Here is a 56,593-nt window from a genome sequence, read left to right on the forward strand (position 1 = left end):
CGCGCTTCATCAAGGTCCCCAATCCCGGCGGCTGCGATGCGTGTGTCTCATCGCCAGGGTCGCGATGGGCTGCCCATTGCAATTTTTTGAGACGCGCGTATCGTATTGGTATGGATGTCTCACGTCAACAACCCGCAACGAACGACGATACCGGTGAAAGAGCCGAGCGCGGACCCCGTGCGCGTACGAAACGACTGATGCTGGAGACGGCGACAAGGCTGATGCAGGAGGGTGTCACCCCGTCGGTCAGCGAAGTGGCGGAGGCGGCGCAAGTGTCCCGCGCCACCGCCTATCGCTATTTTCCGAGCCAGGCAGCCTTGGTGCAGGCGGTCGTCGACGAGGGGCTCGGGCCGATCCTCACCTGGAAATCCACCGCCACCGATGCCGAGCGCCGCGTGGCCGAATTGTTCGATACGGCCATGCCGCGCATCGAGGCCTTCGAGGCCACATTCAAGGCAGCGTTGAAGTTGTCGCTTGATCAATGGGCGCGGCGTCAGGCGGGCACGCTGGGCGGCGAGCCGGCCTTCACGCGCGGCCATCGGGTCGAATTGCTGAAGGAGGCGCTGGCGCCTCTCAAGGGCCGCTTGCCGCCGCGCGACTTCAAGCGGCTGGCGCAGGCGCTGTCGCTGATCTTCGGCGTGGAGGTGCTGATCGTGCTCAAGGATATATGGGGGCTGGACAGCCGCCGGACGATGTCGGTCGCGCAATGGGCGGCGCGTGCGCTGGTGCGCGCGGCGATCGCCGAGTCGGCCGTCGATATGCTGGCAACGACACAGAAATAGCGCTTATCTGGTTCTACCAGATTTGCATGTCGACTACCGAGAATAATTCCAATGCAAAAGTCCGCACAGGGCCAAAGCGTATCAATGAGTAGGAAAATATAGAGAAAACAGGTGGATAAGTCTGGAATTCGCCGGCTTTGTCCGGCATCATTGCTCAAGAAAGGGCTTGACGGGCATTCACAATTGGTAATACCAGATTAGGAAAGAGAAGGCGGATCGGGAATGACAGCCGCAGTCCATTTCGGCAGGATCACACGGATGGTGCGTGTTCCGTCCGCACGAGGTGGCGCATCGTGACGCAGACGTCGCCTCGCGCCAGTGCCGGCAAGGGGATTGCGCTGCGCCTCGATGGGGTCAGCAAGGCCTATGGATCCGTGCGCGCCATCAACGACCTGAGCTTCGCCGTCGACGAAGGCCGCTTCTTCGTACTCTTCGGGCCGAGCTCGGTTGGCAAGACGACGACGCTGCGCACTATCGCCGGCCTCGTCCGGGCCGGCTCCGGCACGCTTGAGATCGGCGGCCGCGACATGACCCATGCGCCGATCGCCGGCCGCGGCATCTCGATGGTCTTCCAGTCTTTCGCGCTTTACCCCCACCTCACGGTCTACGACAATCTCGCCTATCCGCTGCGCGAGGAGAAAGCCGCGCGCGCCGAGATCGACAAGCGGGTGAACGAGACCGCCGAGATCCTGAAGCTGACACACCGCCTGAAGGCCAAGCCGGCAACCCTGTCCGGCGGAGAGCAGCAGCGCGTCGCGCTCGGCCGGTCCCTGATCCGCCGGCCAAAGCTTCTTCTCCTCGATGAGCCGCTCACCAATCTCGACGCCAAGCTTCGGCACGAGACGCGCGCCGAGCTGAAGCGGCTGCACCGCCAGTTCGGCATGACCGTGATCTATGCCACGCCCGACGAGCTTGAGGCTCTCTCGATGGGCGAGACGATCGCCGTCATGCGCGATGGCGGCATCGTCCAGATCGGCACGCCGGACGAGCTTTACGAGCAGCCGATCCATACCTATGTCGCCAGCAAGATCGGCTCGCCGCACATGAATCTGTTCACTGCCTCGGTGCGCGCCGACACCAGGTCTTTCGACACGCCGCTCGGGACTCTGGTTCCGGCGACGGCGCCAAAGACTGCCGATGCTGGCGAGGCCGCGCTGATCGGCATTCGCCCGAGCGACATTCGGCTCGCCGCAAAGGGCGAAGCCGGGGTTGCCTCGAAGGTGCGTCTGGTCGAACCGCTCGGCGACATCACGATCGTCTCGGTCGAGGCCGGCGGCGAGATGTTGCGCATGGTGCTGCCGGAAGCGATCGCCGCCAGCATCAGGACCGGCGATTCGGCATCGATCGCCATCGATAACAGGAAAATCCACGTCTTCCGCGCCATGAGCGGCCAGGCAATGACCTGACGCGAACGGCGAGAAGCAATCCGGTAAACCAAGGGAGGAAACACGAATGCCGGCGATGACCAAAGTGAAAGGGCTAGCTATAGCCGCAAGCTTCGCTGCCACGCTACTGGTGGGAGGCGTGACCTATGCCTCTGCCAAAGAAGTGACGTTGACGATGGCCGTGCCGGATTGGCCCCCGACCCGTATTATGAAGAAGTTCTTCGACGAGCAGTACAAGCCCAAGTCTGGCAATACCGTGAAGCTCGATGTCGACTTCATTCCGTGGCCGGATTTCTACACCCGGGTCAACGCCTCGTTGACCTCGGGCGAAAAGAAGTACAACTTCATCGTGTCGGACTCGCAGTGGTTGGGCGCCTTCGTCGAAGGCGGCTACTTCCGCAAGATCAACGATCTGATTGATGCCGACCCGGAACTCAAGGCGACGATGGAGTCGATGCATCCCGCCGTGCTCAACGCCTACTCGACCTATCCCAACAGCACGCCGAACTACTACGGCTTCCCGCAGTTCCCCGACGTGCTGGTCACCTACGGCCGCAAGGATGTGCTCTGCAACGCCGACGAGCAGGCCGCCTTCAAGGCGAAGTACAATGAGAAGCTGCCCTGCACCGGCGAAGAAATCGACGCCATGGACTGGAACACGTTCGAGCATGTTGGCGAATTCTTCCAGCGCAAGAAGGGCGACAAGCTCGCCGGCCAGGTGCTGGATGACGATTTCTACGGTATCGCCTATCAGGCAGGCAAAGGCTACGACTTCTCGACGAGCTCGGTCCACACGTTCGTCTGGGAGCATGGCGGCGGCATCTGGGATGAAACCAAGGCCCCGACCGGACATGCCGAAGGCGTCGTAAACTCCCCGAAGTCCATCGAGGGCATGGAGCATTTCCTCAAATTGCTGAAGTACATGCCGCCGGTGGTCAAGACCGGCACCATGGACATCTTCGTCTCGGACCAGTTGTTCCGTGAAGGCAAGGTGGCCATGAACATCGACTGGATCGGCCTCGGCGAAGCCTCGCTCGATCCCAAGACGTCGAAGGTTGCCGACAAGCTGGTGTTCGGATTGGCGCCAGGCCTGCGCGGCCCCGACGGCAAGGTGAATCGTACGTCACAGATCGGCGGACAGCCTTTCGTTCTCACCACCTGGACGACGCCTGAGCAAATCACGGAAGCGGTGGGCTTCGTGAAGTGGTGGCTCTCGCCCGATATCCAGCACCAGTTCGCCGCCGCCGGCGGCCAGTCCGCGATCAAGTCGGTCTACAGCGATCCGAAATACGCGACCTATCGTCCGTGGGACCGGGCTTGGGCGAACTCGCTCGACTGGCAGAAGGACATGTGGCACGTGCCGCAGTTCTTCGAACTGCTCACCCAGCAGCAGGACCAGTACGACCTAGCAATCACTGGCAAGCAGGACGCCAAGACCACCCTGGATAACATCGCCAAGTTCCAGGAGGACCTCCTGAAGAACGCTGGCCTTATCCAGTAACCTTCCGACATAGCTGCGGGGAGCGGGCAAAAGCCGCTCCCCATCATTGCCACGTCACGCGCTCCATATTTCGGACTCTCATGACCGCTGTTTCAAGCACTCTGCCGACACCACGCCTTACCGCGGTTGTTGCCCACAACTGGAAACTCGCCATCTCTGTCGCTGTCGTCGTGTCGGCCATGTCAATGGCGGGCTTGCCGGCGGCTGTCTCCTTCTGGGTAGTGGGCGCCGCGGCGGCGTTGGTCGCGGTCGCATTTACCGTCAACGCGTATCGCCGCCACTACTTCGGCGCCCTGCTGGTCGCTCCGGCAATCGCCGTTCTGTTTGTGATGAATATCTTCCCCCTGCTGTGGTCGCTGGGCCTTTCGTTCTTCGCCTACCAGGCAAACCAGCAGACGATCCGCTTCGTCGGACTCGGGAACTACGTCCGGATCCTTACCAACGATCTCGCTGCTCACGCGACTTGGGGCGCGCTGATCAATACCGCCATGTTCGTCGTCTTCACCGTCTCCGCGCAGATGATCGTCGGCTTTCTGCTGGCCATCCTGTTCGCCAAGCAATTTCCGCTGCGCAAGTATTTGTTGATCCTGGTGCTGACACCGATGATGCTTTCGGTTGTCGCCTCTGGCGTGTTCTTCACCTACTACTATGACCCGACATTCGGGATTCTCAGCTACGTCATCAATTCCATCTCCGGCAACCAGTTCATCCTGATGAGCAACAAAGTCGGTGCCGTGGCGGGAATCGTTTTCGCCGACGCATGGATGTGGTCGCCCTTCGTCATGCTCCTTGTGCTGGCGGGCCTCGTCTCGGTGCCGAAATACCTTTACGAGGCCGCTGCCATCGACCGTATTTCCAGCTGGCGGCAATTCTGGATGATCACCTTCCCCTACATCCGCGGCCTACTGATGTTGGCTCTTCTCTTCCGCACCATCGAGGCATTCAAGCTGGCGGATCTCGTCATCCTCCTCACCAAGGGCGGCAACGACACACTGACGATCTCCTATCACTTGATCCGCATCGCCAACGAGCAGAACAAGACGAGTGAGGGCGCGGCGATCTCCTATCTGATGCTGTTCATGGTGATCGTTCTCACCAACCTCTACCTGTACCTCGCAAACCGCCGTACGAAGGGAGCCTGACCCGTGGCCGAATCGATATTGGGAAAGCTCGGCTTCGGCAGGGCCAGCGGAGTAGACAAGGCCGGCTGGGGGCGGACGCTCGGCGTGGCCGTCGTCGCCTTTATCTATTTTCTGCCGGTGCTGTTCATCATATTCACCGCCTTCAAACCGCAGGGCGACGCGCTCCTGGTGCCTCCGACGCTGTCGCCCACGTCGCTGTTCGGCTTGATTCCGGACCATTTTGTGTTCAAGCCCACGCTCGAAAATTTTGGGTCCGTCTTTTCCCGCTCGATGACGCCGGACGGTGCCCCGGAAGCGACAGGATTCGACCGTTATTTCTTCAACTCGATCTTCATCGCCTCGGCGTCGGTGCTGCTGGCGCTGGTCATCGGCACCCTGGCCGCCTTCGGCTTCTCGCGCTATCCGCTGAAAGGCAATGACACCTACCTGTTCATCATCCTGACCACGCGCATGCTGCCGGCGATTGTGGTGATCATTCCGGTGATCCTGATGTTCCGCGTAGTGGGCCTGTCGGGCTCGTATCTCGGCATCATCATGCTCTACACCGCCTTCAACCTGGCCTTCACCATCTGGATGATGAAGAGCTTCTTCGATGAATTGTCGCCAGACGTCGAGGATGCCGCCCGCATCGACGGATCGTCCGGACTGCGGGTGTTCTTCAAGATTTGCCTGCCCCAGGTCATTGCCGGGCTCGCCGCCACGTTCGTGTTCGGCCTGATCCTCACCTGGAACGAGTTCCTCTTTGCCCTGTTGCTCTCGGGGCCCGACACGAGGACGGTCCCGGTCGCCATGAACCAGGCCGTGTCGTCGGGTGGACGCGGCACCGACTGGACTTTGCTTGCCGCCATCGAAACCCTGTTCCTCGTCCCAGTCTTCCTGGTCACCTTCTTCTTGCAAAACCATCTGTTGCGCGGCGTTACCTTCGGCACCGTGAAGCGCTGAGATGTCAACCATCGAACTCCGCAAAGTCACCAAGCGTTTCGGCTCCTTCACCGCGGTCAAGGACGTTGACCTGTCGGTGGCCGCCGGTGAGGTCGTCTGCCTTCTCGGCCCGTCCGGCTGTGGCAAGACGACGACCCTGCGCGTCATCGCCGGGCTGGAAAGCGTCACTGACGGCGAGGTCGTCATCGCCGGCAAGGTGATGAACAAGCTGCCGCCCGAAAAGCGCGACATCGCCATGGTGTTCCAGTTCTACGCGCTCTACCCGTCGGCATCGGTCGGCGAGAACATCGCCTTCCCGCTCTATCATGACGGCATTTCCGGGGCTGAGCGGACTGCCCGCGTCAACCGCGTCGCCGCGATCCTTCACTTGGAGCACGTTCTCGACCGGCTGCCGAACCAGATATCCGAGGGCGAAAAGCAGCGCGCCGCCATGGCCCGCGCAATCGTCCGCGACCCCAATTGCTTCCTCTTCGACGAACCCTTGTCGCGTCTCGATGTCGAACTGCGCCAGAGCATGCGTGGCCAGATCAAGGAAGTGCTGCAGGGCCTCTCCAAAGCGACCGTAATCGTGACCCATGACCAGCTCGAAGCGCTCACCATGGCCGACCGCATCGCCATCATGAAGGACGGCTTGATCGAGCAGGTCGGCTCACCGCACGAGGTTTTTGCCAAGCCCGCCAATGCTTTTGTGGCGAGCTTTATCGGCACGCCGCAGATGAATCTTCTCGAGGCCGACCTCAAGACCTTCGCCGATGGCACGGCGGAGATGACCGTGGCCGGCATTAATCTGGCCATCCGCACGGACGCGGCGGTCGCGCGCCTGCAGCCCGGCAAGGTGACGATCGGTGTCCGCCCCCGCGCCTTCACCGCGACCGATACGGGGGACCGTGGCACCATCTCCGCCCGGGCCGAGCTCATCGAGCCCATGGGCGCCGAAACCCTTATTCATGCCCGCACGGCGGCAGGCGCCGACATCCGCGTCGTGGTGACGAGAAGCCAGCGGGTCAAGGTCGGCGAGGCGCTGAATCTACGCCCCGATGCCAGGCAAACCCATGTCTTCGATGACGCCGGAAAGGCGGTGCGGTCATGAGCGACAGTTCTTCCGGCATGAGCCGGGCCGGCGCGTACTGCCTCGAGGTCTTCATCATTGGCCTCGGCGTCATGGCGCTGGTGCTGATCTTCCAACCCTTTTCCATCGGCCTGTACGCGGTCGGCAGCGGTCTCGTGGTGCTTGCCGGACTCATCAACAACCTGCTGCCGTTGGCCCAGCCGGGCGTCAAGGTGCGCAGTGTGGTGACCGTAGCGCTGGTCGTGGCGCTGGTCTTCTGCATTGTGCTGCTGGTTTCGATCACGGCGGCGCATCTCTACGGCGTCTTCTTCCTCAATCCACCGGACCCCAACACTCTCGCCGGCAAGGCGCAGCTCGCCACGCCGCCTTTCTACAAGCAGGCTTTCGTGTGGGAAATCGCCGCCGCGGCGGTGATTCTCGCGCTGGTCGTCACCGCTCTCAACAAGACAGCGCGATGATCAGCAGCTGACGCTATCCGGCACGTCGCGCTCGCGCCGGTCCGCGCCGGTCGGTGTGCGTCGCCCTCTCAACTCTCACGCCGTCATACTCCGGCTTGACTGGAGGACCCGACGCCGAGATCAAGGACCGCGTCGACCGCGCCGCCCGCACGCTACGGATCGAGCACCTGCTCGACCGCAAGACCGACCGGCTGTCCGGCGGCGAGATGCAGCGCGTTTCGATCGGCCGCGCCATCGTGCGCAGGCCGCGCGTCTTCCTGATGGACGAGCCGCTGTCGGCGCTCGACGCCAAATTGCGCGAGGCGCTGCGCACCGAGTTGAAGAACCTGCAGATACAGCTCGGCGCTACTTTCCTGTTCGTCACCCACGACCAGATCGAGGCGATGTCGATGGGTGACAAAGTCGGCGTGCTCAACCACGGCCGCATCATCCAGACCGGCACGCCTCACGAGATCTACAACAATCCGCGCGACACCTACGTGGCGAGCTTCGTCGGCTCGCCGCCGATGAACCTCATCGACGGCAGGCTGGTGAACGGCCGCGCGGTGATGGCGCCATTGAATTTCGAACTGCCGTTTGCAGGGGAACCAAGGCGAGCGGGGCGACCGAGGGTCGCCCGCTCGTCTTCGGCATCCGTCCGGAGGATGTGTATCTGGAAAGCGGCGCACCGGTCGAGGCGCGTGTCCACGACGTCGAGAACCATGGCGTGGAAAAGATCTTGACGCTGCGGGTCGGCGATACAACCCTGCGCGCCACGGTGCCGGCCAGGACCGACGTCGCGATCGAGCAGCCGGTGCGCTTTGCCTGGAACCCCGACAAGGTGGTGCTGTTCGACAAGGGCAGTGGTGTCAGCTTGCGGCATACGTCATAAGGCGCGGCTATTTCGGCAGGTAGGTCTCGTAAGGCGTGTCGTTGATCAACAGGATCACGCATTCCGTCTGCGTCCAAAAGACCTGGCAATTCCTCCAGCCGGGAAGGATTGGCGTGATTTGGCTGCCTGACGTCAGGACGGCTCTTCGCCGGCACCAATGTGGCGCAGATGGCTCGGCGCCACGCCCATCACCCGCTTGAAGGCGCGGCTGAAGGATGCTTCCGAATCATAGCCCAGTTTCGCCGCCGCCACCGATACCCTCATGCCATCCCGGGCCAACCATTGCCTGGCCTGGTGCATGCGCACGCGCAGGACATATTTGGCCGGCGTCTCCCCGACCACTGTGGCGAAGCGCTGGGCAAAGGCGGAGCGCGATGCTCCCATCATCCGCGCCAGTGCCTCGACGCTCCAATCGCGATCCGGCTGCAGGTGGATGGTCGCGAGCACCTTGCCGACGTCGGGATTGCGGACGGCCGCGATCCAGCCGGTAGCATCGCCACAGCCGTTCTCGACCCAGGAGCGGATGATCGTGGCAGCGAGCACATCGGCAAGGCGGGCAAGGATCCCGCCGGAGCCGACCCGGTCCATCGTCACTTCGCCGGCCATCGCGTCGAGCAGATGCCGAATGCCCGGTGCGTTCGCCATCAGCTTATGCGCCTGCATCAGGTTGGGCATCATGTCGAGCAGCGGGTGCGAGCCATCGAGATTGAAATGCATGCTGCCGCAAAAAAGCAGGGTCTTGGGGCCGCCACACTCGTTGGAGACGTCGTAGATATTCTCGCACACCGGTTCGATCGTGTAGCGGCCGATCGGCACCGGGGGCACGCCGGGCGCGCTGGCCAGGACATGCGCGTCGCCGCGCGGGATCAAAAGCGCGTCGCCTACGGAGAGTTCGATCCACTCCTTGGCCGGTGAGAACAGCCAGCAGCCCTGCTGGCCGATGAAATGAAACCGGGCCGCCTTCTGTGCGGGGAAGGAAACGGCCCAGGGCTCGCCCAACACGCAGCGGCCATACTCGACGCCATCGAGCCGTAATCCACGCAGCATGTCGGTCAGCGGATCACCAGAAGTCGGCTGCGCCATTTTGGACGAATTGTAATTCATTCCGGCGTTTCTAGCATGGAAGCTCCAACTCGTCACTCCCATGTTGCACTGCAGCCAGATGCTGCGCTGCAAACAAACCGAAGACCGGCCGCATAGCCAAGCCACGACGGCAAGCATGTAACGGGCGGAGCCGGAGCCGGTTGTTTTCTATGTGGCGCCGCAAACAGATCGGAGACTGACCATGGCCGAACCCGCGACAGGCGCCATTGACGCCGCACTTCTCGACCCCGCCGAATCCGATGAACGAACCGAACCGGCGTGGGGTGCAGTGGTCTCGCTCGCCCTTGGGGTTTTCGGTCTGGTCACCGCCGAGTTCCTGCCCGCCAGCCTGCTGACGCCGATGGCGCGCGATCTCAGCGTAAGCGAAGGCGTTGCAGGGCAAGCGGTGACGGCAACCGCCATCGTCGGTGCCATCGCCGCTCCCACCATGGCCATCATCACAAGGCGCATGGACCGCAGGCTGGTGATGTGGATGCTGACCGCGTTCCTCATCCTGTCCAACCTTCTCGCCACCTTTGCCTCATCGCTGCCCATGCTTCTGCTGGCCCGCGTCGTGCTCGGCGTGGCCCTTGGCGGCTTCTGGGCCATGTCGGCGGCCATGGCGTTGCGGCTGGTGCCGATGCGGCTGATGCCGCGGGCGATGTCGATCATCCTGACCGGCGTTTCGCTTGCCACCGTCACCGCCGCCCCTGTCGGTGCCTATGTCGGCGACATCTGGGGATGGCGCACCGCGTTCATGATCGCGACCATCGTCGGGGCGCTGGCGCTGCTGGTGCAACTGGCGACCATTCCGAAACTGCCGCCGGTGGGGGTCGCGAGCTTCCGCACCTTGCTTGAAGTGCTGGAGCGGCCGTCGATCAGGGTTGCCCTGCTGGTCGTGCTGCTGGTCGCGTCCGGGCACTTTGCCGGCTTCACCTATGTCCGTCCCTTCCTTGAGAAGGTGCCGGTGCTCAACATCGAGACGATCTCGCTGGTGCTGCTGGCCTACGGCATAGGCGGTTTCTTCGGTAACATCGCCGGCGGCATCCTTGCCGAAGGCAACCTCAAGGCAGCGGTCGCGCTGGCGCCCCTGCTGATTGCATTGGCGGCCGCCTCGATGCTGGTCCTCGGCGCTTCGCCCATGATCGCCGCCGCTGCCGTCGCGGCCTGGGGCTTTGCCTTCGGCGCAGTGCCGGTCGGGCTGCAGAGCTGGCTGGTGCGGGCAGCGCCCGACCAGGCAGAAAGCGCCGGCGGCCTGATGGTGGCGACTTTCCAGGTGGCGATTGCGATGGGCGCCGTCTTTGGCGGTCTCCTGGTCGACCATGCCGGCGTCGCCAGCGCCTTTGCCTATTGCGGCATCGCAACGCTGCTGGCTGCCATCGTGGTGTTCCTGCGCGGCCCGAAGCAGGCCGAATAGTCTCTCCCAACAGCCACCACTGGCAACGGCCCGAGAACCACTACGGTTTTCGGGCCGTTGCCGTTGTGACGGCGGCGACGAAGCGGTTGAGACTGTCCTCGACATAGACGGCCACTTCGATCGTCGGATCAAAGCTCCACCATAGCAACGCACCTTGCCAATGCGACGCCATCAGCAGGCCGACGTCTGGTGGCGGGTCGTCGATTTCAGCGAAGCAGGCCGCAAGTGCGGCGCACAGGAATGCCTTCCAGGTAGCGCCGCGCGCCCTGAGCACGGGATCGCGCAGATCCTCGCGCAAGACGAGCAGGCCTTCGGCATAGGACTCGATGCCGCCATAGCCCTTCGACAGCGCCACCAGCAATTCGATGGCGCCGGCCGGAGTTCTAGCAACGTCGGTGGCCAGCGTTCTGGTCTTGTCGTCGAGACCATCCCAGGACTGCTTCAGGCCGACCGCCCATCGAAGTCGAAGATCGACAAGGTGGACGGGTCGAGACCGGTCACGCAATTGACGTTGATGTAGGCGCTGCGTTCGCCGCTTTCGCTGATGTCTTCGGCAAAGGGATGGATGCCGCAGGTTCGGCAGAAGCGGTGTGCTATTTTCGCTTCGCCGAATGTGTAGCGGCCGAGATCATCGCCCCAGGCGACGAGTGTAAGCTTGTCATGTGGCACGGCCCACAGCAGCGCAGCCTTGCGGGCGCAGATCGAGCAATTGCAGCGCACGACGCCCTCGATCTCGCCCTCGATTTCGAACGCAACCTTGCCGCAATGGCAGCTGCCTTTGTACAGCATCAGTATCTTCCTATCGCTGGCAGGTGCAAAGGCACGCTGGCCGGGTTATGCCTTCCGCACGCCCAACGGCTGCTTGCCTTAAAGACGTAGTATTCTGGCGGAGTCTGACATCGACATGCAATCAATCCGCGACCGCCTCGAAATCATCCTGTCACGTCTTGCCAATCGTGCGGCCGACGAGAAGGTTTTTACCAGGCTCTACGCCGAAGCCGCACGGGTGGCGGCCGATGCCAGCGATGCCCGTCGTGAGGCAGGCGTGACGCTTGGTCCACTTGATGGCGCCATCGTCTCGATCAAGGACCTGTTCGATGTTGCCGGCGAAGCGACCACGGCGGGCTCGCTGATGCGCAAGACCGCCGCGCCGGCTCAGTGCGATGCGCCCATTGTCAACCGGCTGCGCCAGGCCGGTGCGGTCATCATCGGCAAGACCAACATGACCGAATTCGCCTTCACCGCGATCGGCGACAACATGCATTACGGAACGCCCGGCAATGCCGTCGGCCCCAGGCGCATTCCAGGCGGTTCGTCCTCGGGCGCCGGCGTGTCTGTCGGCGAGGGGACAAGCGACATCTCGATCGGATCCGACACCGGGGGTTCGATCCGCATTCCGGCGGCGCTCAATGGTGTCGTCGGCTTCAAGCCGACTGCGCGGCGCGTGCCGCTGTCCGGCGCCTTTCCGCTTTCTGGCACGTTGGACTCGGTCGGGCCGCTCGCCCGAACCGTCTCGCAATGCGCAGCCGCCGACGCGGTGATGGCCGGCGAGGTGCCGAACGAATTGGCGGCCATTCCACTCGCCGGGCTTCGCATTGGCATTCCGCGCGGCGTTCTTTTCGGCGACATGGAAGGCGAGGTTGCCGCAGCCTTCGAGCATTGTCTTGGCAGGATCGAACAGGCCGGGGCGCACATTGCGGATCTGTCGATCGATGACATGATCGCGGAATTGCGTGCGGCTACCAAGCGCGGTTCGATCGCCGCCATGGAAGGCGCCGAAGTGCATGCCGACTGGCTGGCGACCGGCGCACCGGTGCCGGTCGACCCGCATGTCAGCGGGCCTTTGTCGCGGGCGGCAATGCTGACGGCCCCGATCTACATCAGGGCGCTGCGCCGCCGTGCCGCGCTGGTCGCCGCCATGGATGAGCGGCTGGCGTCGGTTGATGTGCTGGCGTTGCCGACCACCCCGGTGACGGCGCCGACCATCGCTTCCCTGGCCGAGGATGCCGAATTGCGTGATCGCATCGAAGGCCTGCTTTTGCGCAACACGCAGGTCGCCAACCAGTTCGACCTCTGCGCGATCTCGTTGCCGATGCCGAGAACATCGCTGCCAATGGGATTGATGCTCGTGGCGCGCAATGGCCATGACCGCCGCTTGTTGAGGATCGCCGCGTCGGTGGAGATGCTGCTGGGTGGTTGATCGGCAGTAAGTCCTAGATGATGGATCAATGCGATGAACAATGCTTGCGCTCACTGTCCTTGGCGGTGCGCACGATGCGGGTCGCGACCAGCCAGGGCAGGCTGTAATCCTTGCCGGTGATGGTCTGCGTGCGCTGCTCGATCGAGCCTCTGACGACGATCTTTCCGCCATAAAGCACGTCGGACTGATCGGTTATCGCCTTGTCGGCCTGGGGCAATCCGCTGGTGTCGATCGATACGCCCTTGATGATCGTGCCGGAGGCAAGGTCGAGCGCGCTGTTCGACGGGCAGGGCGCCTTGAAGCAGCGTAATCCGTTGTCGCAGTAGACATAGCTGCTCTCGGGCGCGGCGAATGCCGGCAAGGTGCAAATGGAGGAAATTGCGACAATCAGAACTGCAAGGCGAAGACCGAACATGGCTTCAACTTCGAGGAGAATTGGGGCGAAACCGCGATGCGCTATATCCCGGCCGGAAACCGCCGCCGGTAATGATCGACCACTTCGGGATTGCGCAGATTGACAGGCAGCTTGCCGGCCAGCACCAGCAGGGTCTCGCCGGCCGCCCCGATGCCCATGCGCATCATCGATTCCTCGGTAATGCCTGCCATGTGCGGGGTGATGATGACGTTGTCGAAGCCGAAATAGGGATGATTTGCCGGTAGCGGCTGTGTCGAGAAAACGTCGAGCGCGGCGCCGCCGATGCGGCGCTCCCGCAAGGCCTCGATCAGCGCGTCATCGTCGACCACCGGCCCGCGCGATACGTTGATCAGCAGTGCGTTGGGTTTCATGCGGGTGATGCGCTCGCGGCTGATCAGGCCGCGCGTCTCCGGCGTCAGCGGGCAGCAGAGCACGATGATGTCGCTCTGCTCGACCAGCGCGTCGATCGACAGGAAGCCGACTTTTTCCGGCGCCGGCTGCATGCTGCGCGTCGTTGCCACAACCTTGAGGTCGAAGCCGTGCGCGGCGATATGCCCGACGGCTTGTCCGACAGCGCCGAGGCCGACGATGCCGATGGTCTTGCCGGCGAGCTCGATGTTGGAGTTGGCATGCTCGCGGCCGGCAAGCCAGCCCTTGGCGCGCAGGTCGCGGTCGACACGACGGAATTGCCGCAGCAGTGCAAGGGCAGTGAACATGACATGTTCGGCGACCGAGCGGGCATTGACCGCCGGCACGTTAGCCACCAGCACGCCGGCAGCTGCTGCTGCTTCCATCGGGATCATGTCGAGCCCCGCGCCATGGCGAATTGCGGCCCTCAGCTTCCAGGCGCCCTCGAACAGCCCCGGCGGCAGCGGCGCCCGCACGATGACGATATCGGCATCCTTGGCCTCCCTGGTCAATGTGCCGGCGTCCAGCGCCGAAGCGATCACCAGCTGACCGGCGCCGGCGAGCTTGGCCGAGGCGCGCGGGTGCAGCGGATGGGTCGACAGGATCTTTGGCACGGTCTGGGACACGGTCAGGCCTTTTCGAGCGCCGCGCCCGCCGGCGAAGCCGCCATGCCGCCCTCGATCAGGCCTTTCCAGTAGCTTTCCGCGCCTTGCAGATGGGCGCTCATCAGCGCCTGGGCGAGATTGCCGTCGCGGCGCAGCAGCGCCTCGTAGATCTGCACGTGCTCGGCATGTGAGCGCACGCTGCGTTCGGGATCGTTGAAGTAGATCGGCAGGCGCTGCTCGCCCATCAGATAGTAGACGCTGCAGATGTTGTGGAAGACGCTGTTCTTGGTGGCGCGCACGATTTCGAGGTGGAATTCGCGGTCCTCCTTGGCCAAGCCTTCGCCGGCGGCGATGCGCTCCTCGGAGGCCTTGAGGATTTCGCGCAGCCGTTCGAAATTTTCCTCGGTGGCGCGCGAGCAGGCAAGCTCCGCGGCCTTGATCTCATGGATCTTGCGCAACTCGACCGTTTCATAAATCTGCAGGGGGTCGAGCGGCAGGCCGGCGCGTGCGAACAGCGCCAGAGCCTCCACGCTCGCCTGTTTGGTGTCGATATAGATGCCTGATTTGGCGCGGCGCTCGACGATGCGCATGGCTTCGAGGATGGCGAGCGCTTCGCGGATCTGGCCGCGGCTGACGCCGAAATGCTCAGCCAGCTCGCGTTCGGAAGGCGTGCGGCCGCTCTCCTTGTCCGAGTGGGAGAACAGATAGGCAGCGAGTTCCGCGAGAAGGTTGTTTTCTTTCATCGTCAATTGCGTTGCGCGTGCGCCTCCAGGAATCGCTCCGAAATGGTGAATCCCAATCCGGGCTTTTCCGGGATCGCTATCATACCGTCCTTCGCTTCGACAGTCTCATCGACCAGATCGTGGATCATCGGGTTGGCGCCGAGCGAATATTCGACTGTGAAACTCGAAGGCGATGCGGCACAGACATGCAGCCCGGCGAAGAAGCAGGGCGCGCCGGCCCATAGATGCGGCGCAAAGCGCAAATTGAAGGCGCTCGCGATGGTGCCGATCTTCATTGCCTCGCTGATGCCACCGCAGAAGGCCGGGTCCGGCTGGAAGATGTCGGCGGCCTTGAGCACGGCGAGGTCGCGAAAGGCATAACGCGTCGCCTCGCTTTCGCCGGTGGCGATCGGAACGGCGCCGGCGGCGCGTACTTCGGCCATGCCCGGCTTGTCGTCGGCGATCACGGGCTCCTCGAACCAGGCGAGGTCGAGATCGCCGACGAGGTGGATGAAGCGCTTGGCTTCCGCGACCGTATAGGTTCCGTGGGCATCGACCATCAGCTCGACATCGGGGCCGAGCGCCTGGCGTGCGGCGCGCACGCGAGCGGCGGAAATATGCGCCGCGCCATCCATGGCGCCCACCCGCATCTTCAGCGCCTTGAAGCCGCCCTGGCGATATAGGATTTCAATTGCTCGCCGATGGCATCGGCCGACGCCCAGCCACCGGAGGCATAGGCCTGCATGCGATCGACCTTACGGCCACCGAGGAGCCGCCAGACCGGCTGGCCCAGCGACTTGCCCAGGATGTCCCAGAGCGCGATGTCGACGGCGCTGATGGCGGCGACGCTCATGCCGCGCCGCGCCAACTGCGGCATGGCGTGGCCTGCGTGGGCGGCACTCTCGTGGCGCACGCCGTTGTAGAGCATTTCCCAGATGACGCCGATATCGGCCGGATCGCGGCCGATCAATTGCGGCCCGACCTCTTGGTTCAGCATGTGGACGAGGGCGCCGTAGCTGCCGGCGCTGCCGGCTGCATTCTTGCCTTCGCCCCAGCCGACCAGCCCGTCATCGGTTTCGATGCGCAGGATGGCCGCGTCGAAAGTCGTCACCTGGCCGAAGTCGCTGCGATGCTGCTTCGCGGCTTCGATCGGGACGCGGACCCACCAGGCCTGGACTGTCTTGATGCGCATATTTTTCCCCAGCCCTGCCGCCGGCCAGGGCGGAAGGGCAAATTCCCAGAGGCGGTCGACTACTTGATCAGCGGCAACAGCGTTTCGGCGGTGATGCGCATCTGGTCGGTGTAGAATTTCTCCGTCAGTACGCTGGAACCGTGATCCTGGATGAACTTCAGCTGTTCGGGCGAGATATCGACCGGGTGGCGCTCGACCATTTCGGGATAGGGTGCCGCCGGCGTGCGGTCGACCGGGGCGACGAACTCGTTGGTCAGCGCGCCGTCATAGCCGACTTCCTTCAAGGTCGCGACGATCCTGGGCCAGTCGATCTGGCCGAGGCCGGCGGCGAAGCGGTTGTTGTCGGCGACATGGAAGTCGAACAGGCGCTTTCCGACCTGCCGGATAGCGTCATGGACGTTAAATTCCTCCATGTGGAGGTGGTAGGCGTCGAGGCAGACGCCGCATTCGGGGCTGACCGCATCGGCCAGTGCCAGCGCCTGTGCGCCGCGGTTGAACAGATAGGTCTCGAAGCGGTTCAGCGGTTCGACGGCAATCTTGACGCCGACCTTCTTGGCGTGGGTGAAGCATTCGCGGGTCGCGTCGACGACCCACTTCCACTCCTCTTCCTCGGTGCCGTCCGGCACCACTTTGCCGACGGTTGCCGGAACCAGCGTGATGATCTCGCCGTCGAGTTCGCTGACCATCGTCAGTACGTCCTTGACGTATTGCACGGAGCGCTCGCGCTGGCCCTGGTTCCTGGCGGCGAGGTTGCGTTCGCCCAGCATCAGCGTCACCGCGCCCCAGCAGCGGATGCCATGCTCCTTCAGCAGCGCCCGCGTCTCCTTGGTCTTGTACTGCGCGGGCTCGCCGGAAATCTCGATCGACTCATAGCCGAATTTCTTGATGCGCTTGAGCGTCGTCTCAAGGGGTTCCGCGCGCATCCAGTTGTGCGTCGAAAGATGCATGGTCTGTCCTTCCCAGATTCGTCCGTATGGTTTGCCTGCGACATGCATCGCCGAAAGACGACGCAAGGGTTCCTCCCCAAGGCATCCCCAGCCTTTTCCCGCAAACTGGTTCGACCAATTGGGCCTAAGGCGAGGTCTACAGCAAATTCCCTGGAACGGCAAGAAGCGTGGCAGCGCTACTTCCTGTGTGAATTACAACATTGATTGTATTGCGTTATGTGCCGATATTTTAGATATGCGGAGGGCTTTGCCGTGACATTGTCAGGCTTGACCAAAATCCACTATTTGGTAATACCAGAATGGCCGTGCCTGCAAGGCGCCTGGTTCGAAAAGACCAAAATGGCTGGCCCTGCTTCCAATCGGCGCTATGCTTGGTCGCGACAAATGAGGAGGATGCCGATGCCGACGACAATGAAGGGCCCTGGACTGTTTCTGGCGCAGTTCGCGGGCGACGCCGCACCGTTCAATTCGCTGGCGTCGATCACCAAATGGGCCGCCGGTCTCGGCTACAAGGGCGTGCAGATCCCGACTTGGGACGCGCGCCTGTTCGACCTCAAGAAGGCGGCCTCTTCCAAGGCCTATTGCGATGAGGTGAAGGGCATCTGCGCTGACGCCGGGGTCGAGATCACCGAACTATCGACGCATCTGCAGGGGCAATTGGTGGCGGTGCATCCGGCCTATGACGCGCAGATGGATGGGTTCGCGCCGCCATCGGTGCACAACAACCCGAAGGCGCGGCAGGAATGGGCCGTCGAACAGATGAGGTTCGGTGCCAAGGCATCGCGCAATCTCGGGCTGAATGCCTCTGTGTCATTCACCGGTTCGCTGGCTTTCCCCTACCTTTACCCCTTCCCGCAGCGGCCCGCCGGTCTGATCGAGGAAGCCTTCGGCGAACTCGGCAAACGCTGGAAGCCGATCCTTGACGCCTATGAGGACAATGGTGTCGATGTCGGCTACGAAATCCATCCTTCAGAGGACGTGTTCGACGGGGCCACCTTCGAGATGTTCCTCGACGCCGTCGGCGGCCACAAGCGCTGCAACATCAATTACGACCCTTCGCACTTCCTGCTGCAGCAGCTCGACTATCTCGAATTCATCGACATCTATCACGAGCGGATCAAGGCGTTTCACGTCAAGGACGCCGAGTTCAATCCGACCGGCCGGCAGGGCGTGTACTCCGGTTACCAGAGCTGGACGAACCGTGCCGGCCGCTTCCGCTCGCTTGGTGACGGGCAGGTGGATTTCGGCGGCATCTTCTCCAAGCTGACACAGTACAATTACGATTCCTGGGCTGTGCTGGAGTGGGAATGCTGCCTGAAGCACCCCGAGGACGGTGCGGCCGAAGGGGCACCCTTCATCCAGCACCACATCATCCGGGTGACCGAGAAGGCATTCGACGATTTCGCCGCCGGCACCACGGACAAGAAGCTGCTGCGCGCCATGATGGGAATTTGACACGGCTTCGGCTCCCCCTGGGGGAGGGTATTTCATACGAGGGAGAAAAATATGGTTGGCGCATCGAAGTCGGAAACGGGAGGCGGCCCGATCCGCTACGGCATGGTCGGCGGCGGCCAAGGCGCCTTCATTGGCGCGGTGCACCGGATCGCGGCGCGACTGGACAATGATTTCGTGCTCGTTGCGGGCGCCCTGTCATCCGATCCAGCACGCGCCAAGGCCTCGGCCGCCGAACTCGGGCTCGATCCCTCGCGCAGCTATGCGTCCTACGCGGAAATGGCCAAGGCCGAGGCGAAGCGCCCGGATGGCATCGAGGCGGTGGCCATCGTCACTCCCAACAACGTCCATGTGCCGGCGGCCAAGGCCTTCCTCGAAGCAGGCATCCACGTGATCTGCGACAAGCCGCTGGCAACGACGCTGGCCGAAGCCAAGAAGCTTGCGGCGATAGTCGAAAAGACCGGCAAGGTGTTCGTGCTCACCCACAACTACACCGCCTATCCGATGGTGCGGCAGGCGCGTGAAATGGTGGCCAAAGGCGTGCTCGGCGACATCCGCATCGTGCAGTCGGAATATCCGCAGGACTGGCTGACCGAGGACCTCGCCGCTACCGGCCAGAAGCAGGCGGCATGGCGGGGCGACCCCAAGCAGGCGGGGGCCGGCGGCGCGCTCGGCGACATCGGCACCCATGCCTACAATCTTGCCCGCTTCGTCTCCGGGCTCGAGCTCGACTCCCTGTCGGCCGATCTCGATGCCTTCGTGCCGGGCAGGCTGCTCGACGACAACGTCAACGTCATGCTGCGTTTCAAACCGACGGGAAAAACGCATCCGGCCAAGGGCATGATCTGGGCGAGCCAGGTGGCACCCGGTCATGAGAACGGCCTGAAGCTGCGCATCTACGGTTCGAAGGGCGGGCTGGAATGGGTGCAGGCCGATCCGAACTACCTCTGGTATACGCCGTTCGGCCAGCCGAAACAGTTGATCACCCGAAACGGCGCCGGCGCGTTGCCGGTGGCAGGCCGTGTCAGCCGCGTTCCGTCAGGCCACCCCGAGGGCTATCTCGAAGGCTTCGCCAACATCTACCAGGAGGCCGCACGCGCCATCCGCGCGGCGCGCCGCAAAGGTGGCAAGCCGGCAAAGGATGTCGTCTTCCCGACCATTCAGGACGGCGTCGAGGGCATGGCCTTCATCGAAGCCTGCGTGAAGTCGTCGAAGAAGAACGGGGCGTGGACGAAGCTGTAGACGAATAACGAGGGAGCCCCGAGAGGAGACCGCGCAGCTGCCGTCAACCTCTTCTCCCCGCGGGGAGAAGGTGGCCGCGTAGCGGCCGGATGAGGGGGCCTTGGCGCGAAGCTGGCGGGAACAACCAGCCGGCCTTGAAAATGGGGGAGGGCGTCGATGAAAATCGGCATGTGCATGTTCTTGTGGACGACGGCGGTGTCGAAGAAGCACGAGCCGCTGCTTCGCGACATCAAGGCTACCGGCTTTGACGGTGTCGAGATACCGATCTTCGCCGGCAGGCCGGACGACTACCGGAAACTGGGCGAATTGCTCGACCGCATCGGGCTGGAGCGGACCGCTGTTTCAGCCATGGGCGACCCGGCGATGAACCTGATCTCGGCCTATGCGGCAACGCGCAAGGCTGGTGTGGATTACATGAAATGGGCCATCGATTGCGCCGATGCGCTTGGCGCCCGCACGCTGAGCGGACCGCTGCATTCGACGCTGGGCGCCTTTTCCGGAACCGGGCCTACAGCCGCCGAGAAAAAACGCTCCGTCGCGTCGCAGCGCGCCATCGGCGACCATGCCGGCAAGAGGAACGTCACCATCGGGCTGGAGGCGCTGAACCGCTTCGAATGCTACCTTCTCAATACCATGGCCGACTTGTCGGAGCATGTCGACGTCATCGACCGGCCGCACATCAAGGCGATGTACGACACCTTCCACGCCAATATCGAGGAGGCCGACCCGATCGGCGCCTACACGAAACATCGCGGCAATGTCGTGCACATCCACATTTCGGAGAACGATCGCGGCGTACCGGGGCGTGGCAACATCCCGTGGAAAGAGACATTTTCCGCCATCCGCAAGAGCGGTTATGACGACTGGCTCACGATCGAAGCTTTCGGGCGATCGCTGAAGGAACTGGCGGCGGCAACGAAAGTCTGGCGCGATTTTTCCGAGACGCCGGAAGCGGTTTATCGCGAGGGGTACAAGCATATCAGGAACGGATGGAAGAGGGCGGCTTAGGACGCCCTACGCCTGGTCCATCTTCTAATGCGTTCGCGACGGTTGCCAGGTGGTTCCCCACTCCGTCTCGGCTTCGCCGAGCCACCTCTCCCCCTCCGGAGGGAGAGGAAAGGGAGCCTGGCGGCTCCGGAGAGGAAGAAAGCCTCGGTCTAAGGAGGATGGGCGCCGCCTCGGACAGCCTGGCGCCTTTCCTCTACCCCGTCGATCGGGGGAGAAGTGTCGAGCGAAGCTCGACGGAGTGGGGGTCGACCCTTTGGCGCCGGGCGAGGCGATGCCTTGCGCTTCGGCGTCACAAAACTATCCCTGCTGGGCCTGGATCCTGTTGTAGTCGTGGATCGTCCGGCTCAGCCTGCGGCGCAGGAAGTTGGATATGTTGTCGAAGATGAAGACGACGAGCAGGATGAGCAGCACCATGTAGAAGACGTTGGCCCAATTGGAGTTGGTGCGCATCGCTTCCCATAGCTTCAGGCCAATGCCGCCGGCGCCGACCGCGCCGATGATGGTGGCGCCCCTGGTGTTGGATTCCCACTGGTAGAGGGTCTGACTGATGAAGATCGGGATCACCTCGGGCATAACACCGTAGCGCTGCACCAAAAGGCCGTTGGCGCCGGTCGAAAGCACCCCTTCACGTGGCTTGTCGTCGATGTTCTCCAGACCTTCCGAATAGACTTTGCCGAGCGTGCCGATCTCGGTGAAAAAGATCGCGGCACTGCCAGCCAGCGGGCCGGGGCCGAAGGCGCGGGTGAAGAACAGCGCCCAGATCAGCATGTCGACCGAGCGCATGAAGTCGAAGAAGCGCTTGAGCACCTGGCTGAGCACGCCGCTTGGCGTAATGTTACGCGCCGCGAAGAAGGCAAGCGGGAAGGCGACGATGCCCCCGAGCAGCGTGCCGAGGAAAGCCATGACGATGGTCTGCAGGAGCTTCGTCCAGACGTCGCCGTGCTGCCATTGGGCGTTGTTCCAGATGTTGTCGCCCGCCAGCGCGAGGTTCGAGGTGCCTGGTTTCAGTTCGGGTCCCGATATGATCAGCGAAATCACTTCCCCCGCTGATTTGCCGAAGAAGGGCGAGCGTGTGTCGAAGACGAAGTTCGCCCAGCCGAGGAAGCGCTTGCGCACCTTGACCCGGTCGACGGTGACGCGCACCTCGCCGACAAAGCCCATCTTGGCGACCACCTCGTCATCATGAACCGTCATCCAGTCGGGCACCGGGCCGGAGACTACCGGCTTGCCGCTGGTCAGCGCCACCGGCACTGTCTGTCCATTGGCGACTATCGTCGCATAGGTCTTGTCGAAGGTGACGGATTTGGCCTGGCCGTCGATCCGCACGGTGAAGGACCCGTCGGCATTCTTGATCACCCAATCCGGATTGGGATTGTCGCCCAGTGCGGAGAAACGCGGATATTTGGGCGTGATCTCCGGCTGGTCGAGACGGAATTCCGGTTGCAGATCGTAGCTGATCCATTGCGTCAGGAAGAGCGGCAGTCGCTCCCAATGCGATTCACGCAACACCTGCGGCAGGCTGAAGAACCACAAGGCATAGAGGAGATAGAGGAGAGTGCCAACGAACAGGAGCAGCGGACCGAAGCGCTTGTATGCCGGGCGCCGGAAAACCTGCGGGTGGCGCGCCTCGATCGACAGCATCTCCTCGGCGGTCATGGTCGCCATGATCTACGCCCCCATCATAAAGGCTTGTTCGCCGACCAGCTTGCGGCGAAGCCAGGCGGAAAACTGATCGATGATGAAGATGGTCGTGAACAGCAGCAGCACCAGCGCCAGCGTCTTGGCGCCGAAGCCGCGTGAGATGGACAGCTTCAGCTCTTCGCCGATGCCGCCGCCGCCGACGGCGCCGATGATGGTCGAGGCCCGCACGTTGATCTCGACCCGCAGCAGCGTATAGGACACGAAATTGGGCAACACCTGCGGAAGGTCGGCGAAGCGCACCCGCTCGAACCAGTTGGCGCCGACCGCCGTCAGGCCTTCCTCGGCACGCATGTCGATGTTCTCGTTGATCTCGTAGAACAGCTTGCCGAGCGCGCCGATCGAATGCAGGCCGATGGCGATTATGGCGGCGATCGGACCGGTCGAGACGATTGCCGCGAAGAGACCGGCGATGACGATTTCCGGAAAGGCACGCAGCAATTCCATGAAACGCTTGACCACCAGCCTCAATGCCGGATGGGGCGTCAGGTTGCGCGCCGCGATGAAGGAAAAAGGCACCGCGAAGATGAAGCCGATGAAGGTCGAAACCAACGCCACGTTCACCGTGGTCAGCATCAGCTCGAAATATTCGGGGACGTAGAAACCGCCCCAGACATAGACGCGGCCGAGTGGGAAGTTGAATTCCTGGGTGCCGGTATCATGCGGCGAGGCGATGTCGAACAGTGCTCGCCAGACGTCGTTCCAGTCTTTCGGGACCAGCCAGCTCAGGAAATCCAGTATGTGCGGCAGCCGGTCAAAGAAATGCCCGGCATTGGCTTCGTCGGCGAACCACATGCTGGAAAGCATCGCGGCAAGCAGCAGGCCGACGCCGAGCACCGTATAGAACCGGCGCAGCGACGTCTGGCGTCGCCAGGCATCGGTCGTCTGGTGAATGCCGTCGGAGGGGGCTGTCACGGAAAGGGTCATGATCGGAGATGCAAAAAGGGCGGTGTTTTGAACACCGCCCTTCCGATTTCGCCGTTAGCCGCCGATGGCTGCCTTACGGGCTTCGACGATGACGTTGTAGAAGTCGGGCTTCACTGGAACGTAGCCGGTAAAATCGCCGCCTTCGACGCCTTCGAAGCAAGCCTTGTCCTTCTTGGGGAGATCGGTGAAGAAGGCGGTCAGCTTGGCGGTCATGTCGTCGCCGAGCGCGGTGCGCACGACCAGCGGACCGTTCGGGATCAGGCCCGAGCGCCAGACTTCGACGAAGTCGTTGGGGTCGACGGCGCCCTTGGCGACTTCCTTGTGGAAGGTGCCGGAGGTGAAGCCGTTCTTGAAGTCGCCGATGCCCGAGGAATCGTCGACCGCGACGTCGACCTTGCCATCACGCACCGCCAGAACGTTGTTTTCGTGGCCGCCATTGAACTGGGTCGAAGCGAAGAAGGTCTCGTTCGAGGCGCCGGTGGTCTTCGGAATCTGGGTCAGCGGGATCAGGTAGCCGGAGGTCGAATCCGGATCGGCATAGCCGAGCTTCTTGCCCTTGGCCGACTTGATGTCGGTGATCCCCGAGGTCTTCAGCGCCAGGCCGACCGAATAATAGCCGGTGGAGCCGTCGGTCTGCTTGGTGGTGAGGATCGGGGTGACCGCCTTCGGGTCCTTGAGATAGACGCTGGCGTAGCCGGAAGCGCCGAGTTCGGCGAAGTCGAGCGTGCCGCCGAGCAGGCCCTGGATGACGCCGTCATAGTCGGCGGCGGGGAACAGCGAAACCTTTTCGAAGCCGAACTCGGTCTTCAGGTGGTCGGCCAGGCACTGGTAGTTGCGCAGCCGGTCGGTTTCATTTTCGCCGCCGAGAATGCCGACGCGAAATTCCTTCATGTCGGCGTGGGCCATGCTGGTGGCCATGGCGAGCACCGAAACGGCGCCGAAAACCATCTTCCTGAACATTGATGTCTCTCCTGTAAGTTCCGGCCCCGCGCCGGCAGCGTTCTTGATCTTGACAAGTGCCCTTGACGCGGGCGGACGATCCAGGCGCTCGCTATTGGCCCGTAACGGGCTCAGTATCCCGGGAATGCGGGTTCGAGCGGTCCGGCGGATGCGGCGATTTTCTGCTTGAAGGCAACGCTGGTGGAGGTGATGGCCTCCGATATCTCGCCGCCATTGCTGTCGGCGCCGTAGACAAGACGCACGGCTTCGCGGTTGAGCTCTTCGGGCGGCCCGTCGAAGACGACCTTGCCGGCGGCCATGCCGATGATGCGGTTGCAATAGGTGCGGGCGGTATCGAGCGTATGAAGATTGGTGACGACGGTTATGCCTTCGCGCAGATTGATGTCCTGCAGCGAATCCATCACCACCTTGGCATTGAGCGGGTCGAGCGAGGCGATCGGCTCGTCGGCCAGGATCACCCTGGGCTGCTGCATCATGGCGCGGGCGATGGCGACCCGCTGCTGCTGTCCGCCCGACAAGGTGCCGGCGGGCTGAAGTGCGGTGCGGGCGATGTCGAGCCGCTCGAGCGCGGCGACCGCTTCCGCGCACTCGGCGCGCGAAAACATGCCGAGAAGGTTGGACAGGGTCGAACGGTGGTTCAATTTGCCGAGCAGCACATTGGTCAGCACGTCGAGGCGCGGCACCAGGTTGAACTGCTGGAAGATCATGGCGCAGTCGCGTTGCCAGCGGCGGAGCGGCGAGCCGCGCAACTGCGAAACCTCGGCGCCGTCAAAAAAAATCGACCCCTGGCTGGGGTCGACAAGACGGTTGATCATGCGAAGAAGAGTTGATTTGCCTGCGCCCGAACGACCAATGACACCAACCATCTGCCCCTGCGGGATCGAGATGTTGACCTCGCTGACGGCGGTGTTCTTGCCAAATCGTCGGCTGACACCGCGGATTTCGAGCGTGGCAGAGCTTGCTGACATGGGCTGGTTCCAGTCCGGTCCATATTGATCGTCAGGCACTCGCCTAACGCAGCCACATGAACCTGCCATGTCGCCAGCATGTCAGTTTTGTTACGCTCCACAGATACGACGGCCGGCGTCCTGCTGGCGATCAGCCGAGCACCAGCAATTCCTCGAAATGCTTCATGTCGCGGAATGCGCAGAAGGCGGGGGCCTTGATCTCGATCACCGGGGCTTCCCGGCCGAAAAGCGCCAGGCTCTCATCGAACAGCGCCTGCCAGCCAGTAGCCCTGTCGTCGGCGAGACGCTGGATCTGATAGGCGAAGGTGATGTGGAAGACGTAGGCGTCATGGTCGGGGTGCCGGTAGCCGAAAGGCACAGCCAGTGCATCGCGCCATGCACGCATGATGCGCACATCCTCGTCGGTCGCGCCGGCAACGGTGAGGCCGGTCGGCACGATCTCGACCACCTTGATATTGAACGGGCCGGCGCCCTCGACACCCTTCAGGCGCTCCAGATAGAGGCGGGTCATGGCGTCGATGCCGGTGTCGAGCGGCACGTCCCGAGGCCAGTAGGGCAAGCGGCGGCGATATTCTATGATGCCCTGGAACAGCGTCATGTGCAGGCTGGAGACCGGCGTGAAGGCGAGCCGGTCGGCGTCGGGCATTGCCATCATCCGATCGCGCACAGCAAGCACCACGGCTTCGGATGGCGAGCCGCTGACCAGATGGCTGACGACGGTATTGCCGGGCTCGAGGAGGAAGTTGCCTGACGTGTCGTAACGCGTGCCGAGATGTGTCGGCGGCGTCGGATTGGAGCCGGCAAAGAATGCAGTGAGCGAGGGTCTGACAGTGTCGAGCATGGCGATCTCCTTGGGAGATGGCGTCCTGTCCGAGTCCTGTGTCAGGTATATGAACAGGCCCGCCCTATGACGATGATGTGAGGGCTATGTCTCTTCACCTGACACAATTCCAGGAAAACCGTTCCGACTTTTCCCGGAATTGTCCTATCCATCGTACTTCTCCAGGAACGCCTCAGCGGACAACTCGCGGAAATCGTCGAGCGAGGCTCGCAGCGTGGCGTGGTCCCAGTCCCACCAGGCAAGCGCCTGATAGCGCTCGGCGGTGCGGCGGTCGAAGCGCTCGCGGATCGGTTTGGCCGGCACGCCGGCGACGATGGTGTAGGGCGCGACGTCCCTGGAGACGACCGCTCCGGCGCCAACGGCGGCACCGTCGCCGACGGTCACGCCAGGCAGGACGGTCGAGCCGTGGCCGAGCCAGGTGTCGTGGCCGACGGTGACGCGCTTGGCGCGACGCTCAGCGAAGAATTCGCTCTCATGCTCGGCGTCATCCCAATAGTCCGACGCGCGGTAGGTGAAGTGGTGCAGCGTCGGCCGCCAGGTCGGATGGTTGGTGGCGTTGAGGCGCACGCTTGCCGCGATGTTGGCAAACTTGCCGATCGTCGCGCACCAGACGGCGCAGTCCTGCATCATGTAGGAATAGTCGCCGAGTTCGCTTTCCGACACCCGGCTGCGGTCGGCGATCTCGGTCCAGCGGCCGAGCGTCGAGTTGTGCACCTCGGCCGTCGGATGGACCAGCGGCGTCTCCGACAGCTTCCTGGTCATGCGGCGAGTTTTCCCGGGGCGAAGGCGGTGACGTCGACGATGCGGTCGGCCACCGCCTCGCGCACATCGTGGTCGTGGAAGATGCCGAGCAGGGCGACGCCGGCCAGCTTCTTGGCGGCGATGAGTTCGATGACCACGTCGCGGTTGGTGGCGTCGAGCGATGCGGTCGGCTCGTCGAGCAGCAGGATCGGATGCTCGGTGATGAAGCCGCGCGCGATGTTGACGCGCTGCTGCTCGCCGCCGGAGAAGGTTGCCGGCGGCAGCATCCAGAGTTTTTCCGGCAGGTTTAGCTGGGCCAGCAAGGCGCGGGCCTTGGCTCGGGCTGCCTCGCGCTGCTCGCCGCGTTCAACCAGCGCCTCGGCGACGACATCGAGAGCCGAGACGCGCGGCACGGTGCGCAGGAACTGGCTGACATAGCCGATCGTTTGCCGGCGAATGGAAAGCACGGTGCGCGGGCTGGCATGGGCGAGATCGATCAACCCATCCTCGTGCGTCACGATGATCTGGCCTTCGTCGACGGCGTAGTTGCCGTAGAGCATCTTCAGGATCGAGCTCTTGCCGGCGCCGGACGGGCCGCCGAGCACGGTGCATTCGCCCGCCTTGATGGAGAAGGAGACGCCGGAGACGACAGGCAGTTTGATGCCGTCGCGCAGATGCATGGTGAAGCTCTTCGCGACGTCGGAGACAACGAGAGGGGTCGGCATCGTTACACCTGCAGAATGGAAGAGACGAGCAATTGCGTGTAGGGCGCGCGCGGATCGTCGAGCACACGGTCGGTGAGGCCGCTTTCGACGACGCGGCCGTCCTTCATCACCATCATGCGCTGTGACAGAAGCCGCGCCACGGCAAGGTCGTGGGTGACGACGATCGCGGCAAGACCAAGGTCGGTGACCAGACCGCGCAGGAGATCAAGCAGACGGGCCTGCACGGAAACATCGAGGCCGCCGGTCGGCTCGTCCATGAACACCAGCCGTGGCCCGGTGACGAGATTGCGGGCGATCTGCAGGCGCTGGCGCATGCCGCCGGAAAAGGCGCGGGGTTCGTCGTCGATGCGGTCTTCCTCGATCTCGACGCGCGACAGCCAGTCGACCGCAGTGGCGCGGATCTTGCCGTAATGGCGATCGCCGACCGCCATCAGACGCTCGCCGACATTGGCGCCGGCCGAAACCGTCATGCGCAGGCCATCGGCGGGGTTCTGATGGACAAAGCCCCAGTCGGTGCGCATCAGGAAGCGGCGCTCGGCCTCGCTCATGCGGTAGAGTTCGCGGAACTGGCCGTCACGCATGCGGTAGCTGGCGGTGCCGGAGGAAGGCAACAGCCGCGTCGACAGGCAGTTGAGCAGCGTTGTCTTGCCGGAACCGGACTCGCCGACGACCGCTAGGACCTCGCCCGGCCACAGGTCGAAGGAGACGTTGTCGCAGCCGACACGCGAGCCGTAGAATTTCGACAGCGCCGAGACGCGCAGCAGCGGTTCGTCAGTCATTGTGCCGGCTCCATGTTTGCTGGCGCTGGATGAGCCTCGGCAGCAAGGTGACCGCGATGGCCCTCTTCGCGCCGCTTCTCGCAGTGGTCGGTGTCGGAGCAGACGAACATGTGGCCGCCATGGTCGTTGAGGATGACCTCGTCGAGATAGACGTTCTCGGCCGCACAGAGCGCACAGGGTTGGTCGAAAGTCTGCACCTCGAACGGATGGTCCTCGAAGTCGAGGCTCACCACATCGGTGAAGGGCGGCACGGCGTAGATGCGCTTTTCGCGGCCGGCGCCGAACAACTGCAAGGCCGGCGAGCGATGCATTTTCGGGTTGTCGAATTTTGGTGTCGGCGATGGGTCCATGACATAACGGCCCTCGACCTTGACCGGATAGGCATAGGTGGTGGCGATGCGGCCGTGCTTGGCTATGTCCTCATAGAGCTTGACATGCATGAGGCCATACTCCTCCAGCGCATGCATCTTGCGAGTTTCGGTCTCGCGCGGCTCAAGGAAGCGCAGCGGTTCGGGAATCGGCACCTGGTAGACCAGCACCTGGCCCGCCGTCAGCGGATGCTCGGGGATGCGGTGGCGGGTCTGGATGATGCTGGCGGTGGCGGTGTCGGTAGTGACGGCGACGTTGGCGACCTTCTTGAAGAAGGCGCGGATCGACACAGCATTGGTGGTGTCGTCGGCGCCCTGGTCGATCACCTTCAGCACGTCGTCGGGGCCGATGATCGAGGCGGTGACCTGGACGCCGCCGGTGCCCCAGCCATAGGGCATCGGCATCTCGCGCGAGGCGAACGGCACCTGGTAGCCGGGAATGGCGATGCCCTTGAGGATCGCGCGGCGGATCATCCGCTTGGTCTGTTCGTCGAGATAGGCGAAGTTGTAGGTGGCGATGTCGGTCATGGCGATCACATCCGCTTCGTGCTAGGAATTTGACTGAGAGGATGCTGGAAACGGGACAGCTTCAGATGACCGCTGCCGGATGGATGCACCTTGGAATCCTGCTGCTGCTTTTCATCGGCGCAGTTGCCTTTGTCCTTCGGAGAATGGTTCTGCCCGCGCCGAAGGAGGGCGCGCGGGGTGAGACCGTGGGCGGCGCTTCGGGCTATGGCGGGACCGGTGGCCATGGCGGCGCCGACGGCGGGCATGGTGGCAGCTAGGGTCATTCCGCCGCCTCCCGGTTTTCTTCCGCCTTCGCAGGATTTTCGCGGGCCTCATACTCGGCGCGCATGCGGCGCACGAGGTCGAGTTCGGCCTGGAAGTCGACATAGTGCGGCAGTTTCAAATGCTCGACGAAGCCGGTCGCCTGGACATTGTCCGAGTGTGAAATAACGAACTCCTCGTCCTGCGCGGCGGCAACGACGTCCTCGCCCAACTCGGAGGCGCGTAGCGCCCGGTCGCAGAGCGCCATGGCCATTGCCTTGCGCTCGCTCTGGCCGAAGACGAGACCGTAGCCGCGCGTGAATTGCGGCGGCGCCTTGGCCGAGCCCTTGAACTGGTTGACCATCTGGCATTCGGTGACCCGCACCGTGCCGAGCGGCACCGCGAAGGGCAGCTCGGGAACGTCAAGCTCCAACTCGACCTCGCCTATGCGGATCTCGCCGACAAAGGGATGGTTGCGGGCGTAGCCGCGCTGCGTAGAATAGCCGAGCGCCAGCAGGAAACCCTCGTCGCCGCGTGACAGCGCCTGCAGGCGGATGTCGCGCGCCATCGGGAATTCCAGCGGCTCGCGGGTGATGTCGCCGGGAATGTGGTCCTGCGGCATGTCGCCATCGGGCTCGATCAGGCCTTCGCGGGCGAGAATGGCCGAGACACGCGGCATGGGCTCAGCTTCGCCGGAGCGCTGCAGCGGTTCGGCGACATCGGCGCCGGCGGCAAGCTCGGGATCGAGCAGCCGATGCGTATAGTCGAAGGTCGGGCCAAGCAACTGGCCGCCGGGCAGATCCTTGTAGGTTGCCGAGACGCGCCGTTCGACCAGCATGGCGCCGGTGTCGATCGGCTTGGTGTAGCCGAAGCGCGGCAGTGTGGTGCGATAGGCGCGCACCAGGAAGATCGCCTCGATCATGTCGCCGCGCGCCTGGACGATGGCGAGGGCGGCCAGTTCACGGTCATAGAGCGAGCCTTCACTCATAACCCGGTCGACACCGAGCGCCAGCTGCTCGACGATCTGGTCGAGGCGCAGTGCCGGCACCGAGCGGTCACCGCGCCGGCGATCGGCGAGCAGGCTGTGGGCGTTGGCAATGGCGGCCTCGCCGCCCTTTACCGCGACATACATCTTACGCCTCCATCGTCTTGGTGCGCGTCGTGCGCGGCAGGCAGGCTATGCCTTCCGATGTGGCGAGGATGATGTCGACGCCGCGCGGAAAGCGCTTGTTGTTTTGCTTCCACTGCTCGACGAAATGGCGCGGCATCTGTGCCGGCGCGATCGTGGCGCTGGTTTCGATGCCGGGGCCTTCGAGCAACAGCGGGGTCCCTGAAGTGAGATCGCCGACCTGCAGGATCAGCGTCGTCGATCGATCGGGATAATCCTGCGTGCCCTGCGAGAAACCGTCGAGCGCCATCATCTCGGCCGGTGTGGCAATAAACGCGAAATGCGCGTCGGCCGGTGTGTTGGCCAGCGGCGCACCGGTGTGGAAACCAAGCCAGGAGCCGATCGCCGCGGAGGCGTGCAGGGCCGGGTCGAGCCAGAGCGGCGTGTCGTTGTCGCAGAGCGCCAGCGCGATGGCGCCTGATGTCGCCGAAAGCGGCGCCGGCGGGCGGGCCAGGGCCGGCAAGGGCTGGACGCTGCCCGGCCGAGCCATGGCGTCCATGACTGCCCGAAACACGGTCTGTGCGTTGAAGACCGGATCGGCGAAACCGCCCTCGATTGATTGTGCCGCGATATCCATCAATCTTCTCCGCGAACCATGGTGAAGAAATCCACTTTCGTCGCCGCCGTCTCGGCGCGGCGTCTTTCGTGGGCAACGGTCAGAGCCGAGCGTAAGGGTGCAATGAGCCTGGTCTCGACCTCAGCGCGGCGGGCAGGGTCCTGCCAGAGCGCGTCGGCGATGGCCGCCAGCTTCGCCTTCTGCTTGTCGCGGCCAAGCGCGTAGCAATGACCGACCTGTCCGGACGGCAGCCGGACCGTGGCGCGGGTGACGGTCGCTTCGCCGACGTTGAAGGGGGCGCCGCCGCCGCCGATGCGGCCACGCAGCGTGACCAGGCCGGTCTCGGGACCGCGCAGCAGCTCGGCTTGCGAAGGCAGGCCGGCCTCGTTCCAGAGCCGGACGATGTCGTCGCCGCTGGATTGCGCCAGCGTCGCCATGGCGGCTTTGCGCTCGGCCTGGTCGCGGGCTTCCTGTCCTCGCATCGGCAGCTTTCCTCTTCGCCAGATTTGTCTATTGATATAGACAACTATACAAATTATACATATTACCTAACGCGAGTCCATGACGGGTGCGTGACAGGCGGGGGCAAAACATGATCGGGCAGCAAGCGGCCGACAGCATCGAGCGGCGCAGCGGTGTTTCACTATGGCGCCAGATCGCCGACAGGATCCTGCAAGCGATTGCCATTGGCGATTTCGCCGAAAATGCCGCGCTGCCGCCCGAAGTCGCGCTGGCCGAGCGCTACGGCGTCAACCGTCACACAGTACGCAGCGCCATATCGGCCCTCGTGCAGGAGGGCGTGCTGCGGGCCGAGCAAGGGCGCGGCACGTTCGTCTTGTCGCGCAAGCGGCTGTCCTATCCGATCGGCGCGCGTACGCGCTTCTCGGCGGGCCTGCAGGGGCAGACGTCGGAACGACACATCGTGCTGCTCTCTTCATCGATCGAGCCGGCCAGCCAGCGTGTCGCCGAGGGTCTTGGCCTTGCCAGGGGCGCTGACGTGATGCGGCTGGAAACACGCGGCGAGGCCGATGGACGGTCCGTGTCGCGTGCTGCCAGCTGGTTCGATGCCAGACGCTTTGCCGGCATCGACGAGGCGATGGCGCAGACCGGTTCGATCACCGCGTCGCTCGCGCGTTTCGGTATCGACGATTATCTCAGGCAATCGACCGTGCTCTCGGCGCGCCATGCCGACGCCGCCGATCTTGCCGATCTCGATCTGCAGCCGGGCGCCATCGTGCTGGTGACGGTGGCGGTCAACGTCACGCCCGACGGCCAGCCGATCCAGTTTTCGGAGTCACGTTTTCCGGCCGAGCGGGTGGAGCTGAAGCTGTCGGCGCTGTAACGCCCCGGCTATCCGATCTCGATCACGGCCTTGATCAGGCCCGACTTTTCATGGACCCAGCGTGCGAGATCCCCTGGCGTATCGGTCAGCGTGGTCCGGTGGGTGACGAGCTTGGCCAGCGGCACGGCGCCATTGCGGATCGAGGCGGCGACATGATCGAAATCGGCTCGCAGCGCATTGCGGCTGCCGACCAGCGTCATCTCGCGCTTGTGGAACTCGGGATCGGAAAAGACAATGTCGTCCTTGACGACGCTGACCAGCACCAGCGTGCCGCCATGCGCGACATGGGCGAAGGCCGATTGCACCGAGGAGGTGTTGCCGGTGGCGTCGAAGACCACGTCGAAGCCTTCGCCACCAGTCGCGTCGCGCACCAGATCGGACACGGGTGCATGCGAGCCGTCAAGGACCGAGAAGCCGAGCTCGCTTGACGCGAAGCCCAGCCTTTCGCTGCTCATGTCGAGCAAGCTGACGTCGAGCCCGGCGATGCGGGCGAAGATGGCGGTGCCGAGGCCGATCGGACCGGCGCCGATGACCAGCGTGCGTGCACCGGGCTCGGAACGCGCGCGGCGCACGGCATGGGCGCCGATGGCCAGGAATTCGACGGCGGCGGCGTCGGCGAGCGACAGGCCGTTGGTGGGATAGAGGTTCTGCGTCGGCACCAGGATCTGTTCGCACATGGCGCCATCGCGATGCACGCCGAGCACTTCGATGCGCACACAGCAATTGGGCTTGCCGTGGCGGCAGGCGATGCATTTGCCGCAGGAGAGATAGGGGTTGATGATCACCGGTTCGCCGACCGCAAGACCGGCTCCTTCGCCGACTTCGACGACGGTGCCAGACACTTCGTGGCCCATGATGCGGGGGTAGGCGAGGAACGGGTGCTTGCCCTCGAAGATGTGATAGTCGGTGCCGCAGATGCCGACATGGCTGACCGCCACCAGTGCCCAGCCGGGAGGCGGCGAGCCGGGAGCGGGACGGTCTTCCAGAATGAGTTCGCCGGGCGAGCGGCAGACGACGGCTTTCATGGTTCGGTCCAATTTGGGTTTACGAAAACGCCGGCCCGTTTTGATACTGGGCCGGAGTTCGTTTTTCGGTTCGTTGACTACTTGCCGCCGCGGCGGCGCAGGCCATCGAAATAGACGATGACGATGATCAGCACGCCGGTGATGACACGCTGCCAGAAGGCGTTGACGTTGAGCAGGTTGGCGCCGTTGTTGATGGTCGCCAGGATGAAGGCGCCGAGCAGTGGCCCGTGCACCGAGCCGACCGCGCCGAACAGTGAGGTGCCGCCGATCACCGACGAGGCGATCGCCTGCAGTTCCCACCCTTCGGCCTGGGTCGGGTTGCCGATGCCGATGCGCGAAGCCAAGAGCACGCCGACGAACGCCGCGCACAGACCCGACAGCGTGTAGGCCATGAAGATGGTGCGCTGGACGTTAACGCCGGACAGGCGCGAGGCCTCGGCGTTCGACCCAACCGAGAACAGATACCGGCCCCAGCGGCTGTGATGCAGGAAGACATAGGCGGGTATGCCGACCAGCAGGACCATCCAGAACAGATTGGGGACGCCGAGGAAGGAGTTGCGCGAGAATTCCTGGAAAGCATCATTGTTGATCGAAATCGAATTGCCGTTGGTCATCAAGAGGCCAATGCCGCGCAGCGACGTCAGGGTCGCCAGCGTGATGATGAAAGGCGGCAGGCCCATCTTGACGATGCCAAAACCATGGAAGAGGCCGATGGCGACGCCGACCAGCAAGGTGAGCAGGATGGCGAGGAAGACCGGGACGCCGGCATTGATCAACATCGCGGCGATGACGGTTGCGAAGCCAACCACCGCGCCGACGGACAGATCGATGCCGCCGGTGATGATGACGAAGGTCTGGCCGACAGCCAAAATGGCGATCATCGAACCCTGGCGCAGCAGATTCGAGATGTTGTTGGCCGACGCGAAGCTCGATGTGGATAACGACAGGATGACCCACAGCAGCACCAGCAGCGCCAGCAGCGTCAGTCCGAACAGGGCGTTGTAATTGCGCTTCGGTTTTTCGGCAGGAATCGCCTCGGTGCTCATATCTTTCCTCCCAACTTTTCTTGTTTCTCGGCGAGCGCCTGTGTGAGAATGTCCTCGTGATCGGCGGTGTGGAACCCGTGCGTGGCCACCAGCTTGCCGCGGCGGAACACGTGTAGCGTGTCGGCCAGTTCATAGACTTCCGGCAAATAGGACGAGATCAGGATGATGCCGGCGCCCTTTGACAAGAGGGCGCTGAACAGGCGGTAGATTTCGGCCTTGGTGCCGACATCGACGCCAACCGTCGGCTCGTCGAAGATGAACAGCTTGGCGCCATGGGCCAGCCATTTGCCGATGACGATCTTCTGCTGATTGCCGCCCGAAAGGCTGGACGCCAACGCATGGCGCGTCGGCGTCTTGATCCTGAGGCCAGCGATCTGGCGGTCGGCCTCGGCCTTCTCTTTCGCGTTCGAGATCAACAGATTGCTGGAGATGCGCTTGTAGATCGGCAAATTGAGGTTGAGGCCAACCGGCAGGTTGAGACAAAGGCCCTGGTCGCGGCGGCTTTCCGGCGCCAGCGCCATGCCGAGCTTGATCGCGTCATGCTCGGAGTTGATCTGGACATCCTTGCCTTCCCACAGGACCTGGCCGGCCGACTTCTTGTGCCGGCCGTAGAGCGTGGTGACGAATTCGCTGCGTCCGGCGCCGATCAGGCCGTAGAGCCCGACGATCTCGCCGGCACGGACTGTCATCGACACGTTTTCGAAGCCCTTGCCCGACAAGTTCCTGGCCTCGACGATCGCGGCACCCGGAGTGAAATGATCCTTGTGGTAGATTTGTTCGATCGAGCGGTTGATCATCAGCTTGACGAGTTCTGCGTCATTGGTCTCGCTGATGTTCCTGGTGCCGACCAGCGTGCCGTCGCGCAGCACCGAAACACGATCGGCGAGCTCGAACACTTCCTCCATGCGATGGCTGATATAGATGATCGTCACGCCCTCCGACTTCAGCCGGCGGATCAAGGTGAAGAGCTGGTCGGCCTCCTTGCGGGTCAGGTAGGCGGTCGGCTCGTCGAAGATCAGGAACTTGGTGCCACGCACGGTGGCGCGGGCGGCGGCGATCAGCTGCTGCTGGCCAATGGTCAGATCGCCCAATGTGACATGCGCCGGCAAGTCGAAGCCGAGATCATCGATGATCTTCTGCGCTTCCCTGACCATGGCGCGCTGCTGCAGGATCCCGAAGCGCGAATTCTCCTCGCCGAGGAACATGTTGGCGGCGACGGTCAGATGGCGGCACAGCACGACCTCCTGGTGCACGGCGTTGATGCCGAGCGCCATTGCCTCATGCGGGGTCGCCAGTGCAGTCGGTTGGCCCTCCCAGATCACTTCTCCGGAGGTGCGCGGCATGACGCCGGTCAAAAGCTTGATGAGCGTGGATTTGCCGGCGCCGTTCTCGCCGACGATGGCGTGGATCTCGCTTGCCTTGAAGGCAAGGTCCACCGGCTTCAAGGCGTGAGTGCCGGGATAACGCTTTTCTAGCCCGCGCAATTCGAGGATGGTCCTGCCGGGCTCCAGCGTGGGAGCCGGATGCAGTTCGTGCGCCGTCGGCGTCATGGCGATCCTCCCAGATTGGCCTCGCGGCTGGCACCCGGCGAGGCTGCGATCGTCTTTTCAAACAGCCTAGCCGAAGCCGGCCGATTGCCAAGCCGCTTGTGGCGGCGGATGTTTCCGGGGCGCGACGCCCCGGAAACGGTTTCGAACACGGGCTGCTTAGAGCTTCGGGTTGAGCAGCGCGTCGATCTTGGGATCCTTCATGTTGTCCTTGGTCACCAGATTGGCGCCAGTGTCGACGTTTGCCTCCACCTTCTCGCCCTTCGAGGCGGCAAGCGCGGTCTTGATGCCGTCATAGCCCATCCGGTACGGATCCTGGACGACGAGGCCGGAAATGACGCCGTCATTGAGGAACTTGATCAGCTTCTCGTCGCTGTCGAAGCCGATCAGCCCGACCTTGCCGGCAAGTTTGTTCTCGGCGATCGCCTGGCCGACGCCTTGCGCCATGATCAGGTTTGACGCGAAGATGCCTTTCAGGTCCGGATTGGCAGTGATCAGGTCGGTCGCGATGTTGAGGCCGGTGGTGGCCTGGCCGTCGGCGTATTTGTCGGCGATCAGTTCGAGGCCGGGATATTTGGCCTTGAGCTGTTCCTTGAAGCCTTGCGCGCGCTGTTCGAGCGAGCCAGCGCCGGGGAGCGCGGTGATAAGCGCAACCTTGCCCTCGACCTTGCCGCCGTTGGCGGCGCCGATGGCGGCGGCGAGACCGTCAGCGGCGACGCGGCCGCCCTGCACGTTGTCGGTGGTCAGGAACGAGGTGAAGGCCTTCGAGTCGGCGCCCGAGTCGATGCCGATGACCTTGACCTTGGCCGCGGCCTCGTCGATCGGCTTGCCGAGCGCCTTGGCTTCGGTCGGCGCGATGACGACGGCGGCCGGGTTGCCGGCGACGGCGTTCTCGAGGATCGAGATCTGGCCGTTGACGTCGGTTTCAGCCTGGGCGCCGAGCTCCGGCACATTGACGCCGAGATCCTTGCCGGCCTTGCGGGCGCCGGCCAGAACGATCTGCCAGTAGAAGGACGTGGTGTCCTTGACGATGATCGGAATGGTCACGTCCGCCGCCGAAACCGGTGCGGTATGCATGACGCCGGTGAGCATCGAGGCTGCCGCCAGGGCCATGACGGCGCGGCGGTTGAGAATGCTGGTCACGAATTTCATTAGGATCCTCCCTAAGTCGCCCGGTGAACGTTTACGGAAGCTCCGTTCGGATAGGCGTGGCCCAAACAGAACTTTATCAATAAAAAACAGTTGCACTGTTTTGATAGTGCATCGATCCAGCCGATGCAAGCGGTGTTTCCAGTCAGTCCTTCAAAGGCCTGACAATGCCCCGCCTGCCAGCGCGGCTCCTCCCTTGTCGTAGTCAGGCGCTTCCGTTTCCGTTCCGAGAGTGTATGGAATATTAATTCCATCCACCAGTCAATATGGAATGTTCGTTCTTTCTGGATCGCGACATTGTGAAGTCGGCCCCTGCCCTTATGGACATCGCGAAGTGCGGGGCCTCAAGGCAGTTCCTGCACCACCGTGTAGGGACGATACTTGGCATATTCCGTCTCCGGCACGTCGATATCGAGCAGTTCGAGGTTGCGCGTCAGGTTCGCCAATTTTGCCGTGCCGGTCAGCACGGTGGCGACGGCTGGCTCGTGCAATGGAAACTGGAACGCGGCCGCCGGCAGCGGATAACCGCCTTCACCGGCGATCCTCTCCATGGCGTCGACACGGTCGAGCACATCGTGGCTGGCGGGTTGGTAGTCGAAATGGGCGCCTTGCACCGGCCCGGTCGCCAATATGCCCGAGTTGAAAACGCCACCGATCACCAGCGACGTCTGCTGCGCACGGCACAGCGGCAGCAGTTCGGCTTCCGCGCTGCGGTCGAGCAAGGAATAACGGCTGGCGAGCAGGATGCAGTCGAGCGGCGCCCGGCGCATCACGTCAAGGCAGATTGGGACTTCGTTGACGCCGAGCCCATAGGCGGAAATCGTACCGGCCCGCTTCAACTCCTCGAGCGCCTTGAGCCCGCCATCCATCAGCTGGCGGAAATGCAGCTTGGTCTTCTCGACCCCATGCGTGTAGACGCCGATATCGTGCACATACAGGATGTCTATCCTGTTTAGCCCAAGGCGTGCATAGCTGAAGTCGACCGACCGCATGATGCCGTCATAGGAATAATCGTAGTCCAGCGCGAAGGGCAACGGATCGACATAGGAGTGGTCGGGAACCTGGTCTTCCGGCACCGGGCGGAACAGGCGGCCGACCTTGGTCGAAAGCACGTAGGAATCGCGTGGCTTGTAGCGCAGGAAGTCGCCGAAGCGACGCTCCGACAGGCCGAAGCCGTAGAAGGGCGCGGTGTCGAAATAGCGCAAGCCCGCTTCCCAGGCGCCTTGCAGCGTTTCCATCGCCGCCTCGCGCGAACAGGCGCGGTAGAGGCCGCCGATCGCGGCGCCGCCGAAACTGACTTCCGTGACCTCCAGCGCCGTCTGGCCGATGCGGCGTCTTTCCATGCACAACCTCCCCGTTGCCGCCGCAGCCGGCGGATCCCAAGACATCAATCCAAGACAATTCCACGAAAGTCCGTGGCGCGAATACAAGAACTAGAGGGTTGCGCCGAGATGCCAGGGCACGAACTCGTTGTCGCCGTAGCCAAAATCCTCGCTCTTGGTCTTGCGGCCCGAAGCCGTCTCGACAATCAGTTCGAAGATCTCCCGGCCCATCCCGGCAATGGTCTTTTCGCCGGAGGCGATGACGCCGCAATTGACGTCCATGTCCTCTTCCATCTGGTGATACATGGTCGAGTTGGTGGCGACCTTGATCGACGGTGTCGGCCGGCAGCCGAAGCAGGAACCGCGGCCGGTGGTGAAGACGATGACATTGGCGCCGCCTGCGACTTGTCCGGTGGCCGAGACCGGGTCGTAACCGGGCGTGTCCATGAACACCAGCCCGTTGCCGGTGACCTTCTCGGCGTAGCCGAACACGCCGTTGAGCGGCGTCTGGCCGCCCTTGGCGACGGCACCGAGCGACTTTTCCAGGATGGTGGTGAGGCCGCCGCGCTTGTTGCCGGGCGAGGGGTTGTTGTCGATCGAGGCGCCATGCTTGGCGACGTGATCTTCCCACCATTTCACATAGCCATCGAGCTTCTTGGCGACCTCGGGCGTCGCCGCGCGATAGGCGAGCAGATGCTCGGCGCCATAAATTTCCGTCGTCTCGGAGAGGATGCCGATGCCGCCGACGCCAGCGAGAATGTCGACCGCCGCGCCCAGCGCCGGATTGGCCGTGATACCAGACATGCCGTCGGAACCGCCGCATTGCAGGCCGACGACGATCTCGCTGACCGGGATCGGCTCACGCTTCAACTGGCCGACTTCCTCTGATATCTCGGCCAGTACGCCCATCGCCTTTTCCACCGATTTGCGCGACCCGCCGGCATCCTGGATGTTGAAGTGGCGCTTGCCGGCGGCGGCACCTTTCTGGCCGTAAAGGGTGAGCTGGTTGACCTCGCAGCCGAGGCCGACCATCAGCACGCCGCCGAAATTAGGATGGCGGGCATAGCCGGCCAAGGTCCGGTGCAGCACCATCATGCCGTCGCCGGTGCCGCTCATGCCGCAGCCCTGGCCATGGACGATCGGCACGAAGCCATCGATGCCGGGATATTTCGGCAGCAACGTCCTGTTGGCGGTGTCGGCGATCGAATGGCAGACGGTGGCCGAACAATTGACACTGGCGATGATGCCGATGAAGTTGCGCGTGCCGGCGCGGCCATCGGCTCGGCGATAGCCCATGAAAGTGCGGGCGCGGTCGGCCTCCGTCGCATGCTCGGCCTCGCTCGGCGGCACCACCGGCAGCCGACCGGCCTCGAAAACCAGATTGTGCGAATGGACATGCTCGCCCGGCGCGATGTCCTGTGTAGCGCGGCCGATCGCTTGGGCGTATTTGACCACAGCCTCACCCGCGGCAATCGACTTGATCGCCACCTTGTGGCCAGGCTCGATGACGGCGGCAGCGAGCGCGCCGCCCGGCAGCGTGGTGCCGATCTCGATACGGCCATTGGCAACGGCGACATTGTCGGCGGGAGATAGAAGAATGGTGTTCGAGACGTTCACGGGTGTTTCCTGGGTGATCCTGGGATGCGCGGATTGACACGCGCCTGTTAAGAGCTAATGTCTTTTATCGTGAAAAAACAGTTTTGCGTCAATTGTTTTTTCGCTCGGGTTCGGCCCTTGGTGGCGCTGGAAACAATGAGCCTGACCCAGTGAAAGCGATTCCTGCTTTTCAGGGTTCTGGGAAGGTCATATTGCGCTTCAAGCCGGCCGCCGCAAGCGCGGGATGAGTGGGGCAGGGGATGTCGAAGAGCAACAACGTCTACAAGGATGCCTACAACCGGTGCCTCAGGCTGCTCGACGAGACGCGCAGCCTGCCTTCGGAACCCGAACTGGGCGGGCTGCTCGGCGTCAGCCGCACAACCGTGCGCAGCATCCTGGCGCGTATGGAGGAAACCGGGCTGATCGCCTGGAACAAGCGTGCCAAGACGGTGCTGCGCGACCCGCGTCCCGACGATTTCTTCCCCGAGGAAGAGACCGACACGCTGGCCGAGATCATCGAGCGGTCGTTCATGCGCAGGCTGCTTGCCGGCGGCGCCGAGGCCGGCATGCAGGTCAACGAGCTCGAACTGGCGCGTGAGATCGGCGTCGGCACCACCAGCGTGCGCGAGTTCCTGATCCGCTTCTCCCGTTTCGGCCTGATCGAGAAACGCCGCAACAGCCATTGGGTGCTGAAAGGCTTTACACGGGCCTTCGCACTGGAACTGACCGAGATCCGCGAGATGTTCGAATTGCGCTCGGCCGCCGCGTTCACCGCGCTGCCGCGGGATAGTCCGGTCTGGGGGGATCTCGACCGGCTGGAGGAGGAACACCGCGCTCTGGCACGCGAGATCGCGACGCGCTTCAATGAGTTTTCGGAGCTGGACGAGCGCTTCCATCGGCTTATCCATCGCGCCTCGCACAACCGCTTCATCGTTGATTTCTACGACGTCATCGCCATGATCTTCCATTACCATTACCAGTGGAACAAGGCGCAGGAACGCGAGCGCAACGAAGTCGCGATCGGCGAGCATCTATCCTATATCGAGGCACTCAAGTCGCGCGACCTCGGCAAGGTCGATGCAGCCTGCCGCAGGCATCTGAAGTCGGCACGCCAGACATTGCTGACCTCGATCCCGGAAAGCCGGCCATCCCAAAAGAGCTGATCCTGCCGCGTTGCCGCAGCAGCGAATTGGCGATTTTCGACCTGTCTCGGCCGTGCTAGGTATCGTCATCGATTGTTTGAAGAGGCAGATGGCTTGATCGGCCCGGAGAGACGGTGGAGCATTCCGGTCGTGCTTGTCGCGGCCTATTTGCTGTTGCTCCAGTCGACACTTGGTGCGTTCGCCTTCAGCACCGCGCCGAGTGCCGCGCAGCTCGACGCCTTCGGCAACGTCATCTGTACCCACGACGGCGCCTCCCAGCTTCCCGGCGGCGACCAGCATCCGTCCCACCTGCCGGCCTGCTGCACACTTGGCTGCAGTATGTTTTCGCCGGCCTATGCGCCGCCGCCCGATGCCGGGCTTGCACTTGCGTCCCTTTCCTTCGAGGCCGTCGCCTTCGTCTTCTCGGCGACCACGCATCTCGACTTCGCCCGCGAACGCTCCCCGTCGAACCCGCGCGCGCCGCCGATGGCGGGTTGAGCCTGCTTGCTTGCGGAACCTTTCGCGAGCGTACTCATCCAAGAGCAAATCCATTCGCGACCGGCGACGGCGCGATCATCACGTCATGGAGCAACCATGTCCCATTCTTTCCGTATGTCGGCGGGCATCGCGTTCGGCCGCACCCTGTCTCGCTTCAAAGCCGATCTCGGCATCATCACATTGGCCTTTGCCCTGTTGTTCGTTGGCGTCCAGGCCGTCCCGGCGCATGAATTCAAGGTCGGCGATCTCGAAATCGAACACCCCTGGTCGCGCGCCACGCCGGCTGGCGCCAAGGTGGCCGGCGGCTATTTCACCATCGTCAACAAGGGCAGTACACCGGACCGGCTGCTGTCGATCTCCTCCGACGTCTCCGAAAAGGCCGAACTGCATCAAATGGGGGTCAAGGACGGCGTCATGACCATGCGGCCCGTGGACGGTGGCTTGGAAATCCCGGCAGGCGGCAAGGTCGCGCTCGCGCCCGGAGGCTATCACCTGATGTTCATAGGCCTGAAGCGGCAACCCAAGCAGGGCGAAAAGTTCGCCGCCACGCTGACCTTCGAGAAGGCCGGTACGGTCAGCGTCGAGTTCGCCGTCGAGGGCATGGGCGAAATGGGTGGCATGGACGACCACGCCAATTGATCGTTCCGATCCACCAATTTTGACATCAGAGGGACCATCATGATCAGATATCTTTTGGCGGCCGGCGCGTTTCTTGTGCTGGGGACAAATGCCGCCTTCGCGCACATCACGCTCGAGACCCAGGAGGCGGCGGTCGGCTCGACTTACAAAGCAGTGCTGCGCGTGCCGCATGGTTGCGACGGCAAGGCGACGACCGCCGTACGCGTGCAGATCCCGGAAGGGGTGATCGCGGTCAAGCCGATGCCCAAGCCTGGCTGGACGCTGCAGACCAAGAAGGGCAAGTACGAGAAGTCGTACCTGCTCTACGGCGAGGCGGTGGCCGACGGGGTGAAGGAAGTCGACTGGAGCGGCGGCAATCTGCCGGATGAATTTTACGACGAGTTCGCCTTCCGGGCGACGCTGACGGCGGATTTGCCCGCCGGCCAGAAACTCTACTTCCCGGTGGTGCAGGAATGCGGCGATGCCGCCGCCCGCTGGATCGAGATTCCGGCGGCCGGACAGGATGAGGACGCGCTTGAGAACCCGGCGCCCGGCATCAAGCTCACGCCGAAGAAATGATTTTCTGGCGGCGCGCCCTGTCGGCAAGGTGCGCCGCCAATTCCATGGCGACAGCATGAACGCGAGATCCCCACTTCAAAGGCCCGCAACGACCAGCAAGCGATTCGGCTGGCCCGGTCTTTTCGCGATGGTCATCGCGTTCATCGTCATGGCCTCGACAAGCCAGGCCTTTGCCCATGCGGCGCTGATCAAGACCGACCCGGCCAACGGCGCCGTGCTGGCACAGGCGCCGGCGCGGTTCTCCCTGACCTTCAGCGAGCCGGTTGCGCCGCTGGTGCTGACGCTGGTGAGGCCCGACGGCACGCCGGTTGCGCTGACATCCTTCCGCCTCAGCGACCAGACGGTCGAGATCGACAATGCGCAGGCGCTCAAATCGGGCACGCATGTGCTGAGCTGGCGTGTCATTTCCGCCGACGGCCATCCGGTCGGCGGCTCGCTCTTGTTTTCCATCGGCGCGCCAAGCGAGCCGCCGGCCGTCTCCGAAGCGATCGACTGGCCGCTGCGGTCGGCGATCTGGATCGGCAAGGTCCTTCTCTATGCAGGGCTTTTCCTCGGCATTGGCGGCGCTTTCGCCCTTGCCTGGCTGGCTGGCGATGGCCGCGCCGGTCAGCGCTTTGTTGCCGGGACGATCCTGTGCGGACTGGTGGCGGCGCCGCTATCGCTGGGCTTGCAAGGCCTCGATGCGCTTGGAGCGCCGCTCTCCCATCTGGCGCAGCCGGTTGTCTGGCGCACCGGTCTCGGCACCAGCTTCGGCTGGACGGTGCTGATCGCTCTGATCGCGCTGGGTCTCGGCCTGCTTTCGCTGGCCGGACCGCGCGCGGCTGCCAGGCCGCTTGCCCTTGTCGGGCTCGCCGGTGTGGGCGCGGCACTTGCCGCAAGTGGCCACGCCAGTGCCGCCGAGCCGCAGTGGCTGACACGGCCGCTGGTTTTCGTGCATGGCGCCGGTATCGCTTTCTGGGCCGGCGCTCTGGTGCCGCTGGGTCTAGCGCTGAAGCGTCAAGCGGCCGGCGCCGTTGAATTCCTGCGCCGCTTCTCATGGGCCATCCTGCCCGTGGTCGCCTTGCTTGCCGGGGCGGGCGCCGTGTTGGCCGTGATCCAGGTACAGACGCCCTCGGCGCTGATCGATACTGCCTATGGCCGGCTGCTGCTGGTCAAGCTCGCGCTGCTGGTCTTCCTGTTCACGCTTGCCGCCGTCAACCGCTGGAAGCTTACCGCTTCGGCCGAGGCGGGCGCGACCGAGGTGCAACGCAGGCTCACCCGCTCGGTCGGCGTCGAAGTGCTGATCGTGCTGGCGATCTTCGGTGTCGCCGCGGGCTGGCGCTTCACGCCACCACCACGGGCGCTGGCGATCGCGGCGGCGCAACCGGTTTCGGTCCACATCCACGCGCTGCAGGCGATGGCCGATCTCAGCATCACGCCTGGCCACGCCGGCCGGGTTTCCGCCTCGATGATCATCATGACCGGGGATTTGGGACCGCTCGATGCCAAGGAAGTGACGCTGGTGCTGTCGAAGCCCGACTCCGGCATCGAGCCGCTGAAGCGCGCAGCAACCAAGCCCGGCGATGGCAGCTGGCGTGTCGACAATCTCGTCATTCCAGTGCCCGGCCGCTGGATGGCGCGCATCGACATCCTGGTCTCGGACTTCGACGTGGTGAAGATCGAGGCGCCGATCGACATCAGGCCGTAACTCACGGATGTGATACCATTGTCGAACGGGAAACGTCTGCGTGCGGCTATAACACAATTCGGCGAGGCGGTTGACGCGGCCCGAAACGCTCGTCAATCATCGCCCGCAAAACACGGCCTCAACAAAGCGATCCGAAAGCAGGGAAGAAACGATGGAAAAAGCCGAAATCGGCCTGATCGGCCTTGGCACGATGGGTTCCAACCTGGCGCTGAACATCGCCGAACACGGGCACCGCATCGCCGTCTTCAACCGCACCAAGGCACGCACCGACGCCTTCGTGGAGAATGCCGGTGCGCTCAGGAACATGGTCGTCCCCTGTTACAGCCTGGAAGAGCTTGCCGCGGCGATCCGGCCACCGCGCCCGATCATCATCATGGTGCTGGCCGGCAAGCCGGTGGACGAGCAGATCGAGGCGCTGCGCGGCGTGCTGTCGGCCAACGACATCGTCATCGACGCCGGCAATGCCAATTTCCGCGACACGATGCGGCGCTTCTCGGAACTGTCCGGCTCGGGTTTGACCTTTATCGGCATGGGTGTCTCGGGCGGCGAGGAGGGCGCGCGCCATGGGCCGTCGATCATGGTCGGCGGCACCGAAGACTCCTGGAAGCGTGTCGAAAAGGTGCTGACCGCCATCTCGGCCAAGTTCAAGGACGAGCCGTGCGCGGCCTGGCTCGGCACCGACGGCGCCGGGCATTTCGTCAAGACCATCCACAACGGCATCGAATATGCCGACATGCAGATGATTGCCGAGATCTACGGCATCCTGCGCGATGGCCTGGGCATGGGGCCGAAGGAGATCGGCACGGTATTTTCCAACTGGAACAAGGGCCGGCTCAATTCCTACCTGATCGAGATCACCGCCAAGGTGCTCGCCGCCGACGATCCGAAGACCGGCAAGCCGGTGGTCGACATCATCCTCGATCGCGCCGGCCAGAAGGGCACCGGCAAGTGGTCCGTCATCGAGGCGCAGCAGCTCGGCATTCCGGCGACCGCGATCGAGGCGGCGGTGGCGGCGCGCGTGCTGTCGTCGATCAAGGACGAAAGGCAGGCAGCCGAAAAGGCCTATGGCAATATCGGCGTGACGAAAATTTCGGGCGACAAGGACACGCTGCTGAAAGACCTCGAACTGGCGCTATTCGCCGGCAAGATCGCTGCTTACGCGCAGGGCTTTGCCGTGATGGCCGGCGCCTCGAAGGAGTTCAACTGGAACCTGCCGATGCCGACCATCGCCAAGATCTGGCGCGCCGGCTGCATCATCCGCTCGCAAATGCTCGACACAATGGCCGAGGCCTTCAGCAGTGGCGGCGCTTCGACCAACCTGCTGATGGCGCCGGCTTTCATCAGCTTGATGCAGGAGGCGCATCCGTCGCTGCGGCGCATCGTGGCGAGGGCTTCCGAAGCCGGGACGCCGGTGCCGGCTCTGTCTTCGGCGCTTGCCTATTTCGACAGCTACCGCCAGGGCCGCGGCACCTCGAACCTGATCCAGGCGCAGCGCGACTTCTTCGGCGCGCATGGTTTCGAGCGCATCGGCGAGCAGGGTGCGTTCCACGGCCCGTGGGGCAGCGGCGCCGCGGGTTAGTCGCCTGAGCGCCGATAGGCCACGACGCCCTTCGGCTCGCTCAGGCTCTGCAGCGAGCCGGGCGCGGTGCCACCGATCCAGCCGAGCACCGAGCGTGCAAGCTCGGAGCCGGCCAGCCTGAAATCTTCGTTGACGACCAGCAATTCATGCCGGAACAGATGCAGCAGATCCGACGACTGCTTCGACACCACGTCGACGTCGCGGCCGAGCTTGAACCCGGCATCCTCGATACCGGCGACGATGGCGAGCGTCGCGGCGGCGGCGCTGCTGATAATGCCGTCCGGCCTGATGTCGCGCCGCATCAGTTGCGCGGTCCTCATCCTGATCTGTTCGATCGAATGGTCGATCGAGATGGTGTTGAACGGCACCTCGCTGGCGCCGACTTCGCTCAGCGCGTCGGCAAAGCCGTCGACCGTATGGCGGTAGTAGCTCAAACCGACCGGCGGCGTCACCAAAGCGAGCCGGCGGCGGCCCATGCCGGCGAGATGGCGCACGGCCTCGGCCGCGAAGGCGTAGTTGTCGAAATCATGGTAGGGATGAACCAGCCCCATATCGGTGCGGCCATGCGTGGCGAAGGGTATGCCGCGCTCCAGCATGTAGCGGGCGCGCGGATCGTTCGGCTGCGTGCGCGAGATGATGACGCCGTCGGCCGAACCGGTCTCCACGAGATAGCGCACCGGATCCAGCGGATCCTGCGAGCGCGAATAGGGTGTGACGATCAAGTGGTAGGGCGTGTCGGCGATGACTTCGGTGACACCGTAGATGATGTCGGAGACGAAGCTCATGATCTCCTGCTCGGTGTTGAGCACGAGGCTGATGACATTGGTCTTGCCGGTCCTGAGGCGCACGCCGGCACGGTTGGGCCGGTAGCCGATCTGCTTGGCGACGAGCTGGACGCGGCGCCTGGTCTCGGCGCCGATCTCCGGGGCATCCTTCAGGGCGCGCGATACGGTGGTGACGCCGAGCCCGGTCATGAAGGCAAGCGTCTTCAGCGTCGGCCGCTCTCGCGTCGACGCCTCTTCGTTTTTTTCCGTCCGCTGTTTGTCCATTCTTCCCGCCCGTCAGGCGCATAGCAGCCGCAGGCCGGGTCGGCAATCGCCGCAATCCGCAATCCGGCGTGATTTCAGGCCTTGTGTGGCTGCAATATACTGAAACGTTACAGATTGCCAATCTCGGCTTGTCGTGCGCCAGTATGGTTGCGGATATCTGGTGGGCAAATTCTCTTGGGAATCCAAGGCGAAATGCCGCCTTCGCGGCGACTTTGCCGAGTTTTACAGGAAATATTGACCGTTTTGCACTGCAATCGCGGCGTGTTGCGATGCAGCACACGCGGCGGGCTGCAAGAATTTATTCGCGCTTCGAAAAAATGTAAGGTCATCCGCACGGCCGGGGTTGCACCATCGGCGCAATTGCCGTATCGAAAATCTGTAACGTTTCAGATTTCTGGGAGGAAGCCGAAATGCGATACAAATTCCTGACCGCTGCCTTTGCCGCGACAGTTGCGCTCAACGCCGCCGGGCCAGCGGCCGCGACCGATCTGGAAGTCACCCATTGGTGGACCTCCGGTGGCGAGGCGGCGGCGGTCGCCGAACTCGCCAAGGCATTCGACGCCACAGGCAATCACTGGGTCGACGGTGCCATCGCCGGATCCGGCGGCACGGCGCGGCCGATCATGATCAGCCGCATCACGGGCGGCGATCCGATGGGAGCCACCCAATTCAATCATGGCCGGCAGGCGGAAGAACTGGTGCAGGCCGGCCTGATGCGCGACCTCACCGATGTCGCCACCAAGGGCAAATGGACGGAAGTGGTGCGGCCCAAGAGCCTCCTCGACAGTTGCACGATCGGCGGCAAGATCTATTGCGTTCCGGTCAACATCCATTCCTGGCAATGGCTCTGGCTGTCGAACGCGGCCTTCGAAAAGGCCGGCGTGCCGGTGCCGAAGAACTGGAATGAATATGTGGCCGCGGCCCCGGCGCTGGAGAAGGCAGGCATCGTGCCGCTCGCGGTCGGTGGGCAGGCCTGGCAGGCGTCGGGCGCCTTCGACGTGCTGCTTGCCGCGGTCGGCGGAACCGACACCTTCCTCAAGGTCTACAAGGACAAGGACGCCAAGTTCGCCGCCGGTCCCGAAGTCGCCAAGGTCTTCAAGGCAGCCGACGATGCGCGCAAGATGGCCAAGAACACCAATGTGCAGGACTGGAACCAGGCCACCAACATGGTCATCACCGGCAAGGCCGGAGGCCAGATCATGGGCGACTGGGCCCAAGGCGAGTTCCAGGTCGCCGGCAAGACCGCCGGCAAGGACTATACCTGTCTTCCCGGCCTTGGCCTGAACGAGGTCATCGCCACGGGCGGCGACGCCTTCTACTTCCCGCTGCTCAAGGATGCCGACAAGGCCAAGGCGCAGGAAGTACTGGCCGAAACCCTGCTCGATCCCAAGACCCAGGTCGCCTTCAACCTCAAGAAGGGCTCGCTGCCGGTGCGCGGCGACGTCGACCTCGACGCGGCCAATGACTGCATGAAGAAGGGCCTCGCCATCCTGGCCAAGGGCGCGGTCATCCCGTGGACGGACCAGCTGCTCTCGCAGGACAGCCAGAAGCAGAAGGAGGACCTGTTTTCGGAGTTCTTCGCCAAGCCCGACATGACCCTCGAAGAGGCGCAGAAGCGTTTCGCCGACATCATCGCTTCCGCCGATTGATCTCAGGCGTCCCCGCCAGCTCCCGGCCCTTGTCCATCGAGGGTCGGGAGCGTGAGGCTCTCATTGTCCCAGCGAGGCTGCCGAGATGAGCAACAGCGAACGCCCCAACCAGCTTTTCCGCAATCTCAACGCGAAAATCGCCTCGATCCCGATGGTGCTCACCGCCGTGGTGGTGTTCGTCGGCGGCACGGCGTGGACGGTGCTTTATTCCTTCACCAATTCGAAGCTCCTGCCGCGGTTGAATTTCGTCGGGCTCGACCAGTATTACCGGCTGTGGGCGACGCCGCGCTGGCTGATCTCGATCGAGAATCTCTTGATCTACGGCGTGATCTCACTGGTGTTCTCGTTGGTGATCGGGTTTCTGCTGGCAGCCCTGCTCGACCAGAAGATCCGTTTCGAGGACACTTTCCGCACCATCTTCCTCTACCCCTTCGCACTCTCCTTCATCGTCACCGGCCTTGTCTGGCAGTGGCTGCTCAATCCGGATTTCGGCGTCCAGGGCGTGGTGCGAAGCCTCGGCTGGACCAGCTTCGACTTCAATCCGCTCTACAATTCCAGCATCGTCATCTACGGCATATCGATCGCCGCGCTTTGGCAAGGCACGGGACTGATCATGTGCCTGATGCTGGCGGGCCTGCGCGGCATCGACGAGGATATCTGGAAGGCCGCACGGGTGGACGGGATACCCATGTGGAAGACCTATCTCTTCATCATAATCCCGATGATGCGGCCGGTGTTCATCACCACGCTGGTGATCATCGCGTCCGGCATCGTCAAGGTCTACGACCTCGTCGTTGCGCAGACCAGCGGCGGTCCCGGCATCGCCTCCGAAGTGCCGGCAAAATATGTCTACGACTACATGTTCTTCGCCCAGAATCTCGGCCAGGGCTTTGCCGCCTCGACCATGATGCTGCTGTCGGTGATGATCGTCATCGTGCCATGGGCCTATCTCGAATTCGGAGGCCGCAAGCGTGTCTGACCACGTCGTCTCCTTGTCCGCCGCGTCGTCAAACCCGCAAGCTGGCGTCTCCGGACCGAGCGGACCGAAGCCGCGACACATGTTCTCGCGCCGCAACATTTTCCTCTACGGTACGCTCATCGTGGTGGCGCTCTACTACCTCCTGCCGCTCTATGTGATGGTCGTCACCTCGCTCAAGGGCATGCCGGAAATCCGCCTCGGCAACATCTTCTCGCCGCCGCTCGAGATCACCTTCGAGCCCTGGGTCAAGGCGTGGTCGCAGGCCTGCACCGGCCTCAATTGCGACGGGCTTTCGCGCGGTTTCTGGAACTCGGTGCGCATCACCGTTCCCTCGGTGATCCTGTCGATCGCCATCGCCTCGGTGAATGGCTACGCGCTCGCCAATTGGCGCTTCAAGGGCGCCGACACATTCTTCGTCATCCTGATCGTCGGTGCCTTCATTCCCTATCAGGTGATGATCTATCCGATCGTCATCATCCTGCGCGAGATCGGCCTCTATGGCAGCCTTACCGGCCTGGTGATCGTGCATTCAATTTTCGGCATGCCGATCCTGACGCTTCTGTTCCGCAATTATTTCACCTCGATGCCGGAGGAGCTGTTCCGGGCGGCGCGCGTCGACGGCGCCGGGTTCTGGGGCATCTATCTGCGCATCATGCTGCCGATGTCGCTGCCGATCTTCGTCGTCGCCGTCATTCTACAGGTGACCGGCATCTGGAACGACTTCCTGTTCGGCGTCGTCTACACCCGTCCCGACACCTATCCGATGACGGTGCAGCTCAACAACATCGTCAACTCGGTGCAGGGCGTGAAGGAATACAACGTCAACATGGCCGCCACCATCCTGACCGGGCTGGTGCCGCTGATCGTCTATTTCATTTCCGGCAAATTGTTCGTGCGCGGCATTGCCGCCGGCGCGGTGAAAGGGTGATGTCGATGGCGGCGAATGGCACCAGCGTTTCGATCCAGGACCTGTCGCTGAACTTCGGCGCGGTCTCGGTGCTGCAGACGCTCAACCTCGATGTCGCCGAAGGCGAGTTCATCGTGCTGCTCGGACCTTCCGGCTGCGGCAAGTCTACCTTGCTCAACTGCATCGCCGGCCTGCTCGACATTTCCGAAGGCCGCATCTTCATCAAGGGCAAGAACGTCACCTGGGAAGAGCCCAAGGACCGTGGCATCGGCATGGTTTTCCAGTCCTATGCGCTCTATCCGCAGATGACGGTGGAGAAGAACCTGTCCTTCGGGCTGCGTGTCGCCGGCATCGCCAAGGACGAAATCGCCAAGCGCATTGCACGCGCCGCCGAGATCCTGCAGATCGAGCCGCTTTTGCAGCGCAAGCCGGCCGCACTCTCGGGCGGCCAGCGCCAGCGCGTGGCGATCGGGCGGGCGCTGGTGCGCGATGTCGATGTCTTCCTGTTCGACGAACCGCTGTCCAATCTCGATGCCAAGCTGCGTTCGGAGCTGCGCGTCGAGATCAAGCTTCTGCACCGCAAGCTGCAGAACACGATGATCTACGTCACCCATGACCAGATCGAGGCGATGACGCTGGCCGACCGCATCGCGGTGATGAAGGGCGGTGTCATCCAGCAGCTCGACGCGCCGCAGACCATCTATAATCGTCCGGTCAACCGGTTCGTTGCAGGGTTCCTCGGCTCGCCGGCGATGAATTTCGTCGAGGGACAACTGGAAGCCGGCACGACGGCGGTGTTCAAGACCGGGGATTTGACCATACCGCTCGATCGCTACGGCTTCGACGGCGCCGGCAACAAGAGCGGGCCTTGCGTGTTCGGGATCCGCCCCGAGCACGTTGCCTTTGGCGAGGCCGCGAACTCCATGCCCTTTGCCACCGACGCCGCCGTCGAAATCGTCGAGCCGATGGGCTCCGATACGCTGGTGTGGACGAAGCTCGGCGACCGCAATTTCTCCTTCCGCGTCGAGGCGGAAAAGACGCTGCGCAATGGCGATCCGGTCCGGATCGGCTTTGACCCCGCCCGCGCCTCGCTGTTCGATACCCCATCCGGAAACCGCATGTAGCTCCCAAGAAGACCATCCTCCCAAAGACAATCCCCAAGCAGAACGGACAGAGACGATGAACTGGTCATTTCAACTTTACAGCGCCCGCAATTTCCTGCCTTGGACCGATGTGCTCGAAATGCTCGGCAAACTCGGTTACGCCGAGGTCGAAGGCTTCGGCGGCGTCTATGACGATCCCAAGGCCTTCCGCGCCGAACTCGACAAGAACGGCCTTGCCATGCCGACTGGGCATTTTTCCATCGATGCGCTGGAGAAGGATTTCGACGGCGTGCGCCGGATCGCCGAAACGCTCGGCGTCAAGCTCTTGATCTGCCCCTATCTGATGGCGGAGGACAGGCCGTCCGATATCGCCGGCTGGCGCGGCTTCGGCGAGCGCCTGGCCAAGGTCGGCGAGGTGGCCTCGAAGGCCGGCTATGGCTTTGCCTGGCACAACCATGATTTCGAGTTCAAGGCGCTCGCCGACGGCTCGCTGCCGCAGGATCATATCCTGTCGTCCGCCCCCGACATTGGCTGGGAAATGGACGTTGCCTGGGTGGTGCGCGGCGGCGCCGATCCGCTGCCCTGGATCGAAAAGCACGGCAAACGCATCGTCGCCGTGCATGTCAAGGACATAGCGAAGCCGGGTGAGGGGCTGGATGAGGATGGCTGGTCGGATGTCGGCCACGGCACAATCGACTGGGCGGACCTGATCAAGGTGTTGCGGGCCAAGAGCGCGGCGAAATACTTTGTCATGGAACAGGACAATCCCAACGACATCGAGCGCTTCGCCCGCCGCTCGATCGCAACCGTCAAGAGCTACTAGGAACAACCACCATGGCAAAGAAACTGGGTATTGGCGTCATCGGCTGCGGCAACATCTCGAAGGCGTATTTCTCGCTGGCGCCGCTGTTTCGCGGCATCGAGATGCGCGCCTGCGCCGACATCAACATGGACGCGGCCAGGGCACGGGCGAAAGAATTCAAGCTCCGTGCCGAGACCGTCGAGGATCTGCTCAAGGCCGACGATATCGACATCATCGTCAACCTGACCATTCCGGCCGTGCATTACGAGGTGTCGAAGCAAGTGCTCGATGCCGGCAAGCACGTCTATTCGGAAAAGCCGTTCGTGCTGTCGCTCAAGGAGGGCCAGGACCTCAAGACGCGAGCCGAGAAGAAGGGGCTGCGCATCGGCTCGGCGCCGGACACGTTTCTCGGCGGCGCGCACCAGCTGGTGCGTGAACTGATCGACGAGGGAAAGCTCGGCAGGATCACCAGCGGCACCTGCCATGTCATGGGCCATGGCATGGAACACTGGCATCCGAATCCGGATTTCTTCTTCCAGCCGGGCGCCGGGCCGGTGCTCGACATCGGACCGTATTACATCACCAATCTCATCCAGCTGATCGGGCCGGTGAAGCAGGTGGCGGCTTTCGCGACGACCCCCGCCAAGGAACGGACCATCAGTTCCAAGCCGCGAGCGGGTGAAAAGATCCCTGTCAACACGCCGACCACCATTCACGGCCTGCTCGAATTCGAGAACGGCGCCGTGGTGACGCTGAACACCAGCTGGGACGTCTGGGCTCACGGTCACGCGCCGATGGAGCTTTATGGCGAGGCCGGAACGGTGTTCGTGCCGGATCCGAACTTCTTCGGCGGCGATGTCCGCTTCACCGAAGAGGGCAAACCGGTCAAGAAGCAGCCGAAATGGAAGCATCCGCTGGGCATCCCCAATGAGATGCACGGCCAAGGCATGATGGCCAATTACCGGACGGCGGGCCTGGCCGACATGGCGCTGGCGATCGCCGAGGGGCGGCCGCACCGCTGCTCGATGGAACTCGCGTTGCATGCCGTCGATGTCATGACCGGCCTTCTGCGCTCCGGCGAAACCGGCAAGTTCGTCGCCATGCAGACCACTTGCGAGCGCCCGGCCGCGCTTGGCGTCAAGCAAGCCAAGGATCTCCTGGCCAAGAAAAAATAGATCGCGGGAGATTATCGATAATTTTGCTTACCCCTCTCCCCGTTCCGACGGAGAGGGGGTAAAGGATGGCGTACGGGCATGTTCGTCGCCTCTGCGATGACAGTGCCCTGTCCGTTCATATCCGAGGATTTCCCATGCCCTATATCGCCGCTGAAAACCGCTACGAGAACATGATCTACAACCGCTGCGGGCGGTCCGGCCTCAAGCTGCCGGCGATCTCGCTCGGGCTGTGGCACAATTTCGGCGACGACACGCCGCATCGGACCAAGCAGGCCATCGTCCGCAAGGCGTTCGACCTCGGCATCACCCATTTCGACCTCGCCAACAATTATGGGCCGCCGCCCGGCTCGGCGGAGACCGCTTTCGGCGAGATCCTGCGCACCGATTTTTCCGCCTATCGCGACGAACTGATCATCTCGACCAAGGCCGGCTACGAGATGTGGGCCGGCCCCTACGGCGAATGGGGCGGGCGCAAATATGTGCTGGCCAGCCTCGACCAGAGCTTGAAGCGGATGGGGCTCGACTATGTCGACATCTTCTATTCGCACCGTTTCGATCCCGACACGCCGCTCGAAGAAACCATGGGCGCGCTCGACCATGCGGTGCGTTCGGGCAAGGCACTCTATGCCGGCATCTCGTCCTACAATTCGCAGCGCACCCGCGAGGCCGCTGACATATTGAGGCAATTGGGCACGCCCTGTGTCATCCACCAGCCGAGCTATTCGATGTTGAACCGCTGGGTCGAGGAGGACGGGCTGCTCGACACGCTCGAAGGGCTCGGCGTCGGCTCCATCGTGTTTTCGCCGCTGGCGCAAGGCATGCTGACCGATAAATATCTCGGCGGCATTCCCGATGGCAGCCGGGCCTCCCAGGGCAAGTCGCTGAAGACGGCTTTTATCAACGATCGCACCATTGCCAACATCAAATCGCTCAACGCGATCGCCGGCAAACGCGGCCAAACGCTGGCGCAGATGGCGCTGGCCTGGGTGCTGCGCAAGGGCAAGGTGACGTCGGCGCTGATCGGCGCCAGCCGGCCCGAGCAGGTCGAGGATTGCGTCGGCGCGCTCAAGGTGCTCGATTTCAGCGACGCCGAATTGGCCGAGATCGATACTTACGCGCGCGAGTCCGACATCAATCTGTGGGCGGCCTCCGCCGAGCGCAAAGGTCCGCCAAGGAAATAGGCTCGCTCGGCAAGCCGGCAAACAAAACGGCGGGATGTTCCCGCCGTTTTCCACGGCAATCCGAAGCGGCCGCTTCAGGGCGACTTTGGCTTCTGGGCGGTGCCGAGTCCGGCCTTGGGCTTTTCGGGCGCCGGGGCGGATGTCTTCATCTTGGCCTCGATCCAACCGGTGTAGTTGGCCAGCCGCGTGTAGATGCCATAGGCGTCCTTGTGGCCGCAGGCAGCGCTGCCATCAGCGGGGCCTTCGCCCCAACTGACGACGCCGACCTGGACCGGGCCGCCGGCGCCGGTCATGAACAGCGGTCCGCCGCTGTCGCCATTGCAGGCGTCACGCACGCCGCTGGTGGTGCCGGCGCAGATCATGTTGCTGGTCAGCGGATCGGTCATGTCGGCGGCAATCGCATTGGCCGCGGCATCGATGCCCTTTTCCGAATAGCGCATGCGGTGCGACAGGTCTCCGAGAGCCGCTTTCAGGTCATGCGCATAGATGGCCTTGATGCCGCTGTTGCAGGCACTGTTCGGCTGAAGATCGAGATCGGCGACCATCAGCGTGGTCGGGAAGGTGCCGTCCTGCATCTTGCCCCAGCCGGTGACGGTGGTCTTGCCGGTGTCGGGTGTCGCGTCATGGGTAAGCTTGATGGTCGGTGCATCGGCCGGGTCGGCGAGCCGGAGCAGGCCGAGATCGTTGTCGAGCGTCTGCTCGCTGTAGCCCTCGTTGACGATGACTTCGACAACCTTGTGCCGCTTGCCTTCGCTGAGATCCGTGGCACCGGTCAGCACGGTGACGGAGTCTGGCGAGATCGGCTGGCCCTTGTCGTTGAGGCAGTGCGCCGCCGTCAGCACCCATTGCGGAGCGATCAGGCTGCCGCCGCAAAACTGCGCGTTGGCCTGAGAGGCCGGATTCTCGTCCAGCCTGGCGGTGGTGAGGAGTGCCACCTGGAAAGGATAGGCGCCCTTTTCAGCCTGATTGCCGCCATAGACGCGATCGGTGCCGTCGGGGTTCTCCGCCGCTGCCTTGGTCCTGGCATCGGTCACCCGCTGCATCGGCGAAACGGCCGCCTCCGGCCTGACGGCGGCCTCGTCCGCCTGGCCGGCGTTGATGAATGCAACGGCAGTGGCGATGCCAAGCAGCGATGCGGCAACGACCTGCCCGAACCGATTTGTGATGTGCACCTGAACCCCTCCTGAGACAATTCTCCCGCGCGGATCGACGCCGGGCATTGTGCAACCAGAGGCCGCCGGTTCGGCGATCCGGACACGCACCGTATCGAACGGGGCG

General features: G+C 63.3%; 54 protein-coding genes and 2 pseudogenes. 27 read left to right on the forward strand and 29 right to left on the reverse strand.

From position 1 onward, the window contains the following. The first annotated feature begins 110 nt into the window (after positions 1-110). The 8 genes and pseudogenes from EJ077_RS04575 to EJ077_RS04610 all read left to right on the forward strand — a co-directional run. Positions 111-782, forward strand: coding sequence for a TetR/AcrR family transcriptional regulator (locus EJ077_RS04575; RefSeq protein WP_208699973.1), 672 nt, complete (start codon positions 111-113; stop codon positions 780-782). Positions 783-1,075: 293 nt separating this feature from the next. Further along, positions 1,076-2,188, forward strand: coding sequence for an ABC transporter ATP-binding protein (locus EJ077_RS04580; RefSeq protein ID WP_208699975.1), 1,113 nt, complete (start codon positions 1,076-1,078; stop codon positions 2,186-2,188). A 55-nt stretch (positions 2,189-2,243) separates the two neighbouring features. Next, a complete protein-coding gene (locus EJ077_RS04585) occupies positions 2,244-3,668 on the forward strand; it encodes an extracellular solute-binding protein (protein ID WP_245458633.1) in 1,425 nt (474 codons plus the stop codon). Positions 3,669-3,748: 80 nt separating this feature from the next. Then, positions 3,749-4,810: a carbohydrate ABC transporter permease gene (locus EJ077_RS04590; RefSeq protein ID WP_208699979.1), complete on the forward strand. Its 1,062-nt coding sequence runs from the start codon at positions 3,749-3,751 to the stop codon at positions 4,808-4,810. Between the two features lie 3 nt (positions 4,811-4,813). Beyond that, entirely contained in the window at positions 4,814-5,752 is a 939-nt protein-coding gene (locus tag EJ077_RS04595; protein ID WP_208699981.1) for a carbohydrate ABC transporter permease, read from the forward strand. A gap of 1 nt (position 5,753) precedes the next feature. Then, the gene (locus EJ077_RS04600) at positions 5,754-6,842 is read left to right on the forward strand and encodes an ABC transporter ATP-binding protein (RefSeq protein ID WP_208699983.1); all 1,089 of its coding nucleotides are present in this window, start codon (positions 5,754-5,756) and stop codon (positions 6,840-6,842) included. Next, entirely contained in the window at positions 6,839-7,279 is a 441-nt protein-coding gene (locus EJ077_RS04605) for a hypothetical protein (RefSeq protein ID WP_032931773.1), read from the forward strand. Before EJ077_RS04600 ends, EJ077_RS04605 begins: the two co-directional genes overlap by 4 nt. 116 nt (positions 7,280-7,395) lie before the next feature. Beyond that, positions 7,396-8,150 (forward strand): annotated as a pseudogene (locus tag EJ077_RS04610) (ABC transporter ATP-binding protein); the annotation flags it as partial. A gap of 132 nt (positions 8,151-8,282) precedes the next feature. On the opposite strand, the gene EJ077_RS04615 reads toward EJ077_RS04610, so the two are convergent. Further along, positions 8,283-9,254: an AraC family transcriptional regulator gene (locus EJ077_RS04615; RefSeq protein WP_208699984.1), complete on the reverse strand. Its 972-nt coding sequence runs from the start codon at positions 9,252-9,254 to the stop codon at positions 8,283-8,285. A 181-nt stretch (positions 9,255-9,435) separates the two neighbouring features. Between EJ077_RS04615 and EJ077_RS04620 the strand changes: the two genes are divergently transcribed. After that, positions 9,436-10,650 carry an MFS transporter gene (locus tag EJ077_RS04620; RefSeq protein WP_208699986.1) on the forward strand — a complete coding sequence of 405 codons (1,215 nt, stop codon included), beginning with the start codon at positions 9,436-9,438 and terminating at the stop codon, positions 10,648-10,650. Between the two features lie 40 nt (positions 10,651-10,690). Here the strand turns inward: EJ077_RS04620 and EJ077_RS04625 are convergent, their stop codons facing one another. Both EJ077_RS04625 and EJ077_RS04630 read right to left on the reverse strand, forming a co-directional pair. Continuing rightward, complete coding sequence (locus EJ077_RS04625; protein ID WP_245458634.1) at positions 10,691-11,155, reverse strand: TetR/AcrR family transcriptional regulator; 465 nt, start codon at positions 11,153-11,155, stop codon at positions 10,691-10,693. After that, positions 11,092-11,439, reverse strand: a complete 348-nt coding sequence (locus EJ077_RS04630) for a GFA family protein (RefSeq protein WP_208699988.1) — start codon at positions 11,437-11,439, stop codon at positions 11,092-11,094. Before EJ077_RS04630 ends, EJ077_RS04625 begins: the two co-directional genes overlap by 64 nt. 115 nt (positions 11,440-11,554) lie before the next feature. On the opposite strand from EJ077_RS04630, the gene EJ077_RS04635 reads away from it, so the two are divergent. Next, positions 11,555-12,850 (forward strand): amidase, encoded by a 1,296-nt coding sequence (locus EJ077_RS04635; protein ID WP_208699990.1) that lies wholly within the window; start codon positions 11,555-11,557, stop codon positions 12,848-12,850. A gap of 25 nt (positions 12,851-12,875) precedes the next feature. On the opposite strand, the gene EJ077_RS04640 is transcribed toward EJ077_RS04635, so the two are convergent. The 5 genes and pseudogenes from EJ077_RS04640 to EJ077_RS04660 all read right to left on the reverse strand — a co-directional run bounded on the left by EJ077_RS04640 (position 12,876) and on the right by EJ077_RS04660 (position 17,139). Further along, the gene (locus EJ077_RS04640) at positions 12,876-13,265 is read right to left on the reverse strand and encodes a hypothetical protein (protein WP_208699992.1); all 390 of its coding nucleotides are present in this window, start codon (positions 13,263-13,265) and stop codon (positions 12,876-12,878) included. A 41-nt stretch (positions 13,266-13,306) separates the two neighbouring features. Beyond that, complete coding sequence (locus tag EJ077_RS04645; protein ID WP_208702903.1) at positions 13,307-14,287, reverse strand: hydroxyacid dehydrogenase; 981 nt, start codon at positions 14,285-14,287, stop codon at positions 13,307-13,309. Positions 14,288-14,301: 14 nt separating this feature from the next. Continuing rightward, entirely contained in the window at positions 14,302-15,021 is a 720-nt protein-coding gene (locus tag EJ077_RS04650) for a FadR/GntR family transcriptional regulator (RefSeq protein ID WP_127281234.1), read from the reverse strand. Between the two features lie 2 nt (positions 15,022-15,023). Continuing rightward, positions 15,024-16,192: pseudogene (locus tag EJ077_RS04655) on the reverse strand (mandelate racemase/muconate lactonizing enzyme family protein). A gap of 59 nt (positions 16,193-16,251) precedes the next feature. Next, on the reverse strand, positions 16,252-17,139 hold the full coding sequence (locus EJ077_RS04660) for a sugar phosphate isomerase/epimerase family protein (protein ID WP_208699994.1): 888 nt from the start codon (positions 17,137-17,139) through the stop codon (positions 16,252-16,254). A gap of 399 nt (positions 17,140-17,538) precedes the next feature. Between EJ077_RS04660 and EJ077_RS04665 the strand changes: the two genes are divergently transcribed. The 3 genes from EJ077_RS04665 (at position 17,539) to EJ077_RS04675 (ending at position 20,841) form a co-directional block, all read left to right on the forward strand. After that, positions 17,539-18,594, forward strand: a complete 1,056-nt coding sequence (locus tag EJ077_RS04665; protein WP_208699996.1) for a sugar phosphate isomerase/epimerase family protein — start codon at positions 17,539-17,541, stop codon at positions 18,592-18,594. A 51-nt stretch (positions 18,595-18,645) separates the two neighbouring features. Continuing rightward, entirely contained in the window at positions 18,646-19,833 is a 1,188-nt protein-coding gene (locus tag EJ077_RS04670; RefSeq protein WP_208699998.1) for a Gfo/Idh/MocA family protein, read from the forward strand. A 156-nt stretch (positions 19,834-19,989) separates the two neighbouring features. After that, positions 19,990-20,841: a sugar phosphate isomerase/epimerase family protein gene (locus tag EJ077_RS04675; protein ID WP_208700000.1), complete on the forward strand. Its 852-nt coding sequence runs from the start codon at positions 19,990-19,992 to the stop codon at positions 20,839-20,841. Between the two features lie 297 nt (positions 20,842-21,138). Here the strand turns inward: EJ077_RS04675 and phnE (EJ077_RS04680) are convergent, their stop codons facing one another. From phnE (EJ077_RS04680) to phnG, 13 genes are all read right to left on the reverse strand, one after another. Beyond that, positions 21,139-22,506 (reverse strand): phosphonate ABC transporter, permease protein PhnE, encoded by a 1,368-nt coding sequence (gene phnE, locus EJ077_RS04680; RefSeq protein WP_208700002.1) that lies wholly within the window; start codon positions 22,504-22,506, stop codon positions 21,139-21,141. A gap of 3 nt (positions 22,507-22,509) precedes the next feature. Then, complete coding sequence (phnE, locus tag EJ077_RS04685) at positions 22,510-23,466, reverse strand: phosphonate ABC transporter, permease protein PhnE (protein WP_208700004.1); 957 nt, start codon at positions 23,464-23,466, stop codon at positions 22,510-22,512. A gap of 54 nt (positions 23,467-23,520) precedes the next feature. Then, a complete protein-coding gene (phnD, locus tag EJ077_RS04690; RefSeq protein ID WP_208700006.1) occupies positions 23,521-24,426 on the reverse strand; it encodes a phosphonate ABC transporter substrate-binding protein in 906 nt (301 codons plus the stop codon). 110 nt (positions 24,427-24,536) lie between these two features. Beyond that, positions 24,537-25,394 (reverse strand): phosphonate ABC transporter ATP-binding protein, encoded by an 858-nt coding sequence (gene phnC, locus EJ077_RS04695; RefSeq protein ID WP_208700008.1) that lies wholly within the window; start codon positions 25,392-25,394, stop codon positions 24,537-24,539. Between the two features lie 130 nt (positions 25,395-25,524). Beyond that, the gene (locus EJ077_RS04700) at positions 25,525-26,235 is read right to left on the reverse strand and encodes a DUF1868 domain-containing protein (protein WP_208700010.1); all 711 of its coding nucleotides are present in this window, start codon (positions 26,233-26,235) and stop codon (positions 25,525-25,527) included. Positions 26,236-26,379: 144 nt separating this feature from the next. Continuing rightward, positions 26,380-26,997: a DapH/DapD/GlmU-related protein gene (locus EJ077_RS04705; protein WP_208700012.1), complete on the reverse strand. Its 618-nt coding sequence runs from the start codon at positions 26,995-26,997 to the stop codon at positions 26,380-26,382. Next, complete coding sequence (gene phnL / locus EJ077_RS04710; protein WP_208700014.1) at positions 26,994-27,701, reverse strand: phosphonate C-P lyase system protein PhnL; 708 nt, start codon at positions 27,699-27,701, stop codon at positions 26,994-26,996. Before phnL ends, EJ077_RS04705 begins: the two co-directional genes overlap by 4 nt. Before the next feature lie 2 nt (positions 27,702-27,703). After that, positions 27,704-28,480, reverse strand: coding sequence for a phosphonate C-P lyase system protein PhnK (gene phnK / locus EJ077_RS04715; protein WP_015315654.1), 777 nt, complete (start codon positions 28,478-28,480; stop codon positions 27,704-27,706). Beyond that, positions 28,477-29,376 (reverse strand): alpha-D-ribose 1-methylphosphonate 5-phosphate C-P-lyase PhnJ, encoded by a 900-nt coding sequence (locus EJ077_RS04720; RefSeq protein WP_208700016.1) that lies wholly within the window; start codon positions 29,374-29,376, stop codon positions 28,477-28,479. The genes phnK and EJ077_RS04720 overlap by 4 nt, the downstream gene beginning before the upstream one ends. A 5-nt stretch (positions 29,377-29,381) precedes the next feature. Further along, positions 29,382-29,639 carry a hypothetical protein gene (locus EJ077_RS04725; RefSeq protein WP_208700018.1) on the reverse strand — a complete coding sequence of 86 codons (258 nt, stop codon included), beginning with the start codon at positions 29,637-29,639 and terminating at the stop codon, positions 29,382-29,384. Continuing rightward, on the reverse strand, positions 29,636-30,748 hold the full coding sequence (locus EJ077_RS04730; protein WP_208700020.1) for a carbon-phosphorus lyase complex subunit PhnI: 1,113 nt from the start codon (positions 30,746-30,748) through the stop codon (positions 29,636-29,638). Before EJ077_RS04730 ends, EJ077_RS04725 begins: the two co-directional genes overlap by 4 nt. Position 30,749: 1 nt before the next feature. Next, positions 30,750-31,361 (reverse strand): phosphonate C-P lyase system protein PhnH, encoded by a 612-nt coding sequence (gene phnH / locus EJ077_RS04735; RefSeq protein WP_208700022.1) that lies wholly within the window; start codon positions 31,359-31,361, stop codon positions 30,750-30,752. After that, positions 31,361-31,822 (reverse strand): phosphonate C-P lyase system protein PhnG, encoded by a 462-nt coding sequence (phnG, locus tag EJ077_RS04740; RefSeq protein ID WP_208700024.1) that lies wholly within the window; start codon positions 31,820-31,822, stop codon positions 31,361-31,363. Before phnG ends, phnH begins: the two co-directional genes overlap by 1 nt. 110 nt (positions 31,823-31,932) lie before the next feature. Between phnG and phnF the strand changes: the two genes are divergently transcribed. Beyond that, positions 31,933-32,682 carry a phosphonate metabolism transcriptional regulator PhnF gene (gene phnF, locus EJ077_RS04745; protein ID WP_127279887.1) on the forward strand — a complete coding sequence of 250 codons (750 nt, stop codon included), beginning with the start codon at positions 31,933-31,935 and terminating at the stop codon, positions 32,680-32,682. An 8-nt stretch (positions 32,683-32,690) separates the two neighbouring features. On the opposite strand, the gene EJ077_RS04750 is transcribed toward phnF, so the two are convergent. The 6 genes from EJ077_RS04750 to EJ077_RS04775 all read right to left on the reverse strand — a co-directional run bounded on the left by EJ077_RS04750 (position 32,691) and on the right by EJ077_RS04775 (position 40,388). Then, positions 32,691-33,707 carry a zinc-binding alcohol dehydrogenase family protein gene (locus EJ077_RS04750; protein ID WP_208700027.1) on the reverse strand — a complete coding sequence of 339 codons (1,017 nt, stop codon included), beginning with the start codon at positions 33,705-33,707 and terminating at the stop codon, positions 32,691-32,693. A gap of 77 nt (positions 33,708-33,784) precedes the next feature. Beyond that, on the reverse strand, positions 33,785-34,753 hold the full coding sequence (locus tag EJ077_RS04755) for an ABC transporter permease (protein ID WP_027144667.1): 969 nt from the start codon (positions 34,751-34,753) through the stop codon (positions 33,785-33,787). Next, positions 34,750-36,303: a sugar ABC transporter ATP-binding protein gene (locus EJ077_RS04760; protein ID WP_208700029.1), complete on the reverse strand. Its 1,554-nt coding sequence runs from the start codon at positions 36,301-36,303 to the stop codon at positions 34,750-34,752. Before EJ077_RS04760 ends, EJ077_RS04755 begins: the two co-directional genes overlap by 4 nt. 156 nt (positions 36,304-36,459) lie before the next feature. After that, complete coding sequence (locus EJ077_RS04765) at positions 36,460-37,452, reverse strand: ABC transporter substrate-binding protein (RefSeq protein ID WP_027144669.1); 993 nt, start codon at positions 37,450-37,452, stop codon at positions 36,460-36,462. A gap of 341 nt (positions 37,453-37,793) precedes the next feature. Continuing rightward, positions 37,794-38,792, reverse strand: a complete 999-nt coding sequence (locus EJ077_RS04770) for an aldo/keto reductase (protein ID WP_208700031.1) — start codon at positions 38,790-38,792, stop codon at positions 37,794-37,796. 90 nt (positions 38,793-38,882) lie between these two features. Beyond that, positions 38,883-40,388 carry a UxaA family hydrolase gene (locus EJ077_RS04775; protein ID WP_208700033.1) on the reverse strand — a complete coding sequence of 502 codons (1,506 nt, stop codon included), beginning with the start codon at positions 40,386-40,388 and terminating at the stop codon, positions 38,883-38,885. Between the two features lie 239 nt (positions 40,389-40,627). Here EJ077_RS04775 and EJ077_RS04780 point away from each other — a divergent pair, with 239 nt between their 5' ends. The 6 genes from EJ077_RS04780 to gndA all read left to right on the forward strand — a co-directional run bounded on the left by EJ077_RS04780 (position 40,628) and on the right by gndA (position 46,470). Then, a complete protein-coding gene (locus EJ077_RS04780; protein WP_208700035.1) occupies positions 40,628-41,530 on the forward strand; it encodes a GntR family transcriptional regulator in 903 nt (300 codons plus the stop codon). A 120-nt stretch (positions 41,531-41,650) separates the two neighbouring features. Next, complete coding sequence (locus EJ077_RS04785) at positions 41,651-42,007, forward strand: DUF2946 family protein (protein WP_208702904.1); 357 nt, start codon at positions 41,651-41,653, stop codon at positions 42,005-42,007. A gap of 96 nt (positions 42,008-42,103) precedes the next feature. Further along, a complete protein-coding gene (locus tag EJ077_RS04790; RefSeq protein WP_208700037.1) occupies positions 42,104-42,646 on the forward strand; it encodes a copper chaperone PCu(A)C in 543 nt (180 codons plus the stop codon). A 39-nt stretch (positions 42,647-42,685) separates the two neighbouring features. Beyond that, positions 42,686-43,204, forward strand: coding sequence for a YcnI family protein (locus EJ077_RS04795; RefSeq protein WP_208700039.1), 519 nt, complete (start codon positions 42,686-42,688; stop codon positions 43,202-43,204). 127 nt (positions 43,205-43,331) lie between these two features. Continuing rightward, positions 43,332-44,891: a copper resistance CopC/CopD family protein gene (locus EJ077_RS04800; RefSeq protein WP_208702905.1), complete on the forward strand. Its 1,560-nt coding sequence runs from the start codon at positions 43,332-43,334 to the stop codon at positions 44,889-44,891. Positions 44,892-45,042: 151 nt separating this feature from the next. Then, positions 45,043-46,470: an NADP-dependent phosphogluconate dehydrogenase gene (gndA, locus tag EJ077_RS04805; protein ID WP_208700041.1), complete on the forward strand. Its 1,428-nt coding sequence runs from the start codon at positions 45,043-45,045 to the stop codon at positions 46,468-46,470. On the opposite strand, the gene EJ077_RS04810 is transcribed toward gndA, so the two are convergent. Then, complete coding sequence (locus EJ077_RS04810; protein WP_135914966.1) at positions 46,467-47,519, reverse strand: LacI family transcriptional regulator; 1,053 nt, start codon at positions 47,517-47,519, stop codon at positions 46,467-46,469. The genes gndA and EJ077_RS04810 overlap by 4 nt on opposite strands. Positions 47,520-47,929: 410 nt before the next feature. Here EJ077_RS04810 and EJ077_RS04815 point away from each other — a divergent pair, with 410 nt between their 5' ends. The 7 genes from EJ077_RS04815 to mgrA all read left to right on the forward strand — a co-directional run bounded on the left by EJ077_RS04815 (position 47,930) and on the right by mgrA (position 55,315). Next, positions 47,930-49,168, forward strand: coding sequence for an ABC transporter substrate-binding protein (locus tag EJ077_RS04815; protein ID WP_208700043.1), 1,239 nt, complete (start codon positions 47,930-47,932; stop codon positions 49,166-49,168). A gap of 85 nt (positions 49,169-49,253) precedes the next feature. Next, the gene (locus EJ077_RS04820) at positions 49,254-50,147 is read left to right on the forward strand and encodes a carbohydrate ABC transporter permease (protein WP_135914968.1); all 894 of its coding nucleotides are present in this window, start codon (positions 49,254-49,256) and stop codon (positions 50,145-50,147) included. After that, a complete protein-coding gene (locus EJ077_RS04825) occupies positions 50,140-51,075 on the forward strand; it encodes a carbohydrate ABC transporter permease (protein WP_208700045.1) in 936 nt (311 codons plus the stop codon). The genes EJ077_RS04820 and EJ077_RS04825 overlap by 8 nt, the downstream gene beginning before the upstream one ends. Further along, positions 51,075-52,178 carry an ABC transporter ATP-binding protein gene (locus EJ077_RS04830; RefSeq protein ID WP_281040193.1) on the forward strand — a complete coding sequence of 368 codons (1,104 nt, stop codon included), beginning with the start codon at positions 51,075-51,077 and terminating at the stop codon, positions 52,176-52,178. Before EJ077_RS04825 ends, EJ077_RS04830 begins: the two co-directional genes overlap by 1 nt. A 55-nt stretch (positions 52,179-52,233) precedes the next feature. Beyond that, positions 52,234-52,980 carry a sugar phosphate isomerase/epimerase family protein gene (locus EJ077_RS04835; protein ID WP_208700047.1) on the forward strand — a complete coding sequence of 249 codons (747 nt, stop codon included), beginning with the start codon at positions 52,234-52,236 and terminating at the stop codon, positions 52,978-52,980. A gap of 11 nt (positions 52,981-52,991) precedes the next feature. Then, entirely contained in the window at positions 52,992-54,134 is a 1,143-nt protein-coding gene (locus tag EJ077_RS04840; protein ID WP_127872346.1) for a Gfo/Idh/MocA family protein, read from the forward strand. Between the two features lie 134 nt (positions 54,135-54,268). After that, complete coding sequence (gene mgrA / locus EJ077_RS04845) at positions 54,269-55,315, forward strand: L-glyceraldehyde 3-phosphate reductase (protein WP_135914973.1); 1,047 nt, start codon at positions 54,269-54,271, stop codon at positions 55,313-55,315. Between the two features lie 74 nt (positions 55,316-55,389). Here mgrA and EJ077_RS04850 read toward each other — a convergent pair whose 3' ends face one another. After that, complete coding sequence (locus EJ077_RS04850; protein WP_208700049.1) at positions 55,390-56,487, reverse strand: S1 family serine peptidase; 1,098 nt, start codon at positions 56,485-56,487, stop codon at positions 55,390-55,392. Positions 56,488-56,593: the final 106 nt, after the last annotated feature.

It is taken from the genome of Mesorhizobium sp. M8A.F.Ca.ET.057.01.1.1 (genome assembly GCF_003952565.1).
Lineage (GTDB): Bacteria > Pseudomonadota > Alphaproteobacteria > Rhizobiales > Rhizobiaceae > Mesorhizobium.

Excerpts from the sequence above, each read along its gene's own strand:
- EJ077_RS04590 (WP_208699979.1), top strand. The coding sequence starts at position 3,749 with ATGACCGCTGTTTCAAGCACTCTGCCGACACCACGCCTTACCGCGGTT.
- EJ077_RS04660 (WP_208699994.1), bottom strand. The coding sequence starts at position 17,139 with ATGCATCTTTCGACGCACAACTGGATGCGCGCGGAACCCCTTGAGACG.
- EJ077_RS04820 (WP_135914968.1), top strand. The coding sequence starts at position 49,254 with ATGAGCAACAGCGAACGCCCCAACCAGCTTTTCCGCAATCTCAACGCG.
- phnG (WP_208700024.1), bottom strand. The coding sequence starts at position 31,822 with ATGCGAGGACAGGAAGCCCGCGACCAGGCCGAGCGCAAAGCCGCCATG.
- EJ077_RS04790 (WP_208700037.1), top strand. The coding sequence starts at position 42,104 with ATGTCCCATTCTTTCCGTATGTCGGCGGGCATCGCGTTCGGCCGCACC.
- EJ077_RS04780 (WP_208700035.1), top strand. The coding sequence starts at position 40,628 with ATGTCGAAGAGCAACAACGTCTACAAGGATGCCTACAACCGGTGCCTC.
- phnD (WP_208700006.1), bottom strand. The coding sequence starts at position 24,426 with ATGTTCAGGAAGATGGTTTTCGGCGCCGTTTCGGTGCTCGCCATGGCC.
- EJ077_RS04770 (WP_208700031.1), bottom strand. The coding sequence starts at position 38,792 with ATGGAAAGACGCCGCATCGGCCAGACGGCGCTGGAGGTCACGGAAGTC.
- EJ077_RS04670 (WP_208699998.1), top strand. The coding sequence starts at position 18,646 with ATGGTTGGCGCATCGAAGTCGGAAACGGGAGGCGGCCCGATCCGCTAC.
- EJ077_RS04720 (WP_208700016.1), bottom strand. The coding sequence starts at position 29,376 with ATGACCGACATCGCCACCTACAACTTCGCCTATCTCGACGAACAGACC.
- EJ077_RS04760 (WP_208700029.1), bottom strand. The coding sequence starts at position 36,303 with ATGACGCCGACGGCGCACGAACTGCATCCGGCTCCCACGCTGGAGCCC.
- EJ077_RS04620 (WP_208699986.1), top strand. The coding sequence starts at position 9,436 with ATGGCCGAACCCGCGACAGGCGCCATTGACGCCGCACTTCTCGACCCC.
- EJ077_RS04830 (WP_281040193.1), top strand. The coding sequence starts at position 51,075 with ATGTCGATGGCGGCGAATGGCACCAGCGTTTCGATCCAGGACCTGTCG.
- phnC (WP_208700008.1), bottom strand. The coding sequence starts at position 25,394 with ATGTCAGCAAGCTCTGCCACGCTCGAAATCCGCGGTGTCAGCCGACGA.
- EJ077_RS04835 (WP_208700047.1), top strand. The coding sequence starts at position 52,234 with ATGAACTGGTCATTTCAACTTTACAGCGCCCGCAATTTCCTGCCTTGG.
- phnK (WP_015315654.1), bottom strand. The coding sequence starts at position 28,480 with ATGACTGACGAACCGCTGCTGCGCGTCTCGGCGCTGTCGAAATTCTAC.
- phnL (WP_208700014.1), bottom strand. The coding sequence starts at position 27,701 with ATGCCGACCCCTCTCGTTGTCTCCGACGTCGCGAAGAGCTTCACCATG.
- EJ077_RS04600 (WP_208699983.1), top strand. The coding sequence starts at position 5,754 with ATGTCAACCATCGAACTCCGCAAAGTCACCAAGCGTTTCGGCTCCTTC.
- EJ077_RS04725 (WP_208700018.1), bottom strand. The coding sequence starts at position 29,639 with ATGACCCTAGCTGCCACCATGCCCGCCGTCGGCGCCGCCATGGCCACC.
- EJ077_RS04640 (WP_208699992.1), bottom strand. The coding sequence starts at position 13,265 with ATGTTCGGTCTTCGCCTTGCAGTTCTGATTGTCGCAATTTCCTCCATT.
- phnE (WP_208700002.1), bottom strand. The coding sequence starts at position 22,506 with ATGGCGACCATGACCGCCGAGGAGATGCTGTCGATCGAGGCGCGCCAC.
- gndA (WP_208700041.1), top strand. The coding sequence starts at position 45,043 with ATGGAAAAAGCCGAAATCGGCCTGATCGGCCTTGGCACGATGGGTTCC.
- phnF (WP_127279887.1), top strand. The coding sequence starts at position 31,933 with ATGATCGGGCAGCAAGCGGCCGACAGCATCGAGCGGCGCAGCGGTGTT.
- EJ077_RS04585 (WP_245458633.1), top strand. The coding sequence starts at position 2,244 with ATGACCAAAGTGAAAGGGCTAGCTATAGCCGCAAGCTTCGCTGCCACG.
- EJ077_RS04765 (WP_027144669.1), bottom strand. The coding sequence starts at position 37,452 with ATGAAATTCGTGACCAGCATTCTCAACCGCCGCGCCGTCATGGCCCTG.
- mgrA (WP_135914973.1), top strand. The coding sequence starts at position 54,269 with ATGCCCTATATCGCCGCTGAAAACCGCTACGAGAACATGATCTACAAC.
- EJ077_RS04635 (WP_208699990.1), top strand. The coding sequence starts at position 11,555 with ATGCAATCAATCCGCGACCGCCTCGAAATCATCCTGTCACGTCTTGCC.
- EJ077_RS04750 (WP_208700027.1), bottom strand. The coding sequence starts at position 33,707 with ATGAAAGCCGTCGTCTGCCGCTCGCCCGGCGAACTCATTCTGGAAGAC.
- EJ077_RS04810 (WP_135914966.1), bottom strand. The coding sequence starts at position 47,519 with ATGGACAAACAGCGGACGGAAAAAAACGAAGAGGCGTCGACGCGAGAG.
- EJ077_RS04700 (WP_208700010.1), bottom strand. The coding sequence starts at position 26,235 with ATGCTCGACACTGTCAGACCCTCGCTCACTGCATTCTTTGCCGGCTCC.
- EJ077_RS04815 (WP_208700043.1), top strand. The coding sequence starts at position 47,930 with ATGCGATACAAATTCCTGACCGCTGCCTTTGCCGCGACAGTTGCGCTC.
- EJ077_RS04755 (WP_027144667.1), bottom strand. The coding sequence starts at position 34,753 with ATGAGCACCGAGGCGATTCCTGCCGAAAAACCGAAGCGCAATTACAAC.
- EJ077_RS04650 (WP_127281234.1), bottom strand. The coding sequence starts at position 15,021 with ATGAAAGAAAACAACCTTCTCGCGGAACTCGCTGCCTATCTGTTCTCC.
- EJ077_RS04615 (WP_208699984.1), bottom strand. The coding sequence starts at position 9,254 with ATGAATTACAATTCGTCCAAAATGGCGCAGCCGACTTCTGGTGATCCG.
- EJ077_RS04705 (WP_208700012.1), bottom strand. The coding sequence starts at position 26,997 with ATGACCAGGAAGCTGTCGGAGACGCCGCTGGTCCATCCGACGGCCGAG.
- EJ077_RS04630 (WP_208699988.1), bottom strand. The coding sequence starts at position 11,439 with ATGCTGTACAAAGGCAGCTGCCATTGCGGCAAGGTTGCGTTCGAAATC.
- EJ077_RS04840 (WP_127872346.1), top strand. The coding sequence starts at position 52,992 with ATGGCAAAGAAACTGGGTATTGGCGTCATCGGCTGCGGCAACATCTCG.
- EJ077_RS04795 (WP_208700039.1), top strand. The coding sequence starts at position 42,686 with ATGATCAGATATCTTTTGGCGGCCGGCGCGTTTCTTGTGCTGGGGACA.
- phnH (WP_208700022.1), bottom strand. The coding sequence starts at position 31,361 with ATGGATATCGCGGCACAATCAATCGAGGGCGGTTTCGCCGATCCGGTC.
- EJ077_RS04730 (WP_208700020.1), bottom strand. The coding sequence starts at position 30,748 with ATGTATGTCGCGGTAAAGGGCGGCGAGGCCGCCATTGCCAACGCCCAC.
- EJ077_RS04675 (WP_208700000.1), top strand. The coding sequence starts at position 19,990 with ATGAAAATCGGCATGTGCATGTTCTTGTGGACGACGGCGGTGTCGAAG.
- EJ077_RS04665 (WP_208699996.1), top strand. The coding sequence starts at position 17,539 with ATGCCGACGACAATGAAGGGCCCTGGACTGTTTCTGGCGCAGTTCGCG.
- phnE (WP_208700004.1), bottom strand. The coding sequence starts at position 23,466 with ATGACCCTTTCCGTGACAGCCCCCTCCGACGGCATTCACCAGACGACC.
- EJ077_RS04605 (WP_032931773.1), top strand. The coding sequence starts at position 6,839 with ATGAGCGACAGTTCTTCCGGCATGAGCCGGGCCGGCGCGTACTGCCTC.
- EJ077_RS04800 (WP_208702905.1), top strand. The coding sequence starts at position 43,332 with ATGGTCATCGCGTTCATCGTCATGGCCTCGACAAGCCAGGCCTTTGCC.
- EJ077_RS04575 (WP_208699973.1), top strand. The coding sequence starts at position 111 with ATGGATGTCTCACGTCAACAACCCGCAACGAACGACGATACCGGTGAA.